The sequence below is a fragment of the Flavobacterium sp. W22_SRS_FK3 genome, from assembly GCF_052113665.1.
Classification (GTDB): Bacteria; Bacteroidota; Bacteroidia; order Flavobacteriales; family Flavobacteriaceae; genus Flavobacterium.
This window is the reverse complement of sequence record NZ_JBGQOF010000005.1, coordinates 57672-115342: the sequence shown is the minus strand read 5'-3', so window position 1 is coordinate 115342 and position 57671 is coordinate 57672. Positions and strand designations below refer to the sequence as shown.

At 33.7% G+C, this 57671-nt stretch carries 51 protein-coding genes and 1 pseudogene (2 of these 52 cut by a window edge); 33 read left to right on the top strand and 19 right to left on the bottom strand.

What is annotated here, in order from left to right:
• The 17 genes from ACEN2I_RS06495 to ACEN2I_RS06415 form a co-directional block, all read left to right on the top strand.
• A protein-coding gene (locus tag ACEN2I_RS06495; protein ID WP_441765283.1) for a sigma-54-dependent transcriptional regulator crosses the window boundary here: on the top strand, positions 1 to 441 show its final stretch. Its footprint begins 915 nt before the window's first position; 441 of the gene's 1356 nt are visible here — the last part of the coding sequence; its start codon lies off the left edge, out of view; it ends in the stop codon at positions 439 to 441.
• A 126-nt stretch (positions 442 to 567) separates the two neighbouring features.
• Positions 568 to 1902 carry a sensor histidine kinase gene (locus ACEN2I_RS06490; protein WP_441765282.1) on the top strand — a complete coding sequence of 445 codons (1335 nt, stop codon included), beginning with the start codon at positions 568 to 570 and terminating at the stop codon, positions 1900 to 1902.
• Positions 1903 to 2167: 265 nt separating this feature from the next.
• A complete protein-coding gene (locus ACEN2I_RS06485; protein WP_441765281.1) occupies positions 2168 to 2323 on the top strand; it encodes a hypothetical protein in 156 nt (51 codons plus the stop codon).
• Positions 2324 to 2530: 207 nt separating this feature from the next.
• The gene (locus ACEN2I_RS06480) at positions 2531 to 3043 is read left to right on the top strand and encodes a PRC-barrel domain-containing protein (protein WP_441765280.1); all 513 of its coding nucleotides are present in this window, start codon (positions 2531 to 2533) and stop codon (positions 3041 to 3043) included.
• Positions 3044 to 3779: 736 nt separating this feature from the next.
• Positions 3780 to 6896 (top strand): glycoside hydrolase family 2 TIM barrel-domain containing protein, encoded by a 3117-nt coding sequence (locus ACEN2I_RS06475; RefSeq protein WP_441765279.1) that lies wholly within the window; start codon positions 3780 to 3782, stop codon positions 6894 to 6896.
• Positions 6897 to 7148: 252 nt separating this feature from the next.
• Positions 7149 to 11243 (top strand): hybrid sensor histidine kinase/response regulator transcription factor, encoded by a 4095-nt coding sequence (locus ACEN2I_RS06470; protein WP_441765278.1) that lies wholly within the window; start codon positions 7149 to 7151, stop codon positions 11241 to 11243.
• Positions 11244 to 11442: 199 nt separating this feature from the next.
• On the top strand, positions 11443 to 12687 hold the full coding sequence (locus ACEN2I_RS06465; RefSeq protein ID WP_441765277.1) for a DUF2264 domain-containing protein: 1245 nt from the start codon (positions 11443 to 11445) through the stop codon (positions 12685 to 12687).
• Between the two features lie 217 nt (positions 12688 to 12904).
• A complete protein-coding gene (locus ACEN2I_RS06460) occupies positions 12905 to 14062 on the top strand; it encodes a glycoside hydrolase family 88/105 protein (protein WP_441765276.1) in 1158 nt (385 codons plus the stop codon).
• Between the two features lie 466 nt (positions 14063 to 14528).
• The gene (locus ACEN2I_RS06455; RefSeq protein ID WP_441765275.1) at positions 14529 to 17861 is read left to right on the top strand and encodes a SusC/RagA family TonB-linked outer membrane protein; all 3333 of its coding nucleotides are present in this window, start codon (positions 14529 to 14531) and stop codon (positions 17859 to 17861) included.
• 11 nt (positions 17862 to 17872) lie between these two features.
• Entirely contained in the window at positions 17873 to 19855 is a 1983-nt protein-coding gene (locus ACEN2I_RS06450; RefSeq protein WP_441765274.1) for a RagB/SusD family nutrient uptake outer membrane protein, read from the top strand.
• A gap of 352 nt (positions 19856 to 20207) precedes the next feature.
• Complete coding sequence (locus tag ACEN2I_RS06445) at positions 20208 to 24740, top strand: glycosyl hydrolase (RefSeq protein ID WP_441765273.1); 4533 nt, start codon at positions 20208 to 20210, stop codon at positions 24738 to 24740.
• A gap of 122 nt (positions 24741 to 24862) precedes the next feature.
• The gene (locus tag ACEN2I_RS06440; protein ID WP_441765272.1) at positions 24863 to 25723 is read left to right on the top strand and encodes a glycoside hydrolase family 16 protein; all 861 of its coding nucleotides are present in this window, start codon (positions 24863 to 24865) and stop codon (positions 25721 to 25723) included.
• Entirely contained in the window at positions 25720 to 26841 is a 1122-nt protein-coding gene (locus ACEN2I_RS06435; RefSeq protein WP_441765271.1) for a glycoside hydrolase family 43 protein, read from the top strand. Before ACEN2I_RS06440 ends, ACEN2I_RS06435 begins: the two co-directional genes overlap by 4 nt.
• Positions 26842 to 26979: 138 nt before the next feature.
• A complete protein-coding gene (locus ACEN2I_RS06430; protein WP_441765270.1) occupies positions 26980 to 28983 on the top strand; it encodes a DUF2264 domain-containing protein in 2004 nt (667 codons plus the stop codon).
• A 135-nt stretch (positions 28984 to 29118) separates the two neighbouring features.
• Complete coding sequence (locus ACEN2I_RS06425) at positions 29119 to 30123, top strand: glycoside hydrolase family 43 protein (protein WP_441765269.1); 1005 nt, start codon at positions 29119 to 29121, stop codon at positions 30121 to 30123.
• A gap of 51 nt (positions 30124 to 30174) precedes the next feature.
• On the top strand, positions 30175 to 31305 hold the full coding sequence (locus tag ACEN2I_RS06420; protein WP_441765268.1) for a DUF4861 family protein: 1131 nt from the start codon (positions 30175 to 30177) through the stop codon (positions 31303 to 31305).
• 182 nt (positions 31306 to 31487) lie between these two features.
• Positions 31488 to 32525 carry a LacI family DNA-binding transcriptional regulator gene (locus tag ACEN2I_RS06415; RefSeq protein ID WP_441765267.1) on the top strand — a complete coding sequence of 346 codons (1038 nt, stop codon included), beginning with the start codon at positions 31488 to 31490 and terminating at the stop codon, positions 32523 to 32525.
• Positions 32526 to 32581: 56 nt separating this feature from the next.
• Here the strand turns inward: ACEN2I_RS06415 and ACEN2I_RS06410 are convergent, their stop codons facing one another.
• The 3 genes from ACEN2I_RS06410 to ACEN2I_RS06400 form a co-directional block, all read right to left on the bottom strand.
• The gene (locus ACEN2I_RS06410; RefSeq protein ID WP_441765266.1) at positions 32582 to 34114 is read right to left on the bottom strand and encodes a hypothetical protein; all 1533 of its coding nucleotides are present in this window, start codon (positions 34112 to 34114) and stop codon (positions 32582 to 32584) included.
• A 439-nt stretch (positions 34115 to 34553) separates the two neighbouring features.
• A complete protein-coding gene (locus tag ACEN2I_RS06405) occupies positions 34554 to 35291 on the bottom strand; it encodes a hypothetical protein (protein ID WP_441765265.1) in 738 nt (245 codons plus the stop codon).
• A gap of 140 nt (positions 35292 to 35431) precedes the next feature.
• Positions 35432 to 35689, bottom strand: coding sequence for a hypothetical protein (locus ACEN2I_RS06400; protein WP_441765264.1), 258 nt, complete (start codon positions 35687 to 35689; stop codon positions 35432 to 35434).
• Positions 35690 to 36110: 421 nt separating this feature from the next.
• On the opposite strand from ACEN2I_RS06400, the gene ACEN2I_RS06395 reads away from it, so the two are divergent.
• Positions 36111 to 36548 carry a hypothetical protein gene (locus ACEN2I_RS06395; RefSeq protein ID WP_441765263.1) on the top strand — a complete coding sequence of 146 codons (438 nt, stop codon included), beginning with the start codon at positions 36111 to 36113 and terminating at the stop codon, positions 36546 to 36548.
• A gap of 151 nt (positions 36549 to 36699) precedes the next feature.
• The gene (locus ACEN2I_RS06390; protein ID WP_441765262.1) at positions 36700 to 36903 is read left to right on the top strand and encodes a hypothetical protein; all 204 of its coding nucleotides are present in this window, start codon (positions 36700 to 36702) and stop codon (positions 36901 to 36903) included.
• A 165-nt stretch (positions 36904 to 37068) separates the two neighbouring features.
• Here the strand turns inward: ACEN2I_RS06390 and xth are convergent, their stop codons facing one another.
• The 4 genes from xth to ACEN2I_RS06370 all read right to left on the bottom strand — a co-directional run bounded on the left by xth (position 37069) and on the right by ACEN2I_RS06370 (position 40345).
• Positions 37069 to 37848 carry an exodeoxyribonuclease III gene (gene xth, locus ACEN2I_RS06385; RefSeq protein WP_441765261.1) on the bottom strand — a complete coding sequence of 260 codons (780 nt, stop codon included), beginning with the start codon at positions 37846 to 37848 and terminating at the stop codon, positions 37069 to 37071.
• The gene (locus ACEN2I_RS06380) at positions 37829 to 38062 is read right to left on the bottom strand and encodes a hypothetical protein (protein WP_441765260.1); all 234 of its coding nucleotides are present in this window, start codon (positions 38060 to 38062) and stop codon (positions 37829 to 37831) included. Before ACEN2I_RS06380 ends, xth begins: the two co-directional genes overlap by 20 nt.
• 158 nt (positions 38063 to 38220) lie before the next feature.
• Positions 38221 to 39594, bottom strand: a complete 1374-nt coding sequence (locus ACEN2I_RS06375) for an exonuclease domain-containing protein (RefSeq protein ID WP_441765259.1) — start codon at positions 39592 to 39594, stop codon at positions 38221 to 38223.
• A gap of 292 nt (positions 39595 to 39886) precedes the next feature.
• Positions 39887 to 40345, bottom strand: coding sequence for a DUF1810 domain-containing protein (locus tag ACEN2I_RS06370; RefSeq protein WP_441765258.1), 459 nt, complete (start codon positions 40343 to 40345; stop codon positions 39887 to 39889).
• Positions 40346 to 40766: 421 nt separating this feature from the next.
• Between ACEN2I_RS06370 and ACEN2I_RS06365 the strand changes: the two genes are divergently transcribed.
• From ACEN2I_RS06365 to ACEN2I_RS06355, 3 genes are all read left to right on the top strand, one after another.
• On the top strand, positions 40767 to 41255 hold the full coding sequence (locus ACEN2I_RS06365) for a GNAT family N-acetyltransferase (protein WP_441765257.1): 489 nt from the start codon (positions 40767 to 40769) through the stop codon (positions 41253 to 41255).
• A gap of 5 nt (positions 41256 to 41260) precedes the next feature.
• Positions 41261 to 41746, top strand: coding sequence for a MarR family winged helix-turn-helix transcriptional regulator (locus ACEN2I_RS06360; protein WP_441765256.1), 486 nt, complete (start codon positions 41261 to 41263; stop codon positions 41744 to 41746).
• 217 nt (positions 41747 to 41963) lie between these two features.
• On the top strand, positions 41964 to 42935 hold the full coding sequence (locus ACEN2I_RS06355) for a LysR substrate-binding domain-containing protein (protein WP_441765255.1): 972 nt from the start codon (positions 41964 to 41966) through the stop codon (positions 42933 to 42935).
• 78 nt (positions 42936 to 43013) lie between these two features.
• On the opposite strand, the gene ACEN2I_RS06350 is transcribed toward ACEN2I_RS06355, so the two are convergent.
• Both ACEN2I_RS06350 and ACEN2I_RS06345 read right to left on the bottom strand, forming a co-directional pair.
• A complete protein-coding gene (locus ACEN2I_RS06350; RefSeq protein ID WP_441765254.1) occupies positions 43014 to 43868 on the bottom strand; it encodes an alpha/beta hydrolase in 855 nt (284 codons plus the stop codon).
• Between the two features lie 19 nt (positions 43869 to 43887).
• A complete protein-coding gene (locus ACEN2I_RS06345; protein ID WP_441765253.1) occupies positions 43888 to 44304 on the bottom strand; it encodes an OsmC family protein in 417 nt (138 codons plus the stop codon).
• 105 nt (positions 44305 to 44409) lie between these two features.
• Here ACEN2I_RS06345 and ACEN2I_RS06340 point away from each other — a divergent pair, with 105 nt between their 5' ends.
• A complete protein-coding gene (locus tag ACEN2I_RS06340; RefSeq protein ID WP_441765252.1) occupies positions 44410 to 44550 on the top strand; it encodes a hypothetical protein in 141 nt (46 codons plus the stop codon).
• 245 nt (positions 44551 to 44795) lie between these two features.
• Entirely contained in the window at positions 44796 to 45041 is a 246-nt protein-coding gene (locus tag ACEN2I_RS06335) for a hypothetical protein (protein WP_441765251.1), read from the top strand.
• 112 nt (positions 45042 to 45153) lie between these two features.
• On the opposite strand, the gene ACEN2I_RS06330 is transcribed toward ACEN2I_RS06335, so the two are convergent.
• Positions 45154 to 45522 (bottom strand): winged helix-turn-helix transcriptional regulator, encoded by a 369-nt coding sequence (locus ACEN2I_RS06330; RefSeq protein WP_441765250.1) that lies wholly within the window; start codon positions 45520 to 45522, stop codon positions 45154 to 45156.
• Positions 45523 to 45635: 113 nt separating this feature from the next.
• Here ACEN2I_RS06330 and ACEN2I_RS06325 point away from each other — a divergent pair, with 113 nt between their 5' ends.
• Positions 45636 to 46259: a nitroreductase family protein gene (locus ACEN2I_RS06325; RefSeq protein ID WP_441765249.1), complete on the top strand. Its 624-nt coding sequence runs from the start codon at positions 45636 to 45638 to the stop codon at positions 46257 to 46259.
• A 648-nt stretch (positions 46260 to 46907) separates the two neighbouring features.
• Here ACEN2I_RS06325 and ACEN2I_RS06320 read toward each other — a convergent pair.
• The 3 genes from ACEN2I_RS06320 to ACEN2I_RS06310 all read right to left on the bottom strand — a co-directional run bounded on the left by ACEN2I_RS06320 (position 46908) and on the right by ACEN2I_RS06310 (position 48022).
• Positions 46908 to 47408: a hypothetical protein gene (locus ACEN2I_RS06320; RefSeq protein WP_441765248.1), complete on the bottom strand. Its 501-nt coding sequence runs from the start codon at positions 47406 to 47408 to the stop codon at positions 46908 to 46910.
• 170 nt (positions 47409 to 47578) lie between these two features.
• Positions 47579 to 47758: a hypothetical protein gene (locus ACEN2I_RS06315; protein ID WP_441765247.1), complete on the bottom strand. Its 180-nt coding sequence runs from the start codon at positions 47756 to 47758 to the stop codon at positions 47579 to 47581.
• Between the two features lie 69 nt (positions 47759 to 47827).
• Positions 47828 to 48022 (bottom strand): hypothetical protein, encoded by a 195-nt coding sequence (locus tag ACEN2I_RS06310; RefSeq protein WP_441765246.1) that lies wholly within the window; start codon positions 48020 to 48022, stop codon positions 47828 to 47830.
• 505 nt (positions 48023 to 48527) lie between these two features.
• Between ACEN2I_RS06310 and ACEN2I_RS06305 the strand changes: the two genes are divergently transcribed.
• The 3 genes and pseudogenes from ACEN2I_RS06305 (at position 48528) to ACEN2I_RS06295 (ending at position 50231) form a co-directional block, all read left to right on the top strand.
• The gene (locus ACEN2I_RS06305) at positions 48528 to 48986 is read left to right on the top strand and encodes an RNA methyltransferase (RefSeq protein WP_441765429.1); all 459 of its coding nucleotides are present in this window, start codon (positions 48528 to 48530) and stop codon (positions 48984 to 48986) included.
• A gap of 366 nt (positions 48987 to 49352) precedes the next feature.
• A complete protein-coding gene (locus tag ACEN2I_RS06300; protein WP_441765428.1) occupies positions 49353 to 49433 on the top strand; it encodes a type I restriction enzyme subunit R domain-containing protein in 81 nt (26 codons plus the stop codon).
• A 78-nt stretch (positions 49434 to 49511) separates the two neighbouring features.
• Positions 49512 to 50231: pseudogene (locus ACEN2I_RS06295) on the top strand (type I restriction endonuclease subunit R, EcoR124 family).
• An 82-nt stretch (positions 50232 to 50313) separates the two neighbouring features.
• Here the strand turns inward: ACEN2I_RS06295 and ACEN2I_RS06290 are convergent.
• On the bottom strand, positions 50314 to 50541 hold the full coding sequence (locus tag ACEN2I_RS06290; protein ID WP_441765245.1) for a hypothetical protein: 228 nt from the start codon (positions 50539 to 50541) through the stop codon (positions 50314 to 50316).
• A 382-nt stretch (positions 50542 to 50923) separates the two neighbouring features.
• Here ACEN2I_RS06290 and ACEN2I_RS06285 point away from each other — a divergent pair, with 382 nt between their 5' ends.
• From ACEN2I_RS06285 to ACEN2I_RS06265, 5 genes are read left to right on the top strand one after another with little or no spacing between them, the layout of a single operon-like run.
• Entirely contained in the window at positions 50924 to 51760 is an 837-nt protein-coding gene (locus ACEN2I_RS06285) for an STAS domain-containing protein (protein ID WP_441765244.1), read from the top strand.
• Positions 51761 to 51773: 13 nt separating this feature from the next.
• On the top strand, positions 51774 to 52172 hold the full coding sequence (locus ACEN2I_RS06280; protein WP_441765243.1) for an STAS domain-containing protein: 399 nt from the start codon (positions 51774 to 51776) through the stop codon (positions 52170 to 52172).
• Entirely contained in the window at positions 52153 to 52569 is a 417-nt protein-coding gene (locus tag ACEN2I_RS06275) for an anti-sigma regulatory factor (RefSeq protein WP_441765242.1), read from the top strand. The genes ACEN2I_RS06280 and ACEN2I_RS06275 overlap by 20 nt, the downstream gene beginning before the upstream one ends.
• Positions 52562 to 53575 carry a SpoIIE family protein phosphatase gene (locus ACEN2I_RS06270; RefSeq protein WP_441765241.1) on the top strand — a complete coding sequence of 338 codons (1014 nt, stop codon included), beginning with the start codon at positions 52562 to 52564 and terminating at the stop codon, positions 53573 to 53575. The genes ACEN2I_RS06275 and ACEN2I_RS06270 overlap by 8 nt, the downstream gene beginning before the upstream one ends.
• 5 nt (positions 53576 to 53580) lie before the next feature.
• The gene (locus tag ACEN2I_RS06265; RefSeq protein ID WP_441765240.1) at positions 53581 to 55206 is read left to right on the top strand and encodes a sensor histidine kinase; all 1626 of its coding nucleotides are present in this window, start codon (positions 53581 to 53583) and stop codon (positions 55204 to 55206) included.
• A gap of 177 nt (positions 55207 to 55383) precedes the next feature.
• On the opposite strand, the gene ACEN2I_RS06260 is transcribed toward ACEN2I_RS06265, so the two are convergent.
• The 5 genes in view from ACEN2I_RS06260 to kaiC are tightly spaced (at most 7 nt apart) and all read right to left on the bottom strand, a layout consistent with a single transcriptional unit that may run on beyond the window.
• The gene (locus tag ACEN2I_RS06260; RefSeq protein WP_441765239.1) at positions 55384 to 55785 is read right to left on the bottom strand and encodes a response regulator; all 402 of its coding nucleotides are present in this window, start codon (positions 55783 to 55785) and stop codon (positions 55384 to 55386) included.
• 1 nt (position 55786) lies between these two features.
• Entirely contained in the window at positions 55787 to 57043 is a 1257-nt protein-coding gene (locus ACEN2I_RS06255; protein WP_441765238.1) for a sensor histidine kinase, read from the bottom strand.
• A gap of 3 nt (positions 57044 to 57046) precedes the next feature.
• The gene (locus ACEN2I_RS06250) at positions 57047 to 57346 is read right to left on the bottom strand and encodes a circadian clock KaiB family protein (RefSeq protein WP_441765237.1); all 300 of its coding nucleotides are present in this window, start codon (positions 57344 to 57346) and stop codon (positions 57047 to 57049) included.
• Between the two features lie 3 nt (positions 57347 to 57349).
• A complete protein-coding gene (locus tag ACEN2I_RS06245) occupies positions 57350 to 57646 on the bottom strand; it encodes a circadian clock KaiB family protein (RefSeq protein ID WP_192184859.1) in 297 nt (98 codons plus the stop codon).
• Between the two features lie 7 nt (positions 57647 to 57653).
• Positions 57654 to 57671 carry the 3' portion of a circadian clock protein KaiC gene (gene kaiC, locus ACEN2I_RS06240; protein ID WP_441765236.1) on the bottom strand. It continues 1656 nt past the right edge of the window, so 18 of the gene's 1674 nt are visible here — the last part of the coding sequence; its start codon lies beyond the right edge, outside the window — the gene reads right to left on this strand; it ends in the stop codon at positions 57654 to 57656.

Genomic DNA, 57671 nt, shown 5'->3' with positions numbered 1-57671 from the left:
CGAATTAATACAATGGAAATTATTCTGCCTCCGCTGCGCGAACGAAACGAAGATAAAATTCCGCTGGCTGAATATCTTTTGGATAGAATGATTGAAAAATACGGTCGTGATCAAATTACTTTCGACAAAAAAGTATTGGAACAAATTGAAAAACACGCCTGGAACGGAAACATCCGCGAAATGGAAAATAAAATTGAGCGCGCCGTTATTCTTTGCGAAAACAATAAAATTACAGTTTCAGATTTAGATCTTGAAATCGTAACCCCTTATGAAGATAAATCCGATGATATTCAGCTTTCGTCTGTAGAAAAAGCTACGGTTGAAAAAGCGCTTCTCAAAAATAATAATAATATCAGCAAAACTGCTGAGGAATTAGGGTTGTCGCGAGGTGCATTGTATCGCCGTTTAGAGAAATATAATATCAAAACGGATGAATTGTAAATTGTTTTTTTAGACAAATAGAAACATAGGTCTTAGTAATTCTGAAATGCGTTTCACTTAAAATAAATCGCATAGCTATGAAAAAAAATAAGGTTTCAAAAATTCTCCATTTTTAATTTTAAAAGTATGTTTAAAAAATTTCAAGCCTATAAACTTTTGTTTTTACGATTAATTGTAATTGTTGCAGCCATAGAAATTTCGATTTATTTTTTTAAAATCGGTTTGGTTTTTACCGGTGTATTTGGAATTTTTATCGTTTTTCTGATTTTCCGCGAAATGTATTTTTACATTCGTAATTTTGTTTTTGTTTACGATAAAACCATTGCTTCGATTCTGCAAAACGATTTTACATCCGATTTTAGTAAACATAAATTTAATAAAATTTACAATGATTTGTTTAAGTTGTATGATACGCTAAAAAACAAGCAAAACGAGCAGGTCTCAAAAGATATAATTTACCGCTCGATTTTAAATAATATCGAAACGGGAATTATCATTTTGCAAAAACAAGACATAGACTGGAATATTTTTTTGATGAACGAGTATTTTTCAAAACAATTTAATGTGCCTAAAGTTTCAAAATGGAAATACTTAAAAAATCAGTTGCCATCATTATGCGAAATTATTGAAGAAGATGATTTTCAGGAAATAAAAACATCTATAGAAATCAGTGTAAACGAACAAAATAAACAAACGTTTGTTTTACAGGCTTCCAGAACTGAGATTTTCGAAAAAGATTATTTTATCGTTTTGCTGGATTCGATTCAGAATGTTGTGGAAAAAAAAGAAAAAGATGCCTGGGTAAATTTGATGAAGGTGATTTCTCATGAACTTTTAAATTCGATAACTCCCATTCGTTCTATCTGTCAGAATCTGCACGATTTGATCGAGCAGGATTCTTTATCTGCCGAAGATTTAGAAGATATTAAAAACAGCGTTGAAACCATGTTGAGACGAAGCAATCATTTGCAGAAATTTGTAGAAGGTTATCGTAAACTGGCCATGCTTCCTTCTCCCAAAAAAGAAAAAATAGAGGTGCAGCATATGATAGACTGCTGTCTTCAAATTATGAATCCGTTGTTTAAAAAAGAGGAGATTGAAGTAGTAAACTCTATTTTCTTGAAGCGCTGGATTAATGTTGATCTCCATCAAATGGAGCAGGTTGTTATTAATCTTTTAACCAACTCTGTTAATGCATTAAAAAATAGCAGCCAAAAACTGATTTTTATTTCGGTAGAAACCAAAGAAAACAGAACTTACATTAAAATCACAGATAATGGAAACGGCATTGAAAAAGAAATCGAAAACAAAATTTTTCTTCCTTTTTTTACCACAAGAAATGGAGGTGCCGGAATTGGTTTAACACTTTCTAAAAATATTATTGAAGCGCATGGCGGCTATATTTCATTTAAAACCGAGGAAGAAAAAACTGTTTTTGAAATTTGTTTGATGGAGGAATAAGTTTTTGATGTTGATTTTTTGCAAAGATATTTTTTATTTAATTGCTAAATAAAATGCTTTGTTGGTTTTACTCCTCAGCACCATTAACCGGAGGAATATTTTGTTCGACTATTAAATAATATTGTTTCACTCAAATAATAAAATGATTTTCTAAATCTACTGGGAATTGTATAACATCTTACTGAAATTAAATACTTCTTACATTTTTCTCATTTGTATCTTTAATAGTATTTTAAAAACTATTTATAATCAAAAAAAATAAGTTATGGCAGAAATTAAAATTGAGAAAAAAAAACCGATATGGCCATGGATTGCAGTAGTGCTTATACTAGGAGCAATTATATATTACATCTTTTTTAAAGATCATGAGGCTCATAATGAAAACAGTATAGAAATCGAAAATACCACAAGCACGCATTAGCAAATAATAACTGGAAAACAGCAAAACAATATTGTTTTTTGCATAAGGTAAAATGAAATATCTTCATCACTCTCTTTACACAGGCATGTGATGTTAGATTGAATTTAATATAATCTATTAATCTATAGATCTATAGGCTGATGCCAGCCTTGTCTTCCTGCTGTTATACCTGCAGAAAACAGTATATAAAATTATTTATAAAAAATTATGGAAAATAAAGACAAAAATTTATACAGACTGGATGAACTATCCAATTATAAAATTGCTTCAAATTATTCTGATGTAAGAGGATGGATGATAGTAGATGCTGACAACCACACGATAGGTAAAATTGACAATCTCTGGGTTAATAAAGATATGCAGCGGGTAGTCTATCTCGATGTGAAATTAGATAAAGGGTTATTAGAGGATAGCCGTAATGAGGTTCGTGATGTTATAGCGAATGACAATGGAAAGGGGTTTATCTATAAAGAGGGGGACAGCCATATTATTATACCAATTGGATCAGTAAGCATAAATAAAGACACGAAAATTGTTATGGCTAATAGTATTGGATATGATACATTTAGAAATACAAGCAGATATAACAGGCAGCATAATTTTGACCGGGATTATGAAAGAAGAATAATGAAGTCCTATTATCCTGAAAATGATCCTGACTCTGGCTATGATAGTGATGACGATGCTTTTTACAACCGCAGGGAATTTGATAACCATTAATGTTGTTGATTAACATATTTTGAATCTCGATATATCTCAGTATCTTATAAAATAAGATTAAAAAAGATCATACATTTAATAATGTTTGATCTTTTTTTTTTAATGACCTGCGATACTAAAATCAAACCAATATGATTAGCCGTTTAATAGTTTATTCTTTTATTGACAGTTGTGAAAAGATAGCCTTATATATAAACTTAAGAAACTGATTTATGAATTTATATGTGAAGTAAATTAAAACAACGATATATCGTTGGCCTTAAAAAGTGCAATTTCCTGATAATAAACTCCAATTTATCAATAACTTTGGTTTCAGTAATGTAACTTTTATAATTATTTAGATGAAACCGTCTGCAAGTGCAGAGCACTTTATGATTATATTGCTTATAGTGGTTAATTGTTTTAGTATAAATGCTCAGATACCGATGTATACGGAGGCAGAGGTAAAAAAAGACGAAAGTTCTTTAAAAAAATTGCGGGAGTATTGATAAAATTTAGACTTTATCAAATGTAAATGATTAGTATGTAGTTTTTATAATAACCCTAAAACATTGGAAGGCATTTCAATATGGTGAAGAGGTTTCTTGAAATAACCAATAGCCTTCATTGTAATATATTCTGCTGTAATTACAGATATACCCCTTTTATTTTACTGTAATACCCCTCCTGTTTTATTGGAGGTTATCTAAATTTGTGAACAGTAAATTTTGAAATCCGATTTCGTAAAAATATTTAAATGAAAAAAATTGTTTTAACACTAGCTCTATTTCTAATTCTGCAAAATAATTTCGCCCAAAATAATGAATGGGAAAATCCTCAAATTTTAGACAGAGGAAAAGAAGCAGCCAGAAGCTCATTCCTTTTATTCTCTAACGAAGCAGAGCTCAAAGATAACAATCCCCAGAAATCAGAATTATACCAAAGCCTAAATGGCATCTGGAAATTCAATATTGTTAAAAATCCATCTCAAAGACCATTTGATTTTTATGCAGCAAATTTGGATGACAGTAATTGGAAAAACATTCAGGTGCCTTCTAACTGGGAAATGCAAGGTTATGATATCCCTATTTATACGAATGTTACCTATCCGTTTCCTAAAAACCCTCCTTTTATAAACGGTGATTATAACCCGGTAGGGACTTACAGGCGCACTTTTACAGTTTCAGATACTTGGAATGATAAGGAAATCATACTTCATTTTGGTTCTATTACAGGATATGCAAGAGTATTCCTCAACAGCAAAGAAATTGGGATGACCAAAGCTTCAAAAACACCAGCTGAGTTTAATATTACTTCTTTTTTAAAGAAAGGAGACAATTTAATTGCCGTGCAGGTATTTCGCTGGCATGACGGAAGTTATTTAGAAGATCAGGATTTTTGGAGATTAAGCGGTATTGAGCGCGATGTTTATTTACAGGCAATGCCTAAAACTGCTATTTGGGATTATTGGGTAAAAAGCGATTTAGACAATCAATACAAAAATGGAATTTTTAGCCTTGATGTCACTTTAAAATATTTTGAAAATAATAAAATTAAAAATCCGGCTGTCAAAGTTGAATTGTTTGACACGAAGGGAAATATTGTTTTTTCTGAAAATAAAAAAGTGAACGATAAAGAGCAAAAAATCAGTTTTAAAGAAACTATTGAAAATGTAAAACAATGGAATGCCGAAACTCCAAATTTATATCGATTTACCATTTCCTTATTAGACAATAAAGGAAAAGTTCTAGAAATTATTTCTAAAAAAACAGGATTTAGAAAAGTAGAAATCAAAAATGCTCAATTGTTGGTTAATGGCAAAGCCGTTTTGGTAAAAGGAGTTAATATTCATGAACATGATGATGTAAACGGACATGTTCCGAATCCTGAATTAATGATAAAAGACCTTCAGTTAATGAAGGAACACAATATTAATGCAATTAGAATGAGTCATTATCCGCATGCTGCTCATTTTTATGATTTATGCGATGAATACGGTTTTTATGTTGTCGATGAGGCTAATATTGAGACACATGCTATGGGAGCAGAACTTCAAGGTCGATTTGATAAAACAAAACATCCTGCTTATCTGCCAGAATGGGCGCCAGCGCATTTGGATCGTATAAAAAGAATGTTTTGTGTAGATAAAAATCATCCTTCGATTATACTATGGTCTTTAGGTAATGAATGCGGAAACGGCCCTGTTTTTTATGATGCTTACGATTGGCTAAAACAAACAGATACTACTCGTCCAGTTCAGTTTGAGCAGGCAGGAGAGAATAGAAATACTGACATTGTTGCTCCAATGTATCCAGGTATCAAGAGGATGAAAGATTATGCAGCATCTGATAAAAAACGTCCTTTTATTATGTGTGAGTATTCACATGCAATGGGAAACAGTAACGGAAATTTTCAGGAATACTGGGATATTATCAATAGCAGTAAGCATATGCAGGGCGGATTTATTTGGGATTGGGTTGACCAGGGACTGAAAACTAAAAACGAAAAAGGAATCACCTTTTGGGGCTACGGTGGTGATTTAGGCGGAGATAAATTGCATAATGATGAAAATTTCTGTGCGAATGGATTAGTAAGCGCTAATAGAATTCCGCATCCAGGTTTGTTTGAAGTTAAAAAAGTATATCAAAACATTCAATTTAAGCTTGATAACGAAACTGATTTAGTGGTAACTAACCATTTTAATTTCACTAATCTTTCTAATTATACTTTTAAATGGGAATTAATTAAAAACGGAAGCCAAGCTAAAACCGGTGAATTCAATTTGGATGCAAATCCCGAAGAAAGTAAAAAAATAACTTTAGATTTAGGTTCTCTTGATAAAAATTCAGAATATTTTGTAAATGTTTTTGCCGTTTCAAAAGCCGATGCACCTTTGATTGCAAAAGGTCATGAATTTGCCAGAGAGCAATTTGCGATTGGAAAAGGTTCTTATTTTAAAAATAACAATAGTACAAAAAGTGCAGGTAAATTAAAGTACACAGTAAAAAATAATGTGCTTTCTTTTGAGACAGAAAGTGTTGTTGGTGAATTTGATTTAAAAAAAGGCGAAGTTTTGAAATACATGCTAAAAAATGGAGATAAGACATTGTTTACTAATTTCCCAACACCTTATTTCTGGAGGGCTCCAACAGATAATGACTTCGGAAGTAAAATGCAGGATAAATTAGAAGTTTGGAAAGAAGCATCAAAAAAGCCAACACTTACAAGCGTTAATTTAGACAAAAATTCTCCGGAAGGTTTAGTTGTAAAAGTAGTTTATCAAATAGCTCAGGCCGATGTTCCTTACACTGTAGAATATCTGATTCAGAATGATGGTTCAATAAAACTTACGGCGTCTATTGATATGGCTGGAAAAAAATTACCGGAGCTGCCGCGTTTCGGAATGCGTTTAATACTAAACGGGACTTACGATAATTTATACTATTACGGAAGAGGACCTTGGGAAAATTATTCGGATAGAAATACAGCTTCCTTTATAGGGGAATATTCAGATAATGTAATCAATCAATATACGAGAACTTATATTCGTCCGCAAGAAGCAGGCTACAAAACAGATGTTCGTTGGCTGACTCTGACAAACAGCAATGGACAAGGTATAAAAATACAAGGACAGCAGCCAATTGGTTTTAGTGCATTGAATATTGCAACAGAAGATCTGGATCCAGGGAAAAGCAAATCACAGCGTCACCCTTCGGATTTGGATTTAGATTCTAAAGAAGCAGTTTACCTTCATTTAGATTATAAACAAAGAGGAGTTGGCGGAGATAACAGCTGGGGAAGCCTGCCTCATGATCCTTATCGATTACTGGATAAGAAATATTCTTATTCGTATGTAATTTCATTGGTTAATTAAGTTAGTGGTTGTGTTTTTAAGACCTATGAAATGTTTTCATAGGTTTTTCTAATTTTAGGGATTTTTTTATTAGTTTAATTACTTGTATTTCAGTAATGTAAAGCGAAAATTAAAAAATATAATTTTGAGTAAATTATCTTTACTTCAAAAATCAATGTCACCCTGAGCGAGTCGAATACTTTTTTATATGCAAAGGGCATCGATTACGCTCAGACTGACACTTATTTTGTTTAATACCTACAACAATATATTTTGAGAAATAGAATACTGTTACTTTTAATGCTGTTAATTTATTCTACTGCTAAACCACAAGCGGCAGGAGTTTCTGTTTCAAAGTATAAGCAAGAGAAATATAACATAGGATACATTGGCATAAAAAACGGACTTGCAAATAATGCTGTTACTGCTGTTTATAAGGACAAACGCGGACTAATGTGGTTTGGAACTTATGACGGAATCAGCAGGTATGACGGCTATAATTTTTTAAGCTTTAGAAATGAACCTAATGATGTAAATTCACTGATTAATAATAGAGTCGTAAGTATTTGTGGAACCAAAAATGAAATTTGGATTGGTACCAAGGGAGGAATAAGTGTTTATGATTATTTGAGCAATCATTTTAAAACAAAGTATTATGTAAATGCCAGAACATCTGCAAGCGAGCCTATAGATTTTGTTGTCAATAAAATTATAGATTACAAATCAAATATGTATATCGGTTCTGCAGGTCAGGGTTTACTTTTCTGTGCAGATAAACAAGAAAAAATCATTCAGATTCCCCTTTATGTAAATGGAAAATTACAATGGGATTACCATGTTCAGGGAATGGATTTTGATCAATCTGGTAAATTTTGGTGTTTTGTTCAGGGAGTTGGACTTGTGACTATGGATATCTCAGCAAAAAAACTAATTGTTGTTTTTTCTGATTTTACGAGGGGAGACTGTATCTTATGTGATAAATTTTCAAATATTTGGGTGGGTTTTGAAGAAGGTTTATTAAAATATAATGTATTAAATAAATCACACCGCATTTATAAAAATCAGGAAATTCGATATCCTGTTTCTGATTTAATGTGTAAAAGCGATAAAAAAGAACTTTGGATTGCCACAAATGGTAACGGAATAGTTAAGTACAACTATACCTCAGATACTTTTTGCTTGTTTAATGCAAGTTCAGATGAACAAAAACTGAATAGTAACGCCATTACATCATTGTTCTTAGATAATGAAAACAGGGTTTGGATTGGAACTTTAAGAGGCGGAGTTAATAAAATTGAAGAAAGAAAAAGTCCTTTTATTACAATTTCTAAAAATGAAAAAATAAAAAATACACTGCCAAGTGATTTTATTCTTTCGTTGTCTGAGGAGGATAGTGAAAATCTCTGGATAGGAACAGACGGAGCTGGCGCCAGCTTGTGGAATAGAAAAAATAATACATTTACCAATTACTCTTATAGTTCAACTAATCCAAATTCGCTGTCTAATAATTTTGTTTCATCAATTCTAAAAGACAAAAAGGGAACCTGGTTTGGAACTTATGGAGGAGGCATTTGTCTGTTTAATTCAAAAACTCATAGTTTTAAAAAGTATAACCTCTTTAACCCTAAATTCAATGTAAGTCAAAAAAATATTTGGGTACTTTTCCGTAGTAAGGATGATTTTTTATGGGTGGCTTCTCCAGACGAAGAAGGATTGTACCGTTATAATGAAGTAAGTGACAAATTTGATTTTGTGGATGCAAAAATTAGAGGAATTATTTCGATTACAGAAGATTCTCAAGGCTTTCTTTGGCTGGGGAATTTTATAGGACTTTATAAATTCAATCCAGAGACAATGAAAAGCCAGGAAATTGATATAAATTACCCGGTACGATCTGTAATTTCTATTTCTAAAACAAAAATGATTGTGGGAACGGAAGGCAGAGGATTAATGATTTTTAATCCGCAAACCTTTGAGAAAAAATTTTTGACTCAGAGAAATGGGCTTCCAAATAATTCAGTTTTAAATATCATTCAGGATAATCAGGGAGGTTATTGGTGCAGTACTTATAACGGAATATTTGTATATCATGCAGAAACCGAAAAAATTACAAATTATCATGATACTGATGGACTTCAGAGCAATCAGTTTAATTATAATGCAGCTTTGAAACTTACCACAGGAGAAATCATTTTTGGAGGAATTAAAGGATTTAATATCATTGATACCAAAATAAACAGTCAGTTTCATGAGTTTCCAAAATTGATTATAACGTCAATAAAAGTAAATAATAAAGGTTTTGATAAATCTGGTTTGACTTCCTTTGGAATTGATAAATTAAAGTTGCCTTATGATGAATCGATGCTGAATGTCGATTTTGCTGCTTTAGAATATAGTTTGCCCGAAAAAATATCTTACGCTTATTTTCTGGAAGGTTGGGATTCTCAATTGCATTATGTCGATAATATCAGAAGCGCCAATTACTCCAGATTAACAGAGGGAGATTATGTATTGAAAATTAAATCGACTAATGCAGAGGGGGTTTGGAATTCGAAATCGATTTCTCTGCCTATTACAATATTGCCGCCATGGTATAGGAGTTCTTTAGCTTATTTCTTCTATTTTCTTAGTATTACATTTATTATTTATGTAGTTGATAAATACCAGCGTAAGCAGGAAAAACTTAAATATGAAGTAAAACTTTCTCAGGATTTGGCAAAACAGGAGAAAGAACTAAATGAGAAAAAATTAACTTTTTTTACCAATATTTCTCATGAGTTCAGGTCACCATTAACAATGATAATCAATCCTTTAAAGGATATTATTTATGGAACTGAACAACAGATCGATCCTGGTGCTATAGAAATGGTATATAGTAATTCCAGAAGATTACTGAGTTTGGTAGATCAGTTGCTTCTTTTTAGAAAAACAGAAACAGAAACCGGTAAACTTAAAATTGGACAAATCGATATTGTAGAACTCGGTAAAGAGGTTTTTAGCTGTTTTGTGCATCATGCCAAAACAAAAAAAATAGATTATAGTTTTAGCATTTCTGAAGAAAAATTATTCGTTTATGTAGATCGCGAAAAAATAGAAATGGCTTTGTTTAATTTGATCTCAAATGCTTTAAAGTTTACCGAGAAAGAAAATGGAAAGGTTGTGGTTAATTTACGCTGTTCTGATAAGGAAGTAATTATAAAAGTTATTGATAACGGAGAAGGGGTTCTGAATGCTGATAAAGACAAAATATTTAATTTGTTTTATCAATCAAATAATAATATCAAAAACAACCGAAAAGGCTTTGGTATTGGACTTTATCTCGTAAAACAATTTGTTAATCAGCATCATGGTGAAGTGAATTGTCGTGATAATGAAAAAGGAGGAGCCATTTTTGAGATGAAGTTACCTCTTGGAAAAGAACATTTTGGAGATATCGAAATAAGTGAAGAACTGAGTGACAGAACTTTATTTTTAGAAGAAGCTTTGGAGGATACAGTAATTCAGGAAAATGTATTGGAAACAATTGAAGAATCTAAAAATCTTGATGATTTAGTGAAAGATGCAAAAAGCATTTTGGTAGTAGATGATAATCCTCAGATAAGGAATTATTTAAAACGAATACTTGCTCCAAAATATCATATTACTCTGGCTGAAAATGCTGAATCAGCTTTAGCCATAGTTAAAAAAATACAGCCCGATTTAATTATTTCGGATGTCGTTATGGGAGAAATGAACGGTGTAGCATTTTGTAAGCATATAAAAACTAACGAAGATTTAAAACATATTCCTGTAATATTACTTACAGGAGGAACTTCTGAAGAGGTAAAACTCAAAGGAGCCGAAGTAGGAGCAGATGATTACATTACAAAACCATTTGATAACGAGTATTTATTAGCCAGAATCAACGGAATATTTGTCCGAAGAGATAGTGAACAGCGTTACATACTTAATTCGGTTACAAAAAATACTAGACTTTTAAAGTTGTCCGATGAAGATAAAAAACTGATTGATAAAATCGTTGATGTAATTGATGCCAATTTAGATGGAGAAAATTTTAATGTACATGATCTGGCATTTCACTTAGGAATGAGTTATTCTTTGGTTTATAAAAAAATTAAAAAAATTACCGGTAAATCCGTTTCTGAATTTACCCGAAATGTGCGATTACGAAAAGTAGCCACTTTATTAATCACAACCGATTTACAAATAAGTGAAGCAGCTTCAATTGCAGGTTTCGGGGATATTAAATATTTCAGAAAACATTTTCAGCAATTTTATAATTTAAATCCTTCGGAGTTTAAAAAGAAATATCAAAACGTAAAGGATAATAAATACATATTGAATGAAAGCTTTTGGAAATCAACCTGATTATAAGTTGATATGAACCATTAGATGCAATTTAAAAATATTTTAAAACATAGGAAATAGATCTTTATATAAAAAATAGAATAGTAAGAAACACATTTCTTTCACATAGCAACTCTGTTTTTTTAAATAAGTGAAACGCCTTTTTAAGAGAGCAAAAGCTATGTTTCTATGTGTAAGAAATTTAAATTTATTAAGAGTTATGAATAATTATTTGAAAAAGACTGTTTTAACAGGGATACTTTATTTTGCAGTTATTAATGGTATAAAAGCACAATCAAAACAACTGCAAAAAGATTCTCCCAAAAAAGTGCGTGAATTTTTTGTGTCCTCTTTAGTAAAAATTGGAGATCCTGTTTTGGATGCATTAAGCAAAAATCAGCTAAAACAGCTTATGCCAGTCGAAAAATCGCCGGGTGCGTGGGACGATAGAAAGCATGTTACGTATTTAGAAGCTTTTGGAAGATTACTTTCAGGAATGGCTCCTTGGCTTGAATTAGGCGCGGACGAAACTCCAGAAGGAATATTACGGGCAAAATATATTGCTTTAGCCCAAAAATGTATTCACAATGCAACCAATCCGAATTCTGCGGATTTTATGAACTTTGTAAATGACAGGCAGCCTTTGGTCGATGCAGCCTTTTTTGCACAGGCCTTGCTTCGTGCGCCAAAACAGCTTTGGGAGCCGTTAGATGCAGCTACAAAAGAAAACGTGATTAAAGCATTAAAATCATCCAGAAAAATTGAGCCTTATCATAGTAACTGGCTGCTTTTTGCAGGAATGGTTGAAGCTGCCATAATCAAATACGATAAAGATCCTGATAATATCCGTCTGAATTATGCTTTAGAGGAACATAAGAAATGGTATTTAGGTGATGGAACTTTTGGAGATGGCCCTGATTTTCATTGGGATTATTACAATAGTTTTGTAATTCATCCGATGCAGTTAGATATATTAAATGTACTCAAAGAAAAAAATAACGACTACAAAACTGATTACAGCACAGAGTTAAACAGAGCCAGACGATATGCTGCGGTACAGGAAAGATTAATTTCTCCTGATGGAACTTATCCGCCAATCGGAAGGTCTTTGGCTTACCGTTTTGGGGCTTTTCAATTGTTATCTCAAATCGCACTTTGGAAAGAATTGCCAAAAGAAGTAGCTCCTGCACAAGTTCGCTCAGCCTTGTACGCTATGATTTCGAACCAAATAAAGGCGAAGGGTACTTTTGATAAAAATGGCTGGCTTCAAATTGGATTATATGGACACCAGCCCAATATTGGCGAAGGGTATATTTCAACAGGAAGCTTGTATTTGTGTTCAGAAGTATTTTTAGTTCTGGGTTTACCGCCAACCGATCTGTTTTGGAGCGAAGCTTACCAGCCCTGGACACAAAAGAGAATTTGGTCTGGGCAGGATATTCCAATTGATCATGCTTCAAAATAATTAAAAAATCAGCTGAGAATATTTAACACACTTTGACTTCCTCAGTGCAGGATAGAAAAATTGATTTATTTTAAAAACAGAATACAAAAAACAAATACATTTCTATTACATAGCTTATGTGTTTTGCAACATGTGAAACGTCTATTTAAGTTTAAAAAACTATGATTCTATGTGTTACAAAAAAAAGAATAACTTATTAAAACCAAATTTTTATATAATGATAAATTTTAAAAACTCATTTTTTATTGCAATGACTTCTGTTTCTTTTGCATTAGTTGGTTGCAAAAGCGGCGTAGTAAAACAGGAAACTGGAATAAAGCAATCTAAGGAAGACGTTATTGCTATTATTGATAAAGTAAACAGTCGCTGGCAAGATACACATATTGAGCCAGGCAATGCTTTTTGGCATGTTTCAGCTTATCATACCGGAAACATGGAGGCTTATAAAGTGACTCAAAACAAAAAATATTTGGATTATTCATTGGCCTGGGCAGATAAAAATCAATGGATGGGAGCTAAATCGAATAACAAGTCGGAATGGAAATACAATTATGGAGAAAATGATAAACATGTGCTGTTTGGCGACTGGCAGATTTGTTTTCAGACTTATATTGATTTATACAACTTTACAGGTAAAAATGACCCTGATAAAATTGCCCGTGCCCGTGAAGTTATGGAATACCAAATGAGTACTCCGGCTAATGATTATTGGTGGTGGGTAGACGGATTGTATATGGTAATGCCGGTTATGACTAAGCTATATAATGAAACTGGTAATGATATGTACTTAGAGAAATTACATTCTTATCTATCTTATGCAGATAGCGTAATGTATGATGATGAGGCAAAACTATATTTCCGTGATGCAAAATATATTTATCCACAACACAAAAGTACAAACGGTAAAAAAGATTTTTGGTCGAGGGGAGATGGGTGGATTTTTGCAGGTTATGCCAAAATTATTCAGGATATACCAAAAACAGCCAAACATAGAAATGAATACATAAAACGATTTAAAGACATGGCGAAAGCTTTGGCTCATGCACAGCAAAAAGAAGGCTATTGGACAAGAAGCATTCTGGATCCGGAACACGCTCCAGGACCTGAAACCAGCGGAACAGCTTTTTTTACCTATGGCTTTTTATGGGGAATAAACAATGGAATTTTGGATAAAAAAACATATTCAACAGTAATAGAGAAATCATGGAATTACCTCACAGCATTCGCTCTTCAGGCTGATGGAACAGTTGGCTATGTACAGCCTATTGGCGAAAAAGCCATTCCTGGACAGGTTGTAAATAAAAATTCTACAGCCGATTTTGGTGTTGGGGCTTTTTTATTGGCAGCATCAGAAATGTACCGATTTATAAAGTGATTTTAATGATTTTTAATATTTATAGGGCTGTCATTTTAGACAGCCTTTTTTCGTTTTTGGCAGTTTTATTTTCAATATCAATTTTATCGTAGAGATTTATAAAAATCACATAAAGTTTGACAAAGCATACAACGATTTTTTGCCAAACTCTGTAAAGCATATACACAAGCTAATGAAACGAATAGTACTTTCCGGATTGAGCAAAGTGTATTTTTAAAGTGCTTTTTTTATGATAGAAGTAAAAAAAAACATTTTAAATAGTAAAAATGCTGATTTGCCCCTTTTATAATGTTGTAATTACCCCCTTTTGCTCTTACCTGTTATGTTAGATTTGTATTGCAATTTAATTGTTAACTATTTGAAAATGAGTGTTTAAGGCTTAAATTGTATAAAACACACTTAATTATTGTAACTTCTAGATTTTGCAAAACTTAACTAATTAATTAACCAAAAATTACAACCAAAGATGACAAATTTTATTAGGAAAATCAAAGCTCCTGATTACGTATCCGGATTTGATTTTAAAAAGAAACTTACTCTGTTTTGTGTATTGGTTTCTTTATCTCAAGTGCATGTAGAAGCTGCGAATCTTAGCAGTATATCTGAGCTTGAAAAAGTAGAGCAGCAAAACAGTATAAGCGGACAGGTTAAAGACCAAAATGGTTTGCCGCTGCCAGGAGCTTCTGTTTTGATCAAAGGAACTAAAATAGGTACCATAACAGACTTTGATGGAAAATTTAGTTTAGCAGGAGATGAAAATTCAGTATTAGTAGTTTCCTTTGTTGGCTATGTAACTCAGGAAATTCTCGTAAAAAACAAATCTAACATTTTTGTACAATTAAAAGAGAATACTTCTTCTTTAGAGGAAGTGGTAGTAGTAGGATATGGTAAAATGAAGAAAAAAGATTTAACCGGAGCAATTGTTCAGGTTAAACCGGAAGCTTTGGCTAATCAAAATCCACAGACTGTTCAGGATTTGCTGCGAGGCGTTCCTGGTCTGAAAGTTGGGTATTCAGCTGATGCAAAAGGAGGAGGATCTCTGCAGATTCGTGGACAGACTTCTGTTTACAATCCTGATGGCGCAAATCATAACTCACCACTTATAATTTTAGACGGAATGCAATTCTATGGTGAGCTTTCAGAAATTAATCCGGATGATGTTGGTCAGATAGATATCTTAAAAGATGCCTCAGCAACAGCTGTGTATGGTTCCAGAGCAGCAGCAGGGGTTATTGTTATTTCGACGAAAAGAGGAAAAACCGGTAAACCTGTCATTAATGTAACCACAAACACAACGATTGTCAATGAAAGTGCTTATCGTGATGTGTATTCTCCGGAAGGGTATGTAAAATATCGTCAGGATTGGGAGACCGCTAAAACATATGGACAAAATTCGGCAACTGGAAATTATGAGGCCTGGATCACAGGGACGGCAGCTGGTAAAGCGGGGTATTATACAAACCCAAATCAACTGGATCAGTTTGGCATAACTCAGGCTCAATGGCTAGCTTATCAGCCCGCCGGGCAAACGCAAGGAAAGAGTCTTGATGAAGTATGGGGACTCCGTTTGGGTATTACTGATGCCTCGCTTTTGAAAAATTTTACTGAAGGAAAAACACACGACTGGTATGACAGTACTTTTAGAACAGGAATAAACCATGACCATAATTTGAGTGTTTCCGGGGCAAGTGATAAAGTAAATTATTATATGTCACTGGGTTATTTAACTTCAGAAGGAGCTATTCAGGGCAATGATTATGAGGCTGTTCGTGCAAATATGAAAGTGGACGCAAAAATCACGGACTGGCTTGAATTTGGAGCAAACATTAATTTTCAGGATCGTACAGACGGAGACATAGCTGTTGGTACAGGAACTAATTACTGGGATGCAAATATGTTGAGAAACAGCCCGTTTTCTAACTTTACAGATGCAAACGGAGCATACGAGAGACAACCTATGGGACCAACTATTGGAGGATATAATTACTACTACGACCGCCAATTTATAGAGCTTGAAAAAGGGTATACAGTTTTGAATACCATTTTCAATACTAAAGTAAATTTACCTTTGGGTATTACGTATTCTTTTAATGTTGCGCCACGTTATCAATTTTTTTACAATCGTTATTTTCAGTCATCAGGTCATAAAGGCTGGAATGCTGCTACCATAGGAGTAGATAGGGAAAATGGCAAAAATTTCACATGGAACCTCAACAATACATTAGCATGGGATTATACATTTGCTGAAAAGCATCATATTATAGCCACTTTTGTTCAGGAAGCTGAAGAACTTCAAACATGGTCAGATCGTATTGATGCAAATAATATCCAGCCGTCAGATGCCTTGGGGTTTCACAATATTGCTAATGCAACACTTGCAAACAGTTCGTTTACATCAAATGACACCCATCAAACAGCCGATGCCTTAATGGCAAGGCTTTTCTATTCGTATGATAATCGTTATATGGTAACAGGAACTGTACGTCGCGATGGATATTCAGCCTTTGGAGCAACGTATCCGTATGGAACTTTTCCTTCTGTAGCAGTTGGGTGGAATTTTAATAAAGAAAGCTGGTTCAATTGGGACACGATGAGTACAGGCAAATTACGTTTATCCTGGGGGAAAAACGGAAACAGATCGCTTGCTGATCCCTATTTAGCTTTAGCAAACTTATCTTCAGGAACCGGAGCAACAATGGGGTATATAGATGCTTCAGGAAACATTGTTGATGTAAAATATTTAGGAATTGATCGTATGGCAAATCCAAATTTGCAATGGGAAAAAACAACGGCAACAAATATTGGTCTAGACCTGGGTTTCTTAAATGACAGAATTACAAGTACCATTGATGTTTACAGAATGATTACCAATGATATGATTATGAGTCAGCGTCTGCCTAATTTTACAGGATTTGGATCAATTGCAACCAATCTTGGAGAGGTAGAAAATAAAGGTATTGAGATAAGTCTTAGTACTATAAATATAAAAAATCCAAATTTTGAATGGACTACTATGGTTGCTTTTTCATACAACAAGAATACCATTAATGCCTTATATGGCAATATGGAAGAGGTTAAGGATGCCAATGGTAATGTTATAGGAACTAAAGAGGCAGATGATAAAACCAATGGATGGTTTATTGGCAGACCTATTTCTCAAATATGGGATTATAAAGTAATTGGTATTTGGCAAAAAGAAGAGTGGGAAGAAGCTGCAAAATACGGACAGCGTCCCGGCGATCCAAAAATTGAAAACAGCTACACCGCTGACGATGTAAGTGGAAAACCAACTTATAATGAAAAAGATAAACAATTTTTAGGGCAAACAGCCCCTCCAATTAACTGGTCGCTTCGTAATGAATTCAAATTTTATAAAAATTGGAATCTGGCAATCAACATGTATTCTTATATGGGACACAAATCACTTGACGGACGCTATATGAATACGTATAACGATGGTAGCTTGTATACAAACAACTACAATCCGTTTGTAAATCCATATTGGACAATTGATAACCCAACCAATGATTGGGCGCGTCTTGATGCCAGAGGACCAGCAGGAGCCGGAACAGCTAAACTGTATGATCGTAGTTTTATTCGTTTAGATAATATTTCGCTGGCTTATACGCTTCCTAAAGATCTTTTAGACCGTTTACATGTGAATAATTTCAAAATCTATGCTTCGGTTCAAAACGCAGCCACATGGTCTGCTTCGGGTGAATGGAAATATTATGGAGACCCTGAAACAGGCGGACTGGCTACACGAATGTTTAATTTAGGTTTTAACGTTTCACTTTAATAATTACAACAATGAAAAAGTATATAAAAAATAGAATCTCAATACTTGTGCCTTTAGTAGTAGTTACTGCTCTTTTGGTTTCTTGTTCGGAGGATTTTCTGGAGCCTGATCCATTATCGTTTTATGAACCTGAAACTACATTTACGACAGAATCCGGATTGCAGGCGGTTTTAGCAAGTGCTGATAAACAATTACGTAATAATTACATTCATTATAATAATGCCGGCAATAGTGTGCCTATCGGTACAGAATATGTTTTTTCTGATATGGCAAAGTATGGCAAAACGGATAATAGCAGTACTATTGCTGATTTTGCTAATACTATGGTACCTACAATGAGCTATAAAACAGCAACAAATGATGATTTTTATTTTGGATTTTACTGGGATGAAGCGTATACGGGAATTAAACATGCCAATACTATACTAACATACATTGATAATGTGACAAGTTTAACTCAGGAAGTTAAGAATAAGTATATTGGTCAGGCCTATTTTCATAGAGCATACCGTTATCTAAATCTGGTATATCAATTTGGGGACATACCGTTAATTACTAAAATTTTGGAAGTTCCAAAGCAGAGTTATTATTCTACTAAAAAGGAAGCTATCATTGAAATGATTACGGCAGATATGGAAAAGGCTGTAGAATGGGTACCTGAACAATCTAAACTGCCTTATTTGGGTATGGTTAATAAAGGAGCATGCCGCCAATTATTGATTAAATGTTATTTGGCTTCCGGCAGATTTCAAGAGGCTGAAGCGCAGGCAAATATTTTAATTAATCAGTCAGGTTATTCTTTAATGCAAAGCAATTTTGGAACTTTTGATCCGGGAGGAAATCCACAAACCTTGTCAATTACCAGAAATGTCGTTTGGGATTTACACAGGCCAGAAAATAAAATTATTGCTGCAAATAAAGAAGCAATATTGATAATGCCAAATGGTGGAGTACAATCATTTTTACCATTTGCCACAATGAGAATTTTTGGACCTAACTGGAATTCAGGAACAGTTACTACCCCTGATGGTAAGCAGGCAGCTGGTCGTTTTGCTTCAAATAATGCTAATTATCAGGTTAAATATGATTATGCAAGGGCATTGGGACGTGGAATTGCTACCATTAGTGCTTCCTATTATTCGCAAGTTCCTATGTGGATTGTTAATGGTATTGAGGATAAGCAGGATCTTAGGCATAATAGTACTGTTGGGAACTGGGTAAATATGGAAGATCTTAAATACAGTGATAAGACTTCTGCATACTACCAGCAAAATTTCAGATTGAAAGAAGGAAACGTTATATTATCAAAAGATACACTTCGTGAGTGGTTTGATTTTCCGTTGTATAAAATTTATCTCCATGATGTTGTAAATGAAACCAATCCAAATGCAACTGATTTTCAGGGAGCCAGTACCGGAAGTAAAGCACATTGGTACTTATATCGTCTGGCTGAAACGTATCTGTTAAGAGCAGAAGCACGTTTTTATCAGGGTAATATTGGCGGAGCAACTCAGGATGTAAATGCAATCAGAGCCAGAGCCGGAGCTTCTCAAATGTACGGACAGGTAACGATAGGGGATATTTGTGCAGAAAGAGGAAGAGAACTATACCTTGAAGAATGGAGAAATGTAGAGCTAAAACGTATTTCGCATTGTCTCGCCCTTAGCGGAAAGCCCGATGAGTGGGGGCAGACGTATAGTTTAAGCAATTGGGACAAACAATCCGGAACAGATGCAGCCGGAGGAAGTTACTGGTACCAGCGTATTTCACATTATACCCTTTACAACAAATACCCAAGTGGAATCGTTGTGCCAAATGGTACTAAATTTTATACGATGGACAAACGTAATAACTATTGGCCTATTCCTAATAGTGCTATAACAGCTAATAATAAAGGTAAATTAAGTCAGAACTATGGTTATGATGGTTACGATCCTAACTTAAAGGTTTGGGATAAATGGCAGGATGCTGTTGCAGATGAAAGCGTATTGTAATATGCTAAAAATTTAATTTGAATGTACAATACCACGAAGCTGATAGCTAAAATTAACTAAAGTTTTAAGCTTAAACCATCGACATTAATTTAAAAAATAATTAGTTTTTGCCCCTCAATTAATAGTTTAAGAAGTATTGACCACGACGGCATTATTCTTCAAAAAATAATGCTGGTGGTCTTTATGAAACTGGATTTCCTGTTTTTTCTAGTCCAGTTATAATTCACATGAATCAATAAATTTAACGGTTAAAAAACTTGCAGTAGCCTTTTGGTTTCTGCATCACATTCATTTGTTACTAACTAAAAAATGTAAACAAAAAAATTTCAACAATTTTTAAATAAGACTTCATATGAAAAAATTATACACCTTTTTATTCTTCGGACTATCGGTCTTTTTATTCCGGATACAGGCACAGGCTCCTAATTTGCCAGTCAAAGTAAATTTAACGACTTCATTAAGTGGTTCAAATACATTTAGCAATAGTACAACTTCGGATGTGATAACATTTCCATTATCCAATCAGACAGAGTTTACACTGGAGTTAAAAGCAAAAATCAATGCAGTACAGGGTAGAGGATTGGATGTCGAAGTAAAAAATACAGCAGGGCTTGGGTTCAGGGCTTCTTTAGATAAAACTACTTTTAATTACACAACTGTTTTATCATCAATAGATAATTTAAGTAGTTCTGCTGATAATGCTCAGGAACAAACATATAGATATGCTGTAAAAAATGGCCTTGTAAATATTTATCAGGATGGGCATTTTTTAAGTTCAAAAGCTCTTGCTTTTATATTTGATAATTTAGCAGCACCAATTGTATACGGATCAGATAACCTTTTGGGGAGATGGGCTGGAGTTACAGGAAATAATTCCGGCAAACCAAATGATTATGGCTGGGCGAATACTTCTGCAAGTCTTCCCTGGAATACGGCTAACTCAACTAGTGGTGTTCGATACTTGGATGTAACTTCCGGACATACATTCGAATCCAATAATACATCTTACAACGGAAGGATCATGTACATTCGCTGGGACAATAGCGCGTACTCGACTTCAACTTATAGTTACCCTGTGAAATTAGAAAAGGATCTTAAATATGAATTTTCATGGATTTATGAATATGTGTCCAATTCAGCTCCTGGAACTCCAATGAATGTTGCTATTTCAGCTGCACCAAACGGAAACGGAGCAATAGCTTCTAAAACATTTATAACCGGAAATGCTACTAAATTACGAAAAGGAGATTTTTCTTTTATAGCTACTGCTGATGGTACATTTTACATTACCATTACTGCAGGATCTGGACTTATGGCAATGGGGGATTTAACACTTAAATCATCTAATTTAATCAATGCGTGGGATGGTTTTACCAATGACAATACCGGAAATCCTACAGCTTATGGCTGGTCAAATTCTGTTTCTTCAACAATTTTTAATACGGCAAACGCAGCAAGCGGAGTTCGGTATATGGACGTAGCTGCAGGGCATGCATTAGAATCAGACGGAACAAATTATGCGGGAAGACTAATGTATATTCGATGGGATGGCACTCAGGAGAATTCTGTTTATTCTTTTCCGGTACAGCTTGAAGCATCAAAAGATTATCAGTTTTCGTGGCTGTATGAGTATATTTCAAATTTAGTTCCAGGCTGCCAGATGAATGTATCGGTTTCAACAGAGGCTAATGAAGCAGGAACAATTATTACTACTAAAAACTTTGTAACAGGAGCTGTAAATAAATTAAGAAAAGGAGATGTTTCGTTCCAGTCTCAGGCTGCAGGTACCTATTACATCAATATTACAGGAGATAAAGCGCTTTTTGGAATAGGAGATTTAAAAGTTCAGACACAACAAATGGCTAATATTGTGATCGGTAAGAATTATGATGCAGGTGCTGTTGATATGGTCGTTAGTTCAGTAACTTTTGAAGATACGGCTTACGCTCCGGAAAAAATCATCAGCCCTTCTGCTATAACTTCCGAAATTACAAGCAGCGTAAATGGGGGTGCTTATGCAAAATCAAGCGTTGTTTTAAATGGGTCTGCTTCTTTATATTTAAAAAATGCCTACAATCCTTTAATCAATACAACAGTCAATTTAAATTCAGCAAATTCACGATTGTATTTTGAAAATAAAAAACCAAGTGAAGTAATTAGTTCTTACCTGCAATATATATCGATAAATGGTGTTCTGGCAGGTAATGGAGTTAATGCTCAGGTGACCAATTATGGTGGAGGTGCTGTGGTAGCTCCTTATTCAGTGAATGAAATGCCTTTGGAAGTTTTTACAGCAGAAAATTTCGGAGGCACTTCACAACAATATGCAGCTGTTACGCCACATGATAATTTAGCCGCATTTGATAATACAATCAGGTCATTTAAATTAAAGAAAGGCTATATGGCAACCTTTGCTACAAATGCTGACGGATCGGGATATAGCAGGGTTTATATTGCAGAAAATCAGGATCTGGAAATCGCAGTTTTACCTGTAAATTTAAACGGAACGATTTCATTTATCAGAACAATGAAATGGCATGAAGTCAACAAAAAAGGACTCGCAGGTGGAAGTACTGAGGCTATGGACGCAACCAATATAACCTGGTATTACAACTGGAATACCGGAATGGATACGACACCAAATGTAGAATATGTACCTATAAGACAAACCAATTTCTGGCCATCATTTACGCCTGCCTACACAAAAGAAGGCTATACACATCTTTTAGGATTTAATGAACCAGATCGTCCTGATCAGGCAAATATGACGGTTGAAGCTGCTATAGCTTCCTGGCCGGCACTTATGAAATCTGGATTACGATTAGGTTCTCCGGCAACATCAGATCCTTTTAATCCGTGGATGGGTTCTTTTATGACTCAGGCAGAGGCAAATAATTACCGAATCGATTATGTAGCGATTCACTGCTATTGGTATAAAACTGCAGCACAATGGAAAAGTGATTTGCAAAATATATACGACAGATACAAGAGACCTCTTTGGATTACAGAATGGAATGTTGGGGCAAACTGGACAGGTAATAATTTTCCTGATGGACCAACTTTATTGACTGATGCAAATGCCGTTAAACACAAAAATGATTTAGCCGCAATATTAACCTTGCTGGAAACTACAGATTATGTCGAACGCTATTCCATATACAATTGGGTACAGGACGCAAGGGCAATGTATGTTACCATAGACGATGCCTTTAAAACAAGAAATCCAAACTGGCAAAATTATGTGTGGCTTCAAACTGCTCCTGTGATTTCAAGTACAGCTACAAGTTATGTGGTCTTAACCCCTGCAGGAGAATATTATGCCAATAATGCTTCGGCAAAAGCCTTTAGTTCAAACAGGGAATACATTCCAACCTGGAAAACAAAAGTCGAAACACTCAGTTATGAATTGTCATCAGACTATCCAAATATTACGATAAATTGGACAGGTAACAATCATGATTTAGTAAATAAATATATTATTGAAAGAAAATTAGACGGCGAAAATGACTTCTCTGTTTTTTATGAAACAACAGATTATAAAGTTATTAAACAGGTTGATGTAGTTCATTCAAAAGCAGCATACAGAATTAAAGTTGTGGGTAAAGACAATGTAGAATCAGCCTATTCAGGAATACTAATATTTGAGCAAGCACCAATTGCAGGAACACCAACAGATATAGTAGGAAAGGCATTGTCGAAATCAATCATCAATTTAAAATGGCCGGCAGTTGCAGGAGCTGAATCTTATACTATTAAAAGATCTGAAACTGTGAATGGCACCTATGAAGATGTAACTGTGTATCTAAAAGAAACAACTTTTGATGACATTAATTTAAAGGAAAATAAAGACTATTTCTATAAACTGGCAGCTGTAAATACAGGTGGTGAAAGCCCGTATTCTTCTCCTTTACAGGTTAAGACCATGGCATTTGCGATTCCGCTTGAAGTTGAAAATGCAACTTTGACTTATGGTGATGCAAGGGTCAATCTGAAATGGGATTTTATGTATGATGCCGGTTTTTATGTAAAAAGAGCCACTTCAGCTTTAGGGCCATTTACTGTTATCGCAACTGTTACTGCGAATGAATATCAGGATGTATCGGTTGTAAACGGAAATTCATATTTCTATAAAATATCGGCGTTCAACGCTTTAGGTGAAGGTCCTGATTCCGGTATTTTAAGTGCAACGCCTGCTCCGGGGCAAAAAATTACCGGAACTATAATTGGGCATCAGGGATCTTATAATAATAGTGGTTTTACAATCGAAAAAGCTTTTGATGAAGATATAACCACTTTCGTGGATGGACCAACGGCCATAGGATATTTGGGATATGATTTCGGAACGGATAAAAAAGCAAGTTTAACAGACATCAGATATGTTCCCAGAAACGGATTTGGTAATCGTATGCCCGGAAGTGAAATTCGTGGTTCGAATAGCGAGGATTATCTTAATGTTTATGATGTTTTACATGTAATTACAAACACGCCCCCGAATGATCTTTTCGCAACAGACAGCGGTTTGGCTACTCCAAAATACAGGTATATCTACTGGTATACGCCAACAGGTTATGGAAATATTGCAGAGCTTGAGTTTTACGGCAGCGTTGATACGACCTTATCGACAAACAAACCGCAGTCAGGATGGGCAGAAAATAGTACTGCTTTTCCAAATCCTACTTCAGGACCGTTGGATATTAATGTTCCAAATGGAGACAGTACCCAAAAAATTACCGTTTATACCGTAGACGGAAAAGTAATTTCGGAGTCTGATTATGCAGTTGAAAATGGTAAAATTCACCTGAATCTAGAGCATAACAGCGCAGGATTATATTTTGTAAAGTTTCAGTCTTATCCGGATAAAACCATCAGGATTATCAAAAAATAGAGTATGCAAAATTAGAAAATAAAGTTAGTTTGGTTTTATTTCTTGTAGTGTTAATGGGGGATTTTGAGCAATCCCCCATTTTCTTAAAAGGAACAATATCAGAGTTATAAATTGGTAATGAAATGAAATTTAAAGGGAATAGATTTTTGGTTTTAGGAGTTGCAGCATTGCTGTATAGTTTCGTTTCATTTAAAGAGAAACCACATAAAAAAGAAGTGTTTCAGTTAGTCTGGAGTGATGAATTTAATGTAAACGGCATCCCTGACGAAAAGAACTGGAATTATGAAATGGGCTTTGTAAGGAATCAGGAAGCGCAATGGTACCAAAAGGAGAACGCTTATTGCAAGAATGGCTTTTTGATTATTGAAGCCAGAAACGAAAGCAGAGCCAATCCAAATTTTATATCTAAACCCCATAAGGACTGGGCTAAAAGAAGAGATTCCATAAAAGTGACATCTTCCTGTTTAATTACGCGCGGAAAACATTCCTGGCAATATGGCCGATTTGAAATGCGGGCTAAAATTCCTGTTGGAAAAGGGATGTGGCCGGCATTTTGGACTTTGGGCATAGAAGGGAACTGGCCTGCAAATGGCGAAATTGACATTATGGAATATTATACAGGAAAAATATTGGCAAATGCCTGCTGGAAATCAGATGAGTCCAAAACAGTCTGGGATAGTTCCACAAAAATGCTGAGTGATTTTAAAGATAAAGCCTGGGCAGAAAAATTTCATATCTGGCGTATGGACTGGGATGCAAAATGGATCAGATTATATGTGGATGATCAGTTACTGAATGAAATCAGTGTTGCAGAATCAATAAAATACAAAAGCCAAAAGATAAAGCCTTTCCAACAGCCTCATTATGTATTGATAAATCTGGCAGTAGGAGGAATGAATGGCGGTGAATTTAAAACGTATAATTTACCGTCACAGTACATTATAGATTATATCAGGGTTTATCAAAAAAAGCAATCAAAATGAAATTAAAATATTCGATAGTTATAGGCTTTGTATGTTCTTTTGTTTTCGGTCAGAACAAACATTTTGCACCCGGAAAAGAATGGAAAGATACAAATGGAGTACACATTAATGCTCACGGAGGCGGAATTCTTTTTGCTGATGGAACGTATTATTGGTATGGCGAATTTAAAACGGAAGGCAAAGGAGGAAATACCGCTTTAAAAGGTGTCAGCTGTTATGCTTCAAAAGATTTGTACAATTGGAAAAACGAGGGTATTGTTTTAAAAGTAGAAGAGGACCGGGATTCCGAAATTACAAAAGGCTGTATCATAGAACGTCCAAAAGTTGTTTTTAATAAAAAAATGGGTAAATATGTTATGTGGTTTCATTTAGAACTGAAAGGGTGTGGCTATGATGCAGCAAAAGCAGCTGTTGCAATAAGTGACACTCCAAAAGGGCCTTTTGAATTCAAAAAATCATATCGTCCTAATAAAGCAACTTGGCCAATCGATTTTAAGGATAAATTTAAAAACGCTTCGATAGATGAACAAACTTTGAAATCCTGGACTCCTGAATGGCTGAAAGCTGTAAAAAACGGAATGCTGGTTCGTAAAGATTTTCATAAAGGCCAGATGTCAAGAGATATGACGATTTATGTTGATGATGATTCCAAAGCGTATCTGATTCATTCTTCTGAAAATAATTTGACACTTCATATTTCGGAACTTACAGATGATTATTTAGATTTTACCGAAAAATGGACAAGAGTTGAGCCGGCTGGGCATAATGAAGCTCCCGCAGTTTTTAAGAAAGATGGAATTTATTATATGATTACCTCTGGTTGTACTGGCTGGGATCCTAATGAAGCGCGTTCCTTTAAGTCTAAATCTATTTGGGGACCATGGGAAGCTTTAGGGAACCCATGTGTTGGCAAAGATGCTGACCTGACATTTCATTCACAAAGCACATATATTTTTTCTGTTCAGGGTAAAAAGGACCAGTTTATTTTTATGGCTGATCGATGGAATCCAAAAAATCCTATTGATGGTACTTATATCTGGTTACCAATTAAAATTACTGAAGAAAAACCAATTTTAAAGTGGTTTGATAAATGGAATCTCGAAACATTAGCAAACTAAATAAACTATTAAATGCGCTATATATTTTTAAAAAGGTAGAAATTTATAAGTAATAGTCATATATTTGAAAAGTGTTGTTTTTACACTTTTGGCGTATAACTTTTTTAAGTATCCAAAAATTACAAAATTATTTGAGAAATGAATCAATTAAAAATAGCAATGCTTTTAGCCGGTATTTTCAGTGTGTCTTTATTTTCACAGCAAAAAGAAAATACATCTAATACTTTTCAGATAAAAAATCCTGATTATAAAATTAGTCCATGCACAGGGATGACAAAACAGCATTGGAAAGATGCTGCTCTTTATTTATTGGAGGGTGCGTTTAGTTATATTCATACTTTAGATGATCCGATGAAATTTCCTAAGCAAGAAGGAAAAAGCTATCCTGTTAATGAAAACCAGATTCCAACAGAAAAACTGGAAGGACTCTGCAGAACTTTATTTATAGCCTCCCCATTATTAAAAGAAAATCCGTCTTTAGTAATCAATAACATTAAAGTAGCAGATTATTACAGGTATCAGATAGGAAAATTGACAGACCAAAAGAGTCCGTCTTATATTGAGTCTCGTCCTAAAAATGGCGGCCCAAATCAAAAATTAGTTGAATTTGGTGCTTTGGCACTTTCGATGCTTACAAATCCGGATGTTTTATGGAAGCAATTGCCACAAAATCAAAAAGATGAACTGGCTAGAATAATGCTTAGCTATGGCGATGGCCCTACAGTAGATTCTAACTGGAAGTTTTTTAACATTTTTGTGCTGAGTTTTTTTAAAGAACAAGGATATGACGTTAATGAAAAATTACTGGTTGCGTATTTAGAAAAATCACTGAAGCATTATAGAGGAAATGGCTGGTACAATGATAGTCCTGCCTATGATTATTATAGTATGTGGGCGTTTCAGATGTATGGCACGATTTGGTCTGAGTTTTTTGGTAAAAAGCATTATCCTGACATTGCTAGTAAGTTTACAGCTAATTTTATTGATTTAAAAGATAATTATCCGTATTTGTTTAGTAAAGACGGCGAAATGATTATGTGGGGAAGGAGTATAAGCTACAGAACCGGTGCAGTTGTTCCTTTTCCTTTAATGGGATTTCAAAACGATCCAGATATAAATTATGGCTGGATGCGAAGAATTTCATCAGGAGTAATCAGGCAATTTTTAACGCATCCTGATTTTATAAAAGACAATGTTCCAACACTCGGATTTTACGGTGCTTTTGAACCTGCTGTCCAAATTTACAGCTGCAGGGGAAGCGTGTATTGGATGGGAAAAATATTTTTAGGTTTACTCCTTCCGGATGACAATCCTTTTTGGAATGCAAAAGAAAATAATGGTGATTGGGATACAAAATTTAAAAAAGACGAAGTTTACAATAAATATCAGGGAGATTCTAATATTTTAATTACAGATTATCCTAATATTGGTGCTTCTGAAGTAAGGGCATGGTGTCATGAAAAAGTAAGCAGCGACTGGCAAAAATTCAGATCAACAGAAAACTACAACAGACTTTCCTATAATAGTGCTTTTCCGTGGCAGGCTGATGGAGAAAATGGAGAAGTAGCAATGAATTATGTTGTCAAAAACAAAAATAACCAGTGGGAAGCCTTTAGATTGTATACTTTTAATAAGTTTGAAAACGGTGTCTATTACAGAAATGTAGTTTTGGAAACCGATGAAAATATTAGGTTTAATTTAGCAGATATTCCTTTGCCTAACGGAATTTTAAGAGTCGATAAAAATAATAGTGACAAACCAATTGCAATACGGTTAGGTCATTATGCTTTACCAAAATTGGATAAAGAAATTGTTACTATTAAAAAAAATATTGAAGGCTATGAGATAACCATTATTGATAATGGTAAATATCAATTAGCAATGATTCCAATCTTAGGATGGGATAAAACAGAAGTTGTAAAAGCAAAAGGATTAAACCCGGAGAGTAATGAAAGTAGTGTGATCAATATTATAAATGATTCAAAAAAATCAAATCTTTTTGCCACTTTGATGCTTTGGAAAAAATCCGGTGAAAAATGGAAGGATAAGGAGTTGGTTCCTCTAAGAATTTCGGAACAGACAAATGGAAAAGTTGCAATTCAATTAAATAATGGAACAAAGAAAATAATTGATTTTAATTAAAAGTAACCATTAAACAAATTAGTTTACGTATAATACTGAGTGAATTAGAAGGTTATTTACCAGGAAAGGGCTTCGAATACGTTCAGCTTGTAATTAATCTTGAATATACATACGAATAGAAAAAGAAATGAAACCATGAAATTAATTAGAATACATACTTTGGTTATAATGGCAACTATATGTTCATTCCAAAGCTATTCACAATCTGTTGAATTCAATAACCCAATTGCAGAACAGCGTGCAGATCCATGGGTGCATAAAACTGATTCTGGTGAATACTACTTAATAGCTACAGTGCCTGAATATGATCGAATTGAAATACGAAAAGCAAATAGCATTAACGGCTTAAAAGAAGCCAAGGAAAAAGAAGTCTGGCATAAACATGAAACAGGCGTTATGGGCAGCCATATATGGGCGCCGGAATTGCATAGAATAGATGGAAAATGGTATATCTATTTTGCTGCAGGAGAAGCAGAAAATATTTGGAATATAAGAATGTATGCATTATCAAATCCATCATCAGATCCGATGCAGGGTAAATGGACAGAAGAAGGACAAATAAAAACACAAAAAGAATCCTTTTCTTTAGATGCCACAACTTTTGAGCACAACGGTAAGAGGTATTTAATATGGGCACAAAATGTAAGAGGAGGCAATAGCGGAATGGCTTTAGTTGTATCTGAAATGAAAAGTCCAACGACACTTACAGGGCCAGAAGTGATTATAACCGAGCCGGAATTCAGTTGGGAAAGAATAAAATACAATGTAAATGAAGGGCCTGCTGTACTTAAAAAAGACGGCAGAATATTTGTTACTTATTCCGCCAGTGCAACAAATCATAATTATTGTATGGGATTGTTGTGGGCTAATGAAGACGCAGATTTGTTGAATGCTGCCAACTGGAACAAGTCACCGGGACCTGTTTTCTATACCAGTGAAGATTTAAAAAGATACGGTCCTGGTCATAATTCATTTACGACTTCTGAAGATGGAAAAAAAACGATAATGATTTATCATGCCCGTGACTACAAAGAAATACAGGGACATGAGTTATCAGATAAAAATCGTGCTGCACGCGCACGTATTGTAAATTGGACAAAAAGCGGTTTTCCGGATTTTATGCAAAATGAAAAAGATTAAACGTAAAATTAACTTAGAATTGATACTTCCAAATTATTTAAAAGAATATTCATGAAACTTATTAAACTCTTTTATTGCTTTGTTTTTATAATGCCTGTACCTTTTTTGGCACAAACAAAAGCAACTGTAATTATTGAAAATAATTCGGCTTTAGATCGAAAAGAAGCTGTTGTGGCAATAAATTGGGAAACCATTTTAAATGGTTTCCCTAAAATAGACACTTCAGATTTTGTTGTAATTAATCAAAAATCAAAGAAGCAAGTCATTTTTCAATTAGAGCATCAAGGTAACTCCGCGATCCAAAATTTACTTGTCCAGGTTGATGTGAAAGCAAAATCGAAATTGATTCTTTCTATACAAAGTGGAAAACCGGAAACTTTTACGGTAAAAACCTATGCCAGATATGTTCCGGAACGTAAAGATGATTTTGCATGGGAAAATGATCTAATTGCATTTCGTACTTACGGTAAAGCAATCGAGGGATCAAACGAAGATGCTTACGGCTTTGATGTCTGGGTAAAACGCACTAATAAAATGATTATCAACAAACGCTATAAACTGGCAGATTATCATACAGACCATGGGGACGGTCTGGATTATTATCAGGTAGGGCATTCATTAGGTGCAGGAAATATGGCGCCTTATGTACAAGATACTATTAGATATTCAGCAAATTATCATCGATGGAAAGTACTTGACAATGGCCCATTACGCTCTACATTTCAATTGATATATGATAATTGGGATGCAGGCGGAATAAAAATTAGAGTAACAAAAAAAATAACATTGGAAGCCGGTTCACAACTTAACCGGATAGAAAATGTCTACACTTTTGAGGATAATAAAACAATTCCCGTTGTGGTAGGAATTAGCAGAAGAGGTGAAGCCGGAAATATTTCATTAAATGAACAAGAAGGAATTATGGCATATTGGGAGCCGACTTCTGAAAAAAATGGTACCACCGCTATAGGCTCAATATTAACAACGCCGGTTACAGGTATGTGGTCAGATAAAATTCAGCTCTTAGCAAAAACAACAGCTACAAGCAATGAACCGATCGTTTATTACACAGGGGCTGCCTGGGATAAAGCCGGAAAAATTACTGATGCTAAAAAATGGTTCGAATACCTGGAAAATTTTTCTAAGGAAATAAAGAAGCCGTTAATTATAAGTGTTAAATAATGGTATCCTAAGACTGATAATTTAAATATTTGAAAATAAATTACAAATAATATGATAATTATAAATAATAAAAAAACATACAAATTGTAGTATTTGATATAAAAAACAACTTTTATTAGGATTTAAATTATCAAATTAATATAGTTTTATTGAATTACATACTTTTAAGATATATTTGCAGTATGAGCACAAAAAGAATTACCATATACGATTTAGCAAAAGAACTAGAACTATCTGTATCCTATGTTTCCAAAGCCCTCAATAATAAGCCGGGGGTAAGGGAAGAGGTAAGGCAGTCGGTTTTAAAAAAAGCGGCTGAACTTAATTTCAAACATAATACCCAGGCTGCAAATTTAAGACGGGGTTCCTCAAGAACTCTTGGTGTAATTGTGCCTCATATTAATCAGAATTTCTTTTCGGATGCCATTTCCGGTATTGAAAAAGCATGTACTGAAAACAAACACAATTTGATTATTTGCCAGTCTCACGAAAAATCTGATATTGAAGAAGCTGCTATAGAAACACTGATTCATCAGAATGTTGACTGTATTTTAATTTCACTGTCAAAAGAAACCCAGTCCGCAAAAGTTTTGGAACAGGTTTTAGAGCATAAAATCAACCTTATCCAATTTGATCGATGTGACGAAAATTTTCCTGGTCACAGGGTTATAAATGATAATAAAGAGGCCACGTATAAAGCAGCAAAAAGCATGATAGACGAAGGTTATCAACGTCTTGCTTTTATTGGAGGTCCTTTGCACATGGATTTGTTCCTGCATCGAAAAGAAGGTTTTATCAAAGCAATTAACGAAGCCGGAATAAAGGTTCCGGATGATTTTATTGTAGATGATAATATCAGTAAAGAAGCAGCATTTCAAACAGCCCTGAGACTTTTGGGATTACCTGAACCGCCTGATGCATTTCTTGCTATATCAGATTTACAGGCTTTGGGGATTATTTTGGCTATAACACAATCTGGACGAAAAATTCCGGAAGACATAGGTGTTTTTGGATATGCTAACGAACCTTTTACAGAAATTATTACACCTTCAATTTCTTCCGTAGATCAAAATAGTGAAAAACTAGGATATCAGGCTGCAATGGTTTATTTTGACCATATATTGAATACAGAAAGTGATAAAATTATAACTAAAATAATTGAATCTGATTTGATCATTAGAAGCAGTTCAAAAAGAAATAATGTACCAGTAACGCTATAATAAAGCTGTTAGTTAAAATTTAAGAAGCTTCCAGAATGAGTCCCATTCGGCTTCGCTCAGGATAAACTTATTTGCTGCAAATGTCTTTCTGTCTGGTATTTATTAAAGTTATCCCATTTTGGAGGAAAACTTGTTTTTTGCCCATACATCGCATCCATACAGATATTATTGTCTTTGTACTTCTCATGTAAAACAGCCAGAATCTTAAAGAAAAATTCATCCAGCATTACTAAAACTTCAAATTCAGATTTTAGTTTAATATAATTTGAATCTGATGGATTTAACAATTGCAGTAAATCTAAAATTTCGTTCTTTTCAGCTTCATTGATTTCAGTTGCATAACCCATTTTTAAAGTTTTAAAAACCAAATTATTCCAAACTTTGCTATCATGCCCCCATTGAACATCTGGCAGATTTAAAGAATGCTCACAGATTAGAATAATAGAAAAAAGGACATCATTTAAATATTCAGCCGGAAACTCATCAAAACTTCTGAATTCAAAACCGCTTTGGTACATTTTTTCCTGATTAAAATCAAGACCAACTTCCGAAAGCATTTCATACTCCATGTCAGCTTCGATCTGATCGCGCCACCAAATATTGTCTTCTTTTTCAAATTTTAGCAATTTTCTAAAATCATCAACTTTATAAGTCAAGATTTTACCTTTTGGCATCGCCTTGTTGTAAGTACCCACACCTATGTAACGCGACATGGCATTTCGCATAGAACCTAAAGTAAATTTTTTATCCAGACTGTACTTATCGCTGATTACTCCCATAATGTCAGGACTTCCAAGTGTCGCTATAAAAAAGGGTTCAAACCATTGCAGTAAATAAATAGCATTGGCATGTGTTTTCTCAAAATCATTGTAATCAACAATTCTGCTGTCTTCTGTTAATGAAGGTAAAGTAATGTGAAAATGATACGTTCCATTATTAAACAAAACAAGGTTTTCCTGATTTGTCATAAACATATTAAGTCCATTGTTGTAATCCGGAAAATTTAATTTGCCATTTAATACAGACGACTCGTTAATCTTATCCAGAAATAATTTCTTGGTCGCTTTTAATTCTTTGCAGGAATCGGCTATAGTTCGATTTTCAAAATATTTAGTTACAAATTCAATAGAATCTCCGTCAAAATGTACTGAACCCATCGTTTTGTTTCTTTGGGTAATCATACTTTGAATATTGTATGGCTGATCTTCAAGGAAAAGTTCCATAATTGATTTTCCAAGATATTCAGGGTTTTCAAGTGGCTGAGCGACTATTTCACCATTTTCTGTATCAATTAACGGTTTAACAGGTGATAATGTTTTGTGCTGATAGTTTACATCTAGTTTTTCCAATGAATGGCTATTAATCATTCGGCTCACCTTATAGTTTTCATTCAATCCAAAAGCTTTTTTCAAAATAGGAGCAAGACTTTCAGGTTTGTAGCATTTTCTATAGTCGATACTGTATTTCTCAAAACCAATTTTTTTCTGTATAAATTCACCAGAAACTATTAGGGATTCTTCAAATTGCATGTAGGTTTCGTTTTCTAATCCTATACCCCAATAATATTTTTTGGTCTGATTGTCTTTCATTTATACTATTTTCTTTTAATGATTAAATTATAATTTATAAAGGCATTAATTTTTTGTTAGCAAATTCAAATCTAATCTGTTCAGAATTAGAGTCAAAAAACTTTTATTTAATGGAATAAGCATTGTTTTGCATCCATTAAAAAAGTTTTATTTTACTTTTTAAAATTTAGGAATGTATTTATGTCTTAGAAATTTTGCACTTATATCGACTGAAAGAGTGATAAAATATTATTCTATAATGGGGTTATAAAATTACTATTTGCAAATAATTGCTTTTATATCAATAATTTAAGAAGATGAATAGCCTGATGGTAACATTTTGCTATTCCTGTTTTTTCAAGACTGCAAAATTAGATTATTTTCTTGTCATTTCCAAGTGGATAACAGAATGAAATTAATTAAGTTTTTCATGCTTTAACATTAAGGTAAATTGTTTTATTTATTCATGATAATAGAACACAAAAGAAGTGTATAATTCATCATTCCACCAGTCTTGTCTAACTTCAGAAAAGTAATTATAATTCAATTTTCCTGCCTGTGACTGAAGAGGATATATCACTACACCATTTTGGCGGTAGGCCTTATGCAAATCTGTTTCGGGAATAACAGGAACAATATGTCCGGAGAGCCCTTTTTCTTTTCTTTTGGCACAAATTATTCCAATTCCGCCATTTTCATTCACTTTATTCTGAATCTCATCAGCAGTATGCATTCTTTTCCAGCCAAAACTCGCTCCCCATTCTAAAAACCAATCGTGTATAGCACTGGAGTAAATACGATCTACAGTCTGCTCAAAAATAGCTTCAACTTCTTGTCCCTGTAGTATTTTTTCAAGAGATTCAGCTGTCCACCAAACCGTTGGGAGATATACTTTGGAAAAATAACAATAATCATAAGAGTACACATTACAATACGTATCTTCTATTGTTTTTTGATACCTTATATTATTTTCAACATTCAGTATAGCAATGAGTTGATGAATACTTCTCTTTTTACTGGCAACATCCGTCATATCTCTAAATGGAATATCAGAATCGGCTATAGGTTTTTCTTTCATCTCCATGGAATCTAATCGGGATTCAGAGTCCGGTAATAATTCAGCTTTCCTTATTTGATTATTGGGTACTGGATTATCAACGAGAGGTAATGATTTTTGTATAGTTTGGGGATTTTCCATCTTTATGGTTGCTTAAGATTTGTTGGTTAGCGCTTCATAATTTATTTGGGAAGGCATTCTGTCAGCCAAAAAGTAAATATAAGGCTTTTAACTTTTTTAAGCAGTTATAAAGAAAAGTAAATTATAGAGAAAAACATGAATTACTCAGAAACCGATTCGGAGTGAATCGAAATAATTTTTTTAACACTGACAATAAAATTCTCTGTGTTTTTGATATCTGCTTTAATTGATAAATCATATTCAGCTAAACCATAGCGATGTATCATATCTTTTTTTAAATATTTTATTATAGATTCAATACTTCGTGTATCATTTCCTTCTTGTCTCTTTAGTTCAAGCTGTTTGCTTTGCAGGTAATTTAAAGTTGTTTTTAATCCTTGAATCTTAACTTTTTCCAATGTTATCTTTTTTAATTACTTAAATAATTCGAAGATTTATAGTTAAAATTGTTTGTTTTTAAAAAATATATCTTCTGAAAATCTTTTTTAATATTTACACTAAAATTGATGATTTGGTTTAGATAATATTTACATAATTTTTAAGATGAGTTGTATAATTTCCATCTCGCTTAAAAAGAAAAGAGAAATAAATTTACCTCTTAAAAAAATCTGTTTTTGCATAATATATTCTTCATCATCTGATTTGCTTTATATTATGAAAAAATTTATTTTTTTATTATGTAATTTAATCATTATCAAGTAATTAACTATGTGAATATTGTAATTTTAATATGAAATATTGAAACAGGTTTCTCTATATTTTTTACTTTATTTGAGAAAATTTAAAAATCAAGTTATTTTCTCACTTAACTGAAATATTATGAAAGTATCAAAAGAAATAATCAATGGCTTTTACATATTTTTAGGGATTGCTTTCTTTTTCCTGTTATTGGAAGTTTTGAATCTTTCCCATTTATTCTATCTGCGTTTATTAAATGTTCTTTTCATTTTTTATGGGGTAAATACAACTTTAAAAATGAATCTTGCTGAAGGTAAAAACAGTTTTATGCCTAATGCAATTTCAGCTATGATTACATCATTTACCGGTGTAGTACTTAGTATTATTGCGTTGATGATTTATAGTTATGCAAGAGGTGGTGATCTATATGTAAAATCGCTTTCTCAGGCTTTCATGTTTGGAGGTGATCCATCTGTTGAAACCTATTCACTTTGTCTCTTTTTTGAAGGAACCGCTTCCTGTATAATTGTCACCTTACTATTAATGTTATATTGGAATAATAAATATAAAGCCGATTAATTTTGATTTTTATTTGATTAGTTAAAAACAGTAACATGTTAGTATATAATGTTTTAAATGGGGTTTTTTGTAAAATTTAAAAATAATTATGTAAGAATTTAATTGTCACAAAACTTAAATTTGAAATAGTATTAATCAAAAAGATATTATTATGAAAACACTTGTCAAAACCAAAATTGCCTTGCTGGTTGTTATTGCTGGATTGTCATTTTCGTGTAAAAAAACGGATACAATTCCTGCAGACACTGCTTATGATTCAACAGAAGTTACTGTTGATACTGCTATGACTACTATTGATACCTCTACTGTATCTCTTGATACAACCATGGTAAAAAAAGATACGGTAATGCCATAAATTATTAAAGAAAATAGATTAATCTATTATTGTTCATTCATTACTTTTATAAGTAATTATTGATTCAGAAAAACCTGCTATATTAATTTATTGCAGGTTTTGTTATAGTAGAGAAATAACTAAAAATTCGATATTTAGTAACAAGAAGTAAATTTAAAATTTTGTTTAGTTTATTTTATCAATTTGAATCCACACGGGTGCATGATCACTGGTCTTTTCCCAGCCTCTAACATGATGGTCTACGCCAGCAGAAATCAGTTTTTTGATAATTTCAGGACTTAAGAGAAAATGATCAATCCGAAGACCGGCATTTCTTTGGTAAGCATTTCTGAAATAATCCCAGAAGGTGTAAATTTTTTCAGTAGGATATAAAGTACGGACGGCATCTGTCCATCCCTGAGAAACAATATCTTTAAAAGCTTTTCGTACTTCTGGTCTGAAAAGTGCATCATTTATCCATTTTTCAGGCTTGTACACATCCAATTCTGTAGGAATGACATTAAAATCGCCTAGTAGTAAAACTGGTATTTTTAAACTAAGTAAAGTTTCGGCACGATCAGAAAGTCTTTTAAGCCATTTTAATTTATATTCAAATTTAGGTCCTGGTGCCGGATTACCATTTGGAAGATAAAGACAGACGATTACAACTCCATTAATTAGTGCTTCTATATAGCGGCTTTGAATGTCGTCGTTATCTCCAGGAAGAGCACGTGTGATTTCTTCAATTTCCATATTTCGGGCCAGAATTGCGACCCCGTTCCATTGTTTTTGTCCATTCCATATAGCATTATAGCCCGCATTAAGAATGGCTTTTTCGGGAAATTTATCCTGTGGTGCTTTTAGTTCCTGCAAACACACAATATCAGGTGCAGCTTCTTCAAGCCACCGAAGTAATACAGGTAAACGGCCATTAACACCGTTTACATTATAGGTAGCTATTTTCATACGGACCTGCGCTTCCTTTGACTAATTGTCTACTCCTCGTTGTCTCTGCGCGATTTAGGTTAGAAGGTGCATTATCAGGCAGATCATCCCAGTGTCCCCAATCTCCTTTATAGGATTTACGGTAAATAAAATCAATATTGTCTGCTAAACAAATTTGGCTGTGTAAGGAATCAGACTGAAGATCATCGCTCTTATTTTTTTTCAAATTTTCCATGGCTTTTAGCTTTTTTAAGATTTATTCAAAAATACGGTACCTTAAATTTTTTGGGTTATATAAAAACTTGAAAATGTTATCTAATTCGCATGTTTATAGTGTTTTAAAATGCTATATGAGATTAAATGCTTTAAAGCGAGGTTGGGTTTTAATTTAAATTAGCTGGTTTTTTTGATAAAAACTTTTCCAGGGTATTTTTGTGCATATTTATTAATAAGGTGCATACAATATTGGTTGCTTTTATAAGGCGTCACATAATCTTTTATTTCAGAAGGATCCTTAAATCCAACATCCGATGTAATATAACCCATTCCATAAAAATGCCCATTCTCAACCCAAATACAGCTGCGCTCATCTGGCGATCTGCCTTTGTCAATAATGGCAAAACTTGATCTGTTAGCTGCCAAATAATCAATCGCATTTTCGATTTTTTTGTTATGGCTACATACATCGGGTAAATCTGTAAAATCACTAATCGGAAAATTTTCTCCAGCAGTTGAAATACCATATCTGCAAAACCTGTTATCAATTTCAAATTGCTGTTTAAGGCTAATGAGCATGTTTATGCCTTCATGTATAGTATTAAAATGTTCGATGCAGCCTTGAAACTTATTCAGCTTTCCGGTTACCAGATATTTGTATCCGCTACGGGCTTCATATTCGTAAAGTCCATATTTGGGTTCAAATCGTTTTAACGCCCTGTTGTAAGCAGGCCAGAGTTTTTTTATTTCAGAACACTCCAAAAGCAAAGCCATGAGTTCAGTCGCACATACTTCAAAAGATATGGCGTAAATATCCCGTAGAAAATGTTGTCGTTGCGGCGTAATTTTATGCCCGCTGAAATGAGAAGCGACTCGTTTTTTTAAATTTATCGCTTTACCCACGTAAATCACTTTATTTACCTGATTATAAAAATAATAAACACCATGTTTTTCAGGCAATCGGTCAAAATCTTCTGGTGGAAGGTTAGGAGGTAGGCGTTGGTCTAATGACGTGTTTTTGACCATCTTTTCTATCAGTCCTTCGGTATCCCATTTCAATAATCTTGAAAATAATATCGCGGTAGCATCTGCATCCCCACCGGCACGATGCTGGTTCTCTAATGGAATTTCTAACGATTGGCAGAGTTTTCCCAGGCTATACGAACTAAATCCTGGTCTTATTTTTCTGGCAGCGCGAACAGTACATAATTTTCTTGCTTTCCAGCTAAATCCGGCAGTTTCAAGTTCATGCCGAACGAATGAATAATCAAAATTAACATTGTGTGCAACAAAGATTCGATCAGTAAGCATTTCCAGTACTTGTTCCGCAATAGCATCAAAAATAGGCGCATGACGCACCATTTCATTGTTAATACCTGTAAGTGCAAAAATTGGAACAGGAATTTCTTTTTGCGGATTAACCAGGGTTTCAAATCTATCAGTCACGCTTATTCCGTCATGGATAATGATAGCAATTTCTGTAATACGGCTGCCACTGGCATTGCCGCCTGTGGTTTCGATATCTACTATGGCATATTCGGTCTTTTTCATCTTCTATTCTAAAACAGAACCGGCTTCTTGTTACTTGCTGTCCGAATAGGCAAAATTAATACAGATAATAACAATTTTAATAAAGGCGCAGTTCTAAATTGTAACAAAATTAAACTAACTAAAGATTTCCTTAAAAGCTGCAGAAGTGTCGCTGATTTAAGAGTTAGATAAAACTATGAATAGTATAGTATTACTTTGCCGTTTGTTCACATGTTAGAATGTTAAAATAATGGCGTACAAAAGAATGCTTATGACAGGTGAAATAAAAATTAAAACAGGAAAATGAATAAAATTAGACTGTTTCAGTTTCGATAGCTTCAGTATTTGTATTGATAATAGCTAATGTAGCAGAATCAGGTCTTCCTGAAAAAAAAGCATCGATGATTTCCTGAAATACAGGATTTGCATTTTCGACCAGTGAAAAAAGAGTCATAGAAGAGCATAGTTTTCGGGCATCTAAATCTCCAAAAATGGCTTCTGCTGATTTTCTTTTGAAAGTTAAAAGTAACGCAGAAATTTCGATAAGGTGTTTTCCTAAAATAGGATGATTTAAAAACTCTGCAGCCTCCGTAAGATCTGCAATGGCATAGAGAACAGAATTATCACTGGTGCCTAATCCTTTTATCTGCGGAAAAATAAACCACATCCAATGGGTTTCTTTTTTCCCTTTTTCAATTTCAGAAAAAGCAGTAAGATAAAGTTTGTTTTGCGCATCTAAAAAACGCATTAAATCATTATTTGAATATCCCATTGCGATATAATAGTTTTTAAAAAAGGGTTGCAAAAATACTAAAAAACAAAAATCTTACCTAATAAAAAGAGCATTCAAATATTATTTTAACTTTTACACACCTATATTTTATTCAATTTCCTACAGCAAGAATCATTTTATTAATCAGATATACAGTTGTTTACATATATTTACTATTTAAAAAAAAAATCCTTTAGAATTTTTGAATTTCAAAACTCACTAAAATTTCTAAAAATAATAGTAATAACTATCTTTTATAATAACAGTAATGAATGTTTGTTCTAATTCAGTCAGATTTTAAACGGTCTTTAGAAGAAACTACGGGATAATTAAAAGTTGGAAGGTTTAAACAATAATAAAATTAAAATAAATTTGCTTTTATGTAGTTAACTACGTAGTTTTGTTTTTTAAAAAAGAAGATATGAAACCGTTAATTATTCCAATCGGAAATGAATATTCAGAAGCTGCTATAGATTTAATATTAAGTATTCAGCAGAAAGAATTTAATGTTCCTATTACTATCGAAGACCAGCCTGATTTATTAAATATAAAGGATTTTTATCATGCCGGAGGCGGAGGTTTTTGGGGTGCTTTTGTAAAAGATGAACTAGTAGGTACAATTGCCTTGATAAAGTTTGATCAAAAAGCGGCAGCGATAAGAAAAATGTTTGTAAAGAAAGAATATCGCGGAAAAGAATTCTCTATTGCACAAAAATTATTAGACACTTTAATTCAGTTTTGTAAAGAAAACGAAATCGATGACATATATTTAGGAACCATTTCTAAACTAGAAGCGGCATTGCGTTTTTATGAACGAAATCATTTTGTTGCCATCGAACAGGAATTGCTTCCGGAGAAATTTCCTTTAATGAAACCAGACCATGTTTTCCGTCATTTAACTTTAAAATAAGAAGAATGAATATAATTGATGAATCAGGAATTTTAGCCCTTTCAACGCGATTGCAGCGTTTGAGCGAGCAATTGCGTAAAGACGGAGCTTTGCTTTATAAAGAATACGGAATTGACTTTGAGCCGAAATGGTTTCCTGTAATCTATACCCTATATCATAAAGAGGTTTTGAGTGTTGTAGAAATTGCCAATGAAATTGGTTACACACATCCTTCAACAATCAGTTTATTGAAAGAATTAGAAAAACAAAAACTCATTCGTTCTAAAAAAGACAAAATTGACGAACGTAAAAGACTGCTGCAGCTGACTGCAAAAGGAAAGGAGCTTATTGAAATAATGAAACCTGTTTGGGCAGTTATGACAAATGTTTTGAAGGACATAGCCGATAATCAGAATAATTTGCTTCAGGCGATTAATGAAGCCGAAAATAAAATACTACACCAGAGCTTTTTGCAGAGAGCTTTACAATTAAAGAGTGAAGAAGAGAAGTAAAACTTTCCCCGAAAAAAAAAACCGATACTATCCATTGAAAAAAATCCCAATAGGGCTTTAAAATCATTAGTTTTGGTATTTTACCGCAAAGGCGAAAGTGGTACGCAAAGAGCGCAAAGTTATATTTACAAAGCTTTGCGAACTTTGCGGTTAAAACCTCTTACTTTTATAATTTAAATTGATATTTACTTATCTTTATAAAATAAAATTATAAGTAATGACCATTCAGCAGTTAAAATATATTGTAGCTTTAGACGAAGAACGCCACTTTGCAAGGGCAGCAGAAGTGTGTATGGTAACACAGCCGGGACTTACCATTCAGCTAAAAAATCTCGAAGAAGAAATCGGAATCAAAATTTTTGATCGCAATAAAGTGCCGTTAACACCGACTTTACTTGGAACAGAAATCATTAATAAAGCCAAAAAAATTCTGCGTGAAGCTGATGAAATTAGGGATTTTGTGGTCAACGAAAAAAATCTGCTGGAAGGGGAGTTAAAGCTTGGAATTATTTCGACTTTATCACCTTATTTAATTCCGTTATTTATTAAGGCGATGAAAGAAGCGACGCCAAATGTCCGTTTCATCATTCGGGAATCGAATACGGGACAGCTGATGAAAGATCTGGAAACAGGAACAATAGATGTTGCGATTATGGCAACACCAACTGGAAATGCCAATTTAATCGAACATCCTGTGTTTAAGGAACCTTTTGTGGCCTACCTGAATGATGAGCATCCCATGGCTACAGCAGATTTTTATGAATTACAGCCTACTGACAAAACAGAATTGTTATTGCTTCATCATGAATTTTGTTACAACGCTCAGCTTTTAGATATCTGCGGATTAAAAAACTCAGATAAAATAAAAGAGCAGTTTACGTATGATATCAGCTCGATAGAAACCTTAAAAAATCTCGTTCGCGCACAATTAGGATTCGCCATTATTCCGCAGCTTTCTATAGTAAACGAAGCATCGTCAACTCTTTTTAAACCTTTTAAAGAGCCTGTTCCGGTAAGAGAAATTAGTCTGGTAGTTTCAGATTCGTTCTCAAAAAAACTTTTACTCGAAAAAATGAACGAAGCGATCTGGAATTGCCTTCCGGATGCTCTCAAAAAAAACTTCAGCTACCGAAAAATCCGCTGGAACGACTCGCCTTATTTTGTGAAAGAAGTAAGCAAGTATTCTTAAAATTCCAATATTTTAAATTCCAAATTCTAAATCTGTTACAATTGGAATTTGGAATTTTTTTATTGAAATTCAACTAAATTACTTTTTGAAATTCGATGCCTCAATAATCACATTGGCGACTTTTACTGGCTGAGAAATAAAAACAACGTGGCTTCCTTTTATCTCTGTAATTTTTGTGTTAGAACGTTTGTACATTGCACGTTCAATATCAGGATTGATACTTTTATCTTCAGTAGCAACAATTCCGTAAGAAGGTTTGTCTCTCCAGGCCGCTTTTGTAATGGGCGTTAAAAATCCTTTAGCATGAAAAGCACCTTGCGAAGCATACATAAAATCAGCTTGCTCTTTGCTCAAATCTCCTGCAAAACCAGCGTGAAATTTAGCTTTATCGTAATACGCAATTCCTTTGTCATCCGGAGGCAGCACACCATTTTCAGGAGCAGGAGGGGCTGTTTGCAGCCATTGAACAGAATTTTCGCCATTATCAGGCTGTAAAGCGGCTATGTAAACTAGTGCCGCAACTTTTGGGTGATTTCCGGCTTCGGTAATAACAGTGCCGCCCCAGGAATGTCCCGATAAAATGGTAGGTCCGTCTTGTTTGTCTAAAGCTAAGTTTGTTGCAGCAACATCATCTTCAAGAGAGCTTAAAGGATTTTGAACAATTGTTACATTATATCCTTTTTTAGTCAAAATTTGATATAAACCCTGCCATCCGGAGCCATCTGCAAATGCACCGTGTACTAAGACAACATTTTTAATTTGAGGCGTTGTTGCTTTTTGTGCGTTAGCATTTGCTGTTGCGAATAAAAAGCTAAAGATTAAAGCTGCGAACAGGAAATAAGATTTCAATTGTTCTTTTATAGATATAGATTTTGTTTTCATTGTAATTTTAGATTTTAGATTATTTAAATCGATTTTTGATTTTATTGCCATTGGTATTGATTTTTGAAATTTAATTCAATTTTACAGCTAATGTGATTTCAGTATTAAGAAGTTTTGAGATCGGACAAATTTCTTTTGCTTTTTGAGCGGCTTGCTGAAAATCTTCTGCAGAAATTCCGGGCACTTTTCCGGTCAGTTCTAATTGAATTAAAGTAATAGTTCCGTCTTCAAAAGTAACTTTGGCTACCGTATCTAAATCTTCCGGAACAAAACCGGCTTCAGACAGTAAAAAGCTCAGTTGCATTGTAAAACATCCAGAATGTGCCGCTGCGATTAATTCTTCAGGATTGGTTCCAACACCTTGATCAAAACGGGTTTTAAAAGATAATTGTGCTTCGTTTAGTGTAGTGCTTTGTGTACTGATAGTTCCTTTTCCGTCCATTCCTGTACCTTTCCAGTTTGCGTTTGCTCTTCTTGTAAATTTCATGATTGCTAATTTTTAAAGTTGTTTTTTTTAATTTTTAAAATCAGTTGTTTGATTTTGATAGGACAAATTTATAGCGATAATTATTATTAATCAAATTAATAATTTTTGACACTCATTAATAAAATTTATAATAAAGAACTGTATCTCATAAATAGTGATTCATACAAAAAGGGAGATATAGTATCCAATTGCAGTGCAGCAGAAGTTAAAATATATGCTGATGCAAAAGCTAAAGTAAAATGGTAACGGTATTAAACGCGGGTGAAGAATGTATCATTATTGATGATAATGTAAAGAAAAACAACCTATACAATTCTGGAAATTAAACCAACAAAAGATTCAGAAGATGATTTTAAGGGATTTACTTTATTCGGTTTTTGGGTAAAAGTAAAAAGCAACGACGGAAAAGTAGGTTATGTTTTTGATGCCTATTTATCTCAAATAAAACGGGGTTTGAATTAAGTAAATCTTATTTTGATCAGGAATTTAAAATGATGAAATCAAAAACTAATAAACCGGATCCTAAAAATGACAATGCTTCTTCCAATTCCTACGTATATAAAAATGGAGCAATCCTTATCGAAAACGGAAGCGATTATGATATGAACACTGTTTATTTTATTCCGAATATCTCTTTAGAGGAAGCCTGTTTTCTTCTTAAAAGTGCTGATCGTATTCCTGTTTCACAAGATTCCCGGGTTTACGGAATTTCAATTAGTGTGATGGTACTAAATTGAGTTTTTCTCTGATGTCTGAAAGTACGAGTATTAAAAAGGTCGATGGGAAGATAGGAAAGGGTGTTGAGATTGTGTTTGAAGCTTTTGATTCGCTTCTAATTAATATACTATTTCAATCCTCATTTTTATTTTCTGCAATCAATAATTTTCTGTGTTCAATTCCCCAAATGGCAAGTTCAGCAATCACTTTATCCAGAGAAAAGCCATATTCTGTAAGCGAATATTCTACTGTTACCGGAATAGTGTCGTAGACGGTTCTTTTAACCAATTGATTGATTTCTAAGGCACGTAATTCTTTAGACAGCATTTTCTCCGTAATGTTTGGAATTTCTCTTGCAAGTTGTCCAAAACGTTTGTTTCCGAAACGTAGTGCAATAAGAATTGGCAGTTTCCATTTTCCGCTTAAAATATAAAGAGCGTCAGAAACCGGTTGTAATATCCCGTAGCAACTTGTAGCATCATGTGCAATTTCTAATTCCATATCATTGGTTTTTAAGTCACTATACTCCTGGATAGTACTATACAAAAGTATAGTACTGACTTTTGTATAGCAAACATACAATACTTTTGGTAAATAAATTTAAATCTATAAAAATGAAATTATTAGAAACACTTAATTGGAGATACGCTGTTAAAAAATATAATACTGAAATTGTTAGTAACGATAAGGTAGAAAAAATAACAGAAGCTATTAATCTAGCTGCAACCTCAACAGGAATTCAGCCTTTTAGAATTATCGTAGTGAATGATAAAGAATTACAAAAAAAATTAGGTGAAGGTTCTTTTAATTCTCAGATTGCCCAAGCATCACATTTATTGGTATTTGCCGCTTTTGATAATGTGACTAAAGAGCGTATAGGAAGCTATATTAAAAATACAGCTACTGTAAGAGAGATTCCTGAAGAAGCTCTCGAAGAATTTAAAAATTTATTAGAATCGTATTTACTAAATCGTACCGGGGAAGAAAACTTTATCTGGGCATCCAAACAAGCCTACATCGGATTAGGAACTGCCTTGATCGCCGCGGCAGAACTCGGAGTAGATACAACACCAATGGAAGGATTTGATAATGCAAAATTTGATGAACTCTTAAACCTGAAACAAAAAGGATTAAAAAGTGTCGTAATATTGTCGCTAGGGTATAGAGATTCAGAAAATGATGTGTTTAGCCAATTAAAAAAAGCAAGGGTACCGATTGATGAATTTGTAGTATCTTAAATTTTTTTAGGATTATTTAAAAAAGCTGATAGTTGTTGCTATTGGCTTTTTTATTTATTGTGTGACTGACTATAAGGTTTTTTTATGATTGTTATTGTTTGTTTTATTTTGAATATCTATTAAAAGAAAGATTTTTTTCCTTAGAAATTTTGATAGTATTCCTAATTTTTTAAAGTTCAAAAGTTTTTAGAATTTTTATTCTTGAAAGTTTCTACAATTTCTGAAAGTAGAATATTTAACAGGGTTGGTGTTAAAAGAGGAAGAGGTTTTGATTGTATTTTTTAAATAAATTTAGTTTAAAGTTGGAGACTTTGAACCTTTTGTGTTTAAATTAGCTTTACAGGTGCAAACCCAGAGACAATTAATATAGATTCATTTTTAGTTTGATGAGCTTCTTATAGTTAAATTTTTTTATAAATTTATTATTTAACATTTAAGTATTTTTATCAGCTTGGTTTAAAAACATTCTGGTTAATTTCTCAATTTTCCTTCCTTGTATAAATAAAATTATGATTTTATACTTATTAATTAAGTAACAGTCATCTTCTAATGTCGCATTTTAAAATTATTTGATCTGAAGTAATAGATTGTTTTTAAACAGCTCTTGACAATATTGCTTCTTTTGACTTTACGACTTAAACTTTTGACTTACTTATATTCTTCTTCTTTATCATCAAGTACTACCTCGAATTTACCAAAAAATGGATTGTCAGCCATTAGCGAACGACCAATAACGATAACATAATAACCTTTTTGTCTGAGCGGAATTTTCAAATCCATTCCAAAAGGTCCGTCTGAAGTTTTGTCAGGAAAAATAATTTGGTTGAAACGGATGTTTCCTTTGCCTGTGGTTGGAATAATGGTTGCTTTCAGTTCACCTGAATTTTCATTCTTAAATTTGACGAATATTCTAGGATGAATCGAATCTAAAGAACCTTCAGTTGCAAACAAACCTTTTTCATTCCTAAAATTCATATAGATAGTATCACCTTTTTGTTTGTTCTCTTCTATGATTTTTTCTTTTGCTTTTTGATGTTCTGTATTTTTCTCTTTAAGGGTGTCTAACGCATGAACAGTATTTTTCTTGTTTTCTTTTTGCTGACAAGAGAAAAAGAAAATAGGCATTAATAATAGTGTGAAAAATTTCATAAAAATATTTTTAGTTAAGTTTCTAAAATTGAATTATTTGAGTATGTTTTATTAATAATAACATTTAGACTTTACATCTGGATAAAAAGGCCAGATTGTGATATTTACCTTTAATGAAAAAGACCTTTTATGATTTTTTCTAAGTTGTGATTTTCTCTAAGAATTTTTTTTTAATGATCTGCAGGTTGAAGAACGGAATCCATAAATTTTCCAGTAATTATAGTTCCCTCTTCATCTTCCCACTGGGTGATCACATTTTCGATTAGTTCAGGCTCGAACCCGATTACTTTCATAATAGGGCCACCAAATTCTTGTTTAACATCCTGACCTTTTTTAAATATTGTGCTCATTATGCATTGTTTTTTTTAGTATAGTATTATCATTTGTTACGGATTAATTTTAACTGTCGTTTGCAGTTATTATGCACCTCCTGAGTTGTCAATATCTACATTTTCATTACGATTAGGGTCTGTACCGGCTTCGTTACGCTCGGCATCCCAATCTCCGGTGTTGACATCTTTACGTTCATCATGATTATTTTCTGTCTGATTAAGCTGTGCGTGGTACGGGCATTTTGCTAATTCTTCGGTGGTGAATATATTTGAAGGTTCCATGATTGAATTTTTAAGTGATTAATAATCATAAAATTAGTCTATAGTGCCATTTATATCTTATAAGAAAGGAGTCATATCTTACTAAATTATCATGTCTCTCTATGCGTCTATAACATTAGAGTTGCATAACAATATGATAAAGCCTAAAGTCTGTGACTTTGAGTCGTTTTTGGTTTTAATTTTGATCTAAATAAACTGGCCGTTAAAGTATAAAGTTTTATAATTTAAATTGATAAGTAAAAAATCATCTTGTAATGTCGCATTTTAAAATCAGTCACTATCAAGTAATAGATTGATTTTAAACAGCTATTGATAGTATTACTTCTTTTGACTTTACACTTTTAAACTTTCGGCTTACTTATTTTTATAGCTACTGAATTTAAAAGAGGAGGAGAGTACTAAAAAACAAATTTATTTTTGATAAGCGTAAAGCGCTCTCAATATCAACTTTTTTTCACCTAACAAAAAATTGATTTATGTATTTACAGTTTGTACTTTTGGTGTTATGAATGATAACTTTGTAAATGAATATTTTGGTATCGGCATCCACAATGGTAAAACGCCTGAAAATTTGGGAGTTTTGTGGCGATCGGCTCAAAACTTAGGCGCTACTTTTATATTTACCATAGGCAATCGATATGCGAAACAAGCCTGTGATACCCATAATGCGGTGAAAGCAATTCCGTATTTTCACTATAATACTTTTGAAGCTTTTTACGAAAACTTACCTAAGGGAGCGCGACTGGTTGGTGTTGAATTACATGAAACCGCTTCCGATTTAGAAACCTTTGAACACCCAAGACGCTGTGTGTATTTGTTAGGGGCTGAAGATCATGGCTTACCTCTAAAAACAATGGAAAAATGCCATCATTTAGTAAAATTCAAATCCATAAAAAGCTTAAACGTAGCCGTGGCAGGAACGATTGTGATGTATGATAGGAATTTGGCTAAGCCGAGATCTTAAGAATATTGCCTTTGAGATTGTTATTTAATTTGCATGTAAAAAAAAATGTTTTGAGAATTCTCTCAAAACATTTATAATCAATATTATTAAAATTTACAAAATTCAACGTTTACTTTTTAATAATTCAAGTATGTCAATAACTGGTATAATGACATTACTCAAATAGGTATCTTTCCAAGTATTAAAAAGGATGCCACGTAATAAGATATGCCTAATAAAGTAGAAACAAATAATCCGCTGAATAATGGCTTGCCATTGCTAATTTGATAGTGATCTTTTAAATCATCTATTTTATAAAAAAAAACACTTCATAACTTCCGCCTTGTTCAATTGGTGTTTCATTAATCACTTTATGTAGATAAAAATCTGAAACAACACGGTTTAATACAAGCTTATTCAAGAACTAATCGAATACTTGGAGAGCAAAAGTCGCAAGGAAATATTTAATCATTCAGAAACCTAAAAAAAGCAACCGATGATGCTATAACTTTGTTTTCGAACAACGAAGCGATAGAAGTGGTTACGATGCCAGATTATGAAAAGATAGCAGAGAAATTTGATGAAGCATTAAAACAGTTAAGGGAAATTACGCCAACTTATCAAAATGTAGATGATTTGAAAAGCGAAGAAGATGAAGCAGAATTTGTACAGGCTTTCAGAAAATTGATAAGAGCCATCAATGTATTGCAATCCTACGCTGATTTTGACTGGGATGATTTATTGATTAATGAACAGGAATTTGAAGACTACAAAAGCAAATACCTCGACTTGTATGAAAAAGTAAAACAAGACAATCAAAAACAAAAAACATCCATACTTGATGATATCGATTTTGAATTAGAATTGATTCACAGAGACCAAATTAATGTGGCTTACATTCTGAAATTATTGGCACAACTGAAAGGAGCATAAACGCCAATTGCAGCTTCAAAACAAAGAAAAGCTATTGTCGATTTATTAGGTGGAGATATTCAATTAAGAAGTAAAAGATAATTGATTCAGAAGTTCATTGATGAAAATATGCCAAAAATAAATGACGGCGATAATATTGAAGATGAATTTGAAAAATTTTGGCAGGATCAAAAAGTTTTAGCCTTAGGAAAACTATGCGAAGAAGAACATTTAGATAAGGCGCAATTCAAAGCGTTAATCGATGCTTACATTTACAGCGGTCGAGAACCCATAAAAGATGAAGTTTTTCAATGTTTAGACAATAGACCAAGTATTCTTCAGAGCTATTGGTGAGAGAATTATTTGTAAAATGAAAGAGTTTGTGGAGATTTTTGTGAAAGGTATGATGGCTTAGTATATATTCGGAATTCCTGAATTACTGTATTTTAAACGGCTCACATTTCTGTGCATAATTTTTTGTTTGTTTCAGAAAAATATAATCCTCATGAAATTTAAAACCCATAGCCCTGATGGAAGCGGCATCCTTTTGTGCCTGTGTTCGGCATAAAAGATACAGCGGACAGCAGGAAACAGCTTCTAAAAACAAGACTCTTAGAATTTCTTTATATAGGTAATCTATTTTATATAAGATCTTGTTTTTCAAGGCAATAGGTTATTAATTAAGTTTGAGCAAAGGCTTAGCAAAGGCTTAGCAAAGGCATGGATAAAGCATAGATAAAGCATAGATAAAGCATGGATAAAGCATGGATAAAGCATAGATAAAGCATAGATAAAGCATAGATAGTGCATGAATAAGGCATAAGCCAAAAAGAGTGATAAAACACTAAAATTGTAAGTATCAGGCAATAGCGGGATGTTTTACATTTTTAGTTGATTGTTCGTAATTATGAATGTTTTTCTTATAAAAAAAGAAGTTTTAAAACTGTTTTTTTAGTATAAAATTTCTTTTTTAATTTAATACATATTTTCTCAATTGGTTCTTTTTAATATTCTATATTTGTTAAAGAAATATAAACATGTACCAAATGCAAAACAACTTTTTGGGTGGCTTAAAAGAGCACGAAAATAAATTATTACAACTATGGTCTCAGCTTCTTATCGAAAGCGGATCTGATGATGGAGCGGTAGAAGAAGAAGAATCTAAAGAATTTGCATCACTTTTTTTAAGCGCCGTAACAACCTTACAAGGTAAGTTTCAGGACTCTCCTGAATTCATAAAAGTAGAGGATCTTATTGTAGGAATTTCTTCTTCAAGAGGAAAACGTGGTTTTTCACCAAGAGAAAATGCGCAATATCTTACAACATTCAAACAGGCAGCATCAAAAATCTTATCTGAACTTATAAAAGATTCTGACGAATTGTATCAGGCCAATTTACAGCTGAATACCATTTTGGACAATATGACCATTCTGACCTTTGAGGCTTTTATGAGAGGAAGGGAAGATGTTATCTCAAGACAAGTCGACGAAATCAGCGAAATTTCAACACCGGTAATTACGGTTTGGGAAGGTATTGTGGCTTTGCCTATTATTGGTACGTTAGACAGCTCAAGAACACAAATTGTAATGGAAAATCTACTACAACAGATTGTAGACACAGGAAGTTCTATTGCGATCCTGGATATTTCCGGGGTTCCAGCAGTCGATTCATTGGTAGCACAACATCTTATTAAAACAGTGAGTGCAACGCGTTTAATGGGAGCCGAATGTATCATTAGTGGTATTCGTCCTGAAATTGCTCAGACTGTAGTACATTTAGGAATAGACCTGACAGGCATCATCACTAAAGCATCACTTGCAAGCGCACTTAAAACTGCATTTGATATGTTATCGCTTACAGTAGTGAAAAGAAAAATAGTTTAAGTTTATTATTGATATGGAAAGAATTCCTATACTAAAAATGGGAGATTTTCTGCTTGTAACTATACAAGTAGATTTGTACGACCAGCTGGCAGAAAATCTTGAATCAGATTTAATTAACACTATTAGTAAAAATAGTTCAAAAGGTGTCTTAATTGATATCTCAGCCGTTTCTATAATCGACTCTTTTATGGGGCGTATTTTAGGAAACATAGCCGTGATGTCTAAAATAATGGACGCACAAACAGTAGTTGTAGGAATGCAGCCCGCTGTTGCTATAACCCTTGTAGAACTTGGATTGTCCTTAAACGGAGTTATAAGTGCCCTAAATGTTGAAAAAGGCATGGACCTACTGCGCTCAAAAATGCATACTAGCGATAATGAAGAGCAGGATTATGACGACGATAACGAATAACAAAGAAGAAGCTGTAATTGTTAAAGAACAGGATGTGGTGCCGTTACGCAACCGTGTAAAAGAGTATGGAGTTAAAATTGGTATGAGTATTTTGAATCAGACCAAGTTAATTACAGCAACAAGCGAACTTGTTCGTAATCTCCTGAAATATGGCGGTGGTGGCAAAGTCATCATTGAGTCGGTCAGTAATGGCCGTGATAATGGCGTGCGCGTAACTTTTATCGATAACGGACCCGGAATAGCAGATATAAGTCTGGCTATGAAAGATGGATACAGCACCGGAAAAAGCTTAGGCTTAGGACTGCCAGGTACCAAAAGACTGGTCAATGAATTTGACATTAAATCAGAACCCGGAAACGGTACTACCGTGACTATAACAAAATGGAAAAATGGATAATACGTTTTCCAGCTATAAAATTGACGATCGAAGCCTGATTGCTTTTATAAAAAGAGAAATACACAACCTGGCACTTCAAATAGGTTTTAAACCGCACAGAGCTGCTGAAACAGATATTATTGTTTCGGAACTTACTTCGAATCTTATTAAATATGCAAATGGAGGGGAACTTTTGTACAGAGCGAATATAGAAGAGGAACATAATATTATAGAGATTTACTGTCTGGATAAAGGCATTGGTTTTGAAAACCTTTCGAAAATAATGAGCGATGGTTATTCGTCTTCAAATACGCTTGGGCAGGGATTGGGTTCCATTAAAAGACTGAGTAATGATTTTCAAATATACTCCATGAAAAACTGGGGCTGCGTACAGTATGTTAAAATATACGAAAAGGCTGACTTGGTTTTGCCTGCTTTACAAAGTGGTCTGAATTACAGTGGTATTGCAGTTAACTATCCCGGAGAAAAAATTTGTGGTGATGGCTATCATATTAAGACTTCAAAAAGAGGATTTCAAATATTATTAGGTGATGGTTTGGGACATGGTGAAAATGCAAATGAGGCGGTACAGCTTGCCATAAAAGCCTTCAAGCAGTCAATCGAAGTGGAACCTTCAGAAATCATCAGGGATATGCACAGTAAAGTAAAAAAGAGCAGGGGATTGGTAGCCACAGTTGCAGTAGTAGATTTTAAATCGGAGGTCTGGAATATCTGTGGTGTTGGTAATATTAGTACGCGTGTTTACGACGGATTGGAAAATAAAACCTATACACCTTATAATGGAATTATTGGACATAATATTCCGCGTACTTTAAACAGTACAACTGTTCCGTACAAAAAACATCAGATTCTTGTAATGCATAGTGACGGATTACGCACCAGATGGAATCTAAATGATATGACGTCTATTTTAAAACAGCATTCAGGTATCATAGCTTCAGCGTTATATAAAGAAAATGTAAGAGGGACAGATGATGCTTCCATTCTTGTAGGTAAAATAATGTAAGTTTCATGAAAGAGATTATAAAAATAAATCTGGATAATGAAATGGACTTGATACTGGCCCACAAACGATCCATAAAAATTGCTGAAATGTGCGGTATGCCATCCTCATTCCAAACGCGATTTTCAACTGCTGTATCTGAAATTGCACGATGCTCGATAGCTAAAGGAAAAAACTCTTTGCTGGTGCTCTGCATTAATAGTATTAAGGCAACACAAAAAGAAATTGTAGCCATAATTACTGATAGTGTCGATTTAAAAAATTATAATCCGGAAGCTTTTAATTATGCTTCCAAAATCTCCGGTAATATTGAATATACTTTTAAAGATAATCATTATACCACACGAATAAGTCAGACAGTGGCTTCACCGGGACTTTTGTCTGAAGTGAAGATAAAATCACTTATCGATTATTTTAAGTATGAGCCGCCTTTATCTCCGTATGATGAGATCAGAAAAAAAAATATTGAGTTAATTGCGATTTCTGAGAAACTGACAGAAAGTGAAAACCGTTATAGAAAATTAGCTAATACAATTCCGATTTTAATTTGCGAGGTCAATGAGCGTAATAAGGTATTGCTTTATAATGAGTCATTATTACATTATTTAAAACTACCGCCACCGACTTTTGATAGAAAAAATTTGATGAATTTTGTTCACCCTGATGATATTGAAGTAATTTTTGAAGGCTGGGAAAAAGCAAAAGTAAACCGATCTTCTTTTTCCGGTGAAATCCGAATTAACAGTGATGCTGCTTATGTCTGGCATCTGGTGACTATGATTCCGAATAAAGCTGAAGATGGCACTTTTAACAGCTGGCTGGTTTATTTTGTAGATATCAATGCACAGAAATTAGTTGTCGAAACATTGAAAGACAATACGGAGCTGAAAATGATCCAGGAAGAATTAGAAAGTGCCAATTCTAAATTGGTTTTCAAAAATAAAGAATTAGAGCAGTTTGCCTACATTGCAAGTCACGATCTTCAGGAGCCTTTACGTAAAATTATGATTATGATTTCCCGTGCCGGACAGTATTTATCTGAAGAGCAGAAAAAAGAATATTATTTTGACCGGATTACATCAGCAGCAACACGATTATCGACTTTAATTACCGACGTTCTTGATTATTCCAGAATAGATAATAAAGTGCAGCAATTGGAAGAAGTTGATCTTAACGAAATTATTTCTGAAACTTTGGGCGATTTAAGTCTTGTCATTGAAGAAAAAAATGCTTTGCTGGAAATAGAACCTTTGCCAAAAGTTTTAGGCCTTCACACACAGTTACGTCAATTGTTTTATAACTTGGTAAACAATGCACTTAAATTTAATACTTCCCTGCCTTCAGTAACAATTTCTGCAACTAAGAGGCCTGAAGATAACAATGCCCTGGATGCGTCAGAATATTACCATATTATTTCCATTGCTGATAATGGTATCGGAATGGACAGCCAATACTCCGGTCGAATATTTGATATGTTTCAACGATTACATGAGAAAAATCAATTTGGAGGAAATGGAATAGGTCTTGCGCTTTGCCGACGCATTATCGAAAATCATAATGGAATTATAAATTTCACAAGTAAACCGGGAGTTGGAACTGTTTTTTGGATATACCTTCCTAAAAACAAACAGTAAAACAAAAAACACTTCTTAAAAAGAGTGTTTGAGCCCTGATGGAAGCGAGATACTTTTGTTTCGTGGGTCGGTACAAAAGATAAAGCTTACGTCAGGACATGAGCAATAGTGAGCTGATAAATTAACTAGCTACTAAAAAAAAGAGATCTTTTTAAACAAATGTCTTGTTTATAATTGTTATGCTTCAATACTACTCAAAATTGTCATCGGGATTTCAGCGAAAGCTTCGTAGGAGTAAGGTTTTATGAGATACCCTTTAACGCCCATTATATCGCATTGCTGTTTGTAAGAAGGATTTATGCTCGTGGAATAAACAAAGCAGGGAATTTTTTTAAGATCGTTGTGATTTAAAATTTCCTGCAGGGCTTCAATACCATTTAGAATCGGCATATTAATATCGGTCAGGATAACGTCTGGGTGTTCGTTGGCGGTATTTTTTAGGAAATTCAACAATTCTTCGCCATTGGCTACGAGGCTTACTTTTCCAAATTTAGGATTCTTATTAAAGATTTCACTTATGACATCGGCATCGTCAAGGTCGTCTTCGGCAATTATGATATGGATATTTTTTTGAGGCATTTTATAAAATTGGAAAGTAAAGATTAAATATTGTTCCTTCGTTCAGCGAGCTTTCGACAGTGATATTTCCGGAATGGTTTTCCATAATTTTTTTACAAATTGACAGACCTATACCGTTTCCTGAATATTCGTTTCGGGCATGCAGTCGCTGAAAAATCGTGAAAATTTTATTAAGATGACCGGATTCCATTCCGATACCGTTGTCTTTTATCTGAATCTTTACAAATTTAGTGTTTTGATTTGGTATTTCAACATCTGAATTGTCTGCCTGATAAATTTCTATGATGGGAGGGATGTCAATTTTACTGTATTTAATAGCATTAGAGATCAGATTACCGAAAAGCTGGCGCATCTGAATGCGGGAAGCTTTAATAACAGGAAGTTTTCCTGTTTTTATTTTGGCGTTTTTATCTGTAATAATAATTTCATGATCATCAATTACTTCAGCAATGATGGTTGACAGATTAATTTCTTTTTGCTCTTCCTGAGCGGTATGAGAAGAATATTTTACCAAATCGTCAACAAGTGAATTGAGTCGTAAAACAGAGAGTTTGATAACATTCATTGATCTGGCATCGATTTCATTTAGATAAGTTCCGTTCATTTTACTGTTGTGCATGACAATTTTTCTGAGCGGTTCTTTTAAATCGTGCGATATAACGTGAATGAATTCTTCCAGATTACGGTTGATCCTATTGAGTTCATTAATTTTATCTTCGAGTTCTTCCTGATGTTTTATTAAAGCGCCTTCGTGTTTTTTCTTCTCTGTTAAATCAGTCACTACAATTCCAATAGCATCTACAGCTGGTTCAAGGTCTGTCAGGGAAATATTTGCAGGAAAAGTACTTCGTTGACCATTAGTTTTGAAAAGTATTTCATGTGTAGTAATACCATATTTTAAGGCTTCAATAAGGGTAATAAATTGCGAGAAATTTTCTAAATACTCCTGAATATAGTTCCCTATGATTTCTTCTATAGGGATGTTAACCAGTTTTGCAAAATAATCATTGCAATATAAAATCAGTCCGTTTTTGGCAATACTCAGCGCTCCCTGTTTGAATTTCTCTATCAGCAGCCTATAGGTATAATCAGCAGTTTCCAGCGAATAAAGTTGTGGAACGCCATTGTTGTTGACCACCAGTGCATCAACATCACCTTCTTTTATAGCATCAATTATACTGTTTGATTCATAAAGCTGCTGCCTTAATGATTCAATTTCTGCTAGTAGGGAGTCTGTATTTTTATCGTTTACTATCAAATTCTATTCACTTAAATTAAGGATTCTCAATACCTTGTCCTTGTCTGACAAATCTCCCAGAATAATTCTTTTTGGAGCAGGATGTATTTTAATTAATGTTGGTATGGCTACAATTTGATGTAGGACTGCCTGTTCTGTATCCCGACTGATATCTACGATTTCAAGTTCGTAATTTTCCTTGAGATGTTTATCGCATATCCTGCGTAGATTTTCAATTGCATGTCCTGATTTAACAGACATACCCGAAACAAAAAGCACGAACTTGTGTTTGGTTGTAGTTGTTCCATCAGTTGAATCATCCATTTTTTAAGCGTTTACGGGTTTAATATTTAGCCCTACCAATACTCTTTCTTCATTAGAAAGATCACCAATGATCTTGCGAATAGGTTCAGGAAATTTCCTTACTAAAGTGGGTACAGCTAAAATCTGGTCACCTTCTGCCAATTGGGGATTCTTAAGCAAATCGATGATTTCGATGCTGTATTTCCCTGCCAGATGTTCTTCGGCATATTTTTTTATATTCTCCAGTGCTTTGATCGATTTTGGTGTCTGACCCGCTATATAGAGCAGTAATTGCCATTCGGCTACAACTTCTTTTTTCATAATATTCCTATTTTTTCTTAGAAAT

Coding starts and splice junctions, on each gene's coding strand:
- ACEN2I_RS06420 (WP_441765268.1), top strand. CDS start 30,175: ATGAAACTTATTAAACTCTTTTATTGCTTTGTTTTTATAATGCCTGTA.
- ACEN2I_RS06275 (WP_441765242.1), top strand. CDS start 52,153: ATGACGACGATAACGAATAACAAAGAAGAAGCTGTAATTGTTAAAGAA.
- ACEN2I_RS06260 (WP_441765239.1), bottom strand. CDS start 55,785: ATGCCTCAAAAAAATATCCATATCATAATTGCCGAAGACGACCTTGAC.
- ACEN2I_RS06395 (WP_441765263.1), top strand. CDS start 36,111: ATGAAAGTATCAAAAGAAATAATCAATGGCTTTTACATATTTTTAGGG.
- ACEN2I_RS06465 (WP_441765277.1), top strand. CDS start 11,443: ATGAATAATTATTTGAAAAAGACTGTTTTAACAGGGATACTTTATTTT.
- ACEN2I_RS06440 (WP_441765272.1), top strand. CDS start 24,863: ATGAAATTTAAAGGGAATAGATTTTTGGTTTTAGGAGTTGCAGCATTG.
- ACEN2I_RS06450 (WP_441765274.1), top strand. CDS start 17,873: ATGAAAAAGTATATAAAAAATAGAATCTCAATACTTGTGCCTTTAGTA.
- ACEN2I_RS06330 (WP_441765250.1), bottom strand. CDS start 45,522: ATGGAATTAGAAATTGCACATGATGCTACAAGTTGCTACGGGATATTA.
- ACEN2I_RS06325 (WP_441765249.1), top strand. CDS start 45,636: ATGAAATTATTAGAAACACTTAATTGGAGATACGCTGTTAAAAAATAT.
- ACEN2I_RS06355 (WP_441765255.1), top strand. CDS start 41,964: ATGACCATTCAGCAGTTAAAATATATTGTAGCTTTAGACGAAGAACGC.
- ACEN2I_RS06410 (WP_441765266.1), bottom strand. CDS start 34,114: ATGAAAGACAATCAGACCAAAAAATATTATTGGGGTATAGGATTAGAA.
- ACEN2I_RS06250 (WP_441765237.1), bottom strand. CDS start 57,346: ATGGATGATTCAACTGATGGAACAACTACAACCAAACACAAGTTCGTG.
- ACEN2I_RS06435 (WP_441765271.1), top strand. CDS start 25,720: ATGAAATTAAAATATTCGATAGTTATAGGCTTTGTATGTTCTTTTGTT.
- ACEN2I_RS06245 (WP_192184859.1), bottom strand. CDS start 57,646: ATGAAAAAAGAAGTTGTAGCCGAATGGCAATTACTGCTCTATATAGCG.
- ACEN2I_RS06475 (WP_441765279.1), top strand. CDS start 3,780: ATGAAAAAAATTGTTTTAACACTAGCTCTATTTCTAATTCTGCAAAAT.
- ACEN2I_RS06335 (WP_441765251.1), top strand. CDS start 44,796: ATGATGAAATCAAAAACTAATAAACCGGATCCTAAAAATGACAATGCT.
- ACEN2I_RS06430 (WP_441765270.1), top strand. CDS start 26,980: ATGAATCAATTAAAAATAGCAATGCTTTTAGCCGGTATTTTCAGTGTG.
- ACEN2I_RS06365 (WP_441765257.1), top strand. CDS start 40,767: ATGAAACCGTTAATTATTCCAATCGGAAATGAATATTCAGAAGCTGCT.
- ACEN2I_RS06270 (WP_441765241.1), top strand. CDS start 52,562: ATGGATAATACGTTTTCCAGCTATAAAATTGACGATCGAAGCCTGATT.
- ACEN2I_RS06280 (WP_441765243.1), top strand. CDS start 51,774: ATGGAAAGAATTCCTATACTAAAAATGGGAGATTTTCTGCTTGTAACT.
- ACEN2I_RS06285 (WP_441765244.1), top strand. CDS start 50,924: ATGCAAAACAACTTTTTGGGTGGCTTAAAAGAGCACGAAAATAAATTA.
- ACEN2I_RS06455 (WP_441765275.1), top strand. CDS start 14,529: ATGACAAATTTTATTAGGAAAATCAAAGCTCCTGATTACGTATCCGGA.
- ACEN2I_RS06390 (WP_441765262.1), top strand. CDS start 36,700: ATGAAAACACTTGTCAAAACCAAAATTGCCTTGCTGGTTGTTATTGCT.
- ACEN2I_RS06350 (WP_441765254.1), bottom strand. CDS start 43,868: ATGGCAATAAAATCAAAAATCGATTTAAATAATCTAAAATCTAAAATT.
- ACEN2I_RS06310 (WP_441765246.1), bottom strand. CDS start 48,022: ATGGAACCTTCAAATATATTCACCACCGAAGAATTAGCAAAATGCCCG.
- ACEN2I_RS06485 (WP_441765281.1), top strand. CDS start 2,168: ATGGCAGAAATTAAAATTGAGAAAAAAAAACCGATATGGCCATGGATT.
- ACEN2I_RS06375 (WP_441765259.1), bottom strand. CDS start 39,594: ATGAAAAAGACCGAATATGCCATAGTAGATATCGAAACCACAGGCGGC.
- ACEN2I_RS06480 (WP_441765280.1), top strand. CDS start 2,531: ATGGAAAATAAAGACAAAAATTTATACAGACTGGATGAACTATCCAAT.
- ACEN2I_RS06415 (WP_441765267.1), top strand. CDS start 31,488: ATGAGCACAAAAAGAATTACCATATACGATTTAGCAAAAGAACTAGAA.
- ACEN2I_RS06305 (WP_441765429.1), top strand. CDS start 48,528: ATGAATGATAACTTTGTAAATGAATATTTTGGTATCGGCATCCACAAT.
- ACEN2I_RS06380 (WP_441765260.1), bottom strand. CDS start 38,062: ATGGAAAATTTGAAAAAAAATAAGAGCGATGATCTTCAGTCTGATTCC.
- ACEN2I_RS06370 (WP_441765258.1), bottom strand. CDS start 40,345: ATGGGATATTCAAATAATGATTTAATGCGTTTTTTAGATGCGCAAAAC.
- ACEN2I_RS06490 (WP_441765282.1), top strand. CDS start 568: ATGTTTAAAAAATTTCAAGCCTATAAACTTTTGTTTTTACGATTAATT.
- ACEN2I_RS06425 (WP_441765269.1), top strand. CDS start 29,119: ATGAAATTAATTAGAATACATACTTTGGTTATAATGGCAACTATATGT.
- ACEN2I_RS06405 (WP_441765265.1), bottom strand. CDS start 35,291: ATGGAAAATCCCCAAACTATACAAAAATCATTACCTCTCGTTGATAAT.
- ACEN2I_RS06460 (WP_441765276.1), top strand. CDS start 12,905: ATGATAAATTTTAAAAACTCATTTTTTATTGCAATGACTTCTGTTTCT.
- ACEN2I_RS06360 (WP_441765256.1), top strand. CDS start 41,261: ATGAATATAATTGATGAATCAGGAATTTTAGCCCTTTCAACGCGATTG.
- ACEN2I_RS06345 (WP_441765253.1), bottom strand. CDS start 44,304: ATGAAATTTACAAGAAGAGCAAACGCAAACTGGAAAGGTACAGGAATG.
- xth (WP_441765261.1), bottom strand. CDS start 37,848: ATGAAAATAGCTACCTATAATGTAAACGGTGTTAATGGCCGTTTACCT.
- ACEN2I_RS06320 (WP_441765248.1), bottom strand. CDS start 47,408: ATGAAATTTTTCACACTATTATTAATGCCTATTTTCTTTTTCTCTTGT.
- ACEN2I_RS06445 (WP_441765273.1), top strand. CDS start 20,208: ATGAAAAAATTATACACCTTTTTATTCTTCGGACTATCGGTCTTTTTA.
- ACEN2I_RS06315 (WP_441765247.1), bottom strand. CDS start 47,758: ATGAGCACAATATTTAAAAAAGGTCAGGATGTTAAACAAGAATTTGGT.
- ACEN2I_RS06265 (WP_441765240.1), top strand. CDS start 53,581: ATGAAAGAGATTATAAAAATAAATCTGGATAATGAAATGGACTTGATA.